The sequence below is a fragment of the Clostridium phoceensis genome (genome assembly GCF_001244495.1).
Classification (GTDB): Bacteria; Bacillota; Clostridia; order Oscillospirales; family Oscillospiraceae; genus Lawsonibacter; species Lawsonibacter asaccharolyticus.
This window is the reverse complement of the sequence record NZ_LN866274.1, coordinates 86,340-142,314: the sequence shown is the minus strand read 5'-3', so window position 1 is coordinate 142,314 and position 55,975 is coordinate 86,340. Positions and strand designations below refer to the sequence as shown.

Below are 55,975 nucleotides of genomic sequence, written 5' to 3'. Positions count from 1 at the left end.
GCACAGGAGTTTATCAGTAGAACTGCATTGAGATGGCAGAAAGCACGGACGACAAGAAAAAAGTATAGAAAAACGAAGGCCCGTGAGCACGACTTGTCGTGCCCACGGGCCCTTTTTCTATGGGACAGAGGGAAGCCGGGATCAGTTGTTGATGCCGGTCCACTGCTCGGAGCCGCCGGCCTTGATGTGGTCGTGGCTGTTTGAAGCCTCCATGATGGGGTAGAAGGCCCAGTGGTTGCTGTTCAGGTCAGAGAAACTGACCAGCCGGTCCAGGCTGCGGTCCACGAAGCTCTGGTCCGGGGTCCGGCCCAGCATGTGGTTGACGATCACGGCCACCTCGGCCCGGGTGATCGAGCCGCTGGGGCGGAAGCTGCCGTCGGGGTAGCCGCCGATCCAGCCGTACTCTGCGGCGCTGGCCACATAGGGGTAGAACCAGTCCTGCGCGGACACATCGGGGAAGCTGCACCGGGCACTGGGAGCCATATCGGCGAAGGAGAGGGCCGCCGCCGCGAACTCAGCCCGGGTGATGGTGCTGTTGGGGTGGAAGGTGCCGTCAGGATAGCCGGTGAACATGCCCAGGGAGGCCAGCGTCTCCACCGCGTCAGCGTACCAGGCGCCGTCGGGCACATCGGAGAAGGAGACCGTGGCGGGCACATTCTGGTCATTCAGAAGGGCGTAGAACATCTGAGCCACCTCGGCCCGGGTCATGTTTCGGTCAGGGCCGAAGGTGCCGTCGGGATAGCCGCTGAGGTAGGCGATGTGGTCCCGGGTATTCAGCCAGCGGTCCACGCCGTTCAGCTTCTGGCTGGCGGTAAAGACAGCGGTGATGGTGTGGTTCTTATGCACCTTTTCGAAGGTGTAGCGGCCCACGGCTCCCACGCTCCTGCCGTCCACCAGCACGTCCGCCAGCTCATAGCCCTCGTCCGCCTGGATGATGAAGCTCTTGTTCCGGTCATAGGCCACCTGCACCCGGCCGTCCGGGCTGATGGAGCCGCCCTCGCCGGCCGTGGCGGTGATGGTCAGATAGGTGATGCCGCCGTCGTCATCGTCGTCGTCATCATCGTCACCGCCCTCGTCGGTCTCCGTAAAGGTGACGCGGATGGTGTGGTTCTCCGTCACCTCCTCAAAGGTGTAGGAGCTGCGGACACGCTCACTGTCTCCGTCCACCCGGACACGGTCGATCTCATAGCCGCGGTCGGGGTCAAAGTCAAAGCGCTGGTCCCCGCCGTCCGGGACGAACACATCCCCCTCCGGGTCGATGCCGCCGCCGCTTCCGGCGGAGGCTTCGATGGTCCAGTAGGAGGGCTCGTCGGGCACGCCGTCTTCGTCCTCATCTGCACCGAAATAGGCCACCACTTCGCTGTCCTCCCGGATATCCTCCAGGGTCCAGCTGCCGGTAAAGGCGTTCTCCGGGTCGTTGTTGGAGTAGACCACATCGTCGTTGACGGTGATGTAGTCCAGGGCACAGCCGTCCTCGGCGTGGATGGTGAAGGGCAGATCATCTCCGGCGTCTACGGTCGCCTCGGTGGGATCGATGGAGCCCTGCTCCTCGCTGTCCGAGGAGGCGGTGACGGTGTACTGCTCCTCCTCCGGCTCCTCCTTGTCGTCGGGCACGCCGTTGTCATTCTCGTCCTCGCCGAAGGTGACCACAACTTCGGCCGCTTCCTGAACATTTTCCAGCGTCCAGGTGCCCTCAAAAGGAGCGGTTATATCGTCGTTGGTGTACTCAGTTTTACCGTTCACCTGGATGGTGCCCAGGGCATAGCCGCCCTCGGCGTCGATGGTGAACTCCACGTCCTCTCCGGCGTTTACGGTCTTGCTGGTCGGATCAATGGAGCCGCCCTCGCCCTCCACGCGGGCGGTGACGGTGTACTGGGTCTCAGTGACATCGGGCTTGTCGTTGCCGTCCTCGTCATAGCCCCAGGCGGCCCAGACCGCCTTGTCCTCATCCATAGCGACAGAGGTCACGGTGTTGGGGGCGGTGTCCTCGACGCTGTAAATGGTTTCGTGGTCGTCCTCAGTCATCCAGCCGATGAAGAGGACGGGGACATCCTGCTGTCCGTTGTACTCCACAGCGTCGTGGGTGGGAGCAGCGATGTCGCTCAGAGTATGCGGGCCTGCCGCCACATCGTTTACCACATATGGATCAGTTTGACCGTCGAACGCGCCGCCGTTGGCGTGGTAGGTCAGGGTATAGGCGGCCTCCGGCTCGTTGGCGTCAGGCACACCGTTGTCGTCCTCGTCCAGACCGAAGGTGACAGAAATCGTGTGATCCTCCGTCACATCCTTAAAGGTGTAGGAAGTCCAGCTGGTGCCGGGGGCGGGAGCCGTTCCGTCATTTTTATGCGCTGTGCTGTCAATGGTGATGGTGTCCACGGCGTAGCCGCTGACGGGGGTGATGGTGAAGGTGGCGCTTCCTCCATCGGACACATAGGCTTCTTTGGGATTGATGGAGCCGTTGGGCCCGGCGGTAGCGGTGATGTGGTGGTCATCTTCGGTGACATCCGGCGTGCCGTCGTCGTCACTGTCCAGGCCCCACACTGCGTAGACCGTCATATCGCCGCTGATGGTCAGGCGCGTGGAGGTTTTGGGCGGAGTATCGCCGCGCTTATAGACTTTATTCTGTGCGGAAGTATCTGTTGTCCAGCCGATGAACAGCACCTTATGGCCGTCCTGGTCGGCGTGGGAGGGATGATACTCGTCTGTGGATTTCAGAGTGTGTCTGTCCCCGTCGTTCAGGCCGGTCTCCGTCTTTTCGGTCGTGCCCTCACTGCCGAAATATCCGCCGTTGGCGTCATAGGTCAGGGTGCGGTCGTACTTGTCCGGAGTGCCGTCTTTGTCCGCATCCACCGCAAAGGTGACGGTGATGGCGTAGTCGGACCGGACATCACTCAAGGTGAGGATTCCGCTGGTATAGCCGGGGATGTTGTGCTCCCCGTCGTTGGGGTAGGTCTTAGTTTCCACTGTGGAACCACTGACATCCTGCTTCACAATGGTGACGGTGTCCAGGGCGTAGTTTGTATTGGGAGTGATGGTAAATTCGGCATCCGTCCCGGCGATCACATAGCGGGTCGGGGGCGTGATGGAGCCGTTGCCTCCATCAACAGAAGCGGTGATGCCATAGGACTCATCCTGCACGTCGGGTTTGCCGTCGCCGTTGGTGTCATAGCCCCATACGGCGTAGACGGTCTTATCCTCCGAAGAGACATCCACCGTGGCGGCGAGGATGCTGTCATCATAGTTGTCATCCAGTCCGTAAATGGTGTCCTTTTTATCCAGAGACCAGCCTACAAAGGCCACCTTTGTACTCTTATCATCCGCATGGGTGGGCTTGAATTCGGCGGTGGTGTTCAGCCTGTAACTGGGCTGCGCCGGGACCGTCTCGGTTTTGGTCTCATCACTGCCGAACGTGCCGCCGTTGGCGTTATAGGTCACGGTGCGCTTGTCCTCTGTAACGTCGGGCTTGCCGTCACCGTCGGTGTCGTAGCCCCAGGCGGCATACAGGGTGGTGTCGGCGTTGACAGTGTAGGGGCTGGCCACAGTGGTGGGGGCGGTATCGTTGGCGGACAGGATCGTAGTGGTCTTGTTAGTTGCATCCGTCCAGCCGATGAAAGCTACCGCGACGCCGCCCACGGCGCTGTGTGTGGGGCCGCCGGCCAGGGTTACCTGAGTGCCGCCTGTGATGTTGGACTGGGCAGACGGGACATTGGTCACACTGCCTTGAACTGCGTTGCCGTTGTAAGTGAGGGTAAAGCTTCGCTGAGAGGGGTCATAAGCGTGACTGACGGTAACGGACGCGGCTATATTGCCAGTCGAGTCATACACGACCCGCCCCTGTGGGGTGGTTTCATATCCGGGATAAGAATTTTCGTAAGTATCTTCGTAGCCCGCAATTGCCGTCTCAGTCAGCTGATAGGCGGTTCCCGCCGGGATACCGGAAACGGTCGCGGTCTGGCCGGGCTGGAGCTGGAAGGTCCCATCGGAGTTCAGCGGAGTCTCTGAGCCATCCCCGATCTTGACTGTGACAGGGGCCTTCTGGGTATCCAGCTTCCCGTTTACAGTTCCCTCCGGCGACACGTTGTAAAGCTCCAGTTTGTAGGTGAATTCCGGCTCGGGACTGGGGACATTGCTGCCAGTGGTCGTATTTACCTTCACCGTCAGCGCCCCGGTGGGGGTCTTTTCGGTGCGCAGGCCGTTGTTGCCCAGACGGACGGTGACTGTGGTGTCGTCCACATTATAGACCGGGTGGCGGTAGTGGACGGCGGTGCCGGTCCCGTTGACGGTCTTGTCGGCGCTGCCGTCGGACACACGGCTCAGCTTGGCGGAGCCTGCTTTAATGTATAGGCCGTCGGCGTCTCCATCTGTGTGGCCGATGAGCGCCTGGGGGTTGAGCACCAGATGGTAGTCGGTGAGCAGGTCGGCATCAAGCTCGCCCGTGTCCCCTGTGCCTTGCGCCTGATAATACCGGTGCTCATAGAAGAAGGCGGCGCCTTGGCCTTTATGCGCCTCCTGAGCGCGCACGATATTATAGGTCGTTCCATCGATCACAACAGTCCCTCGCTCGGGAATAACAGTGGACTGGAGCAGGTGATCCAGGGCCTCATCGTGCGTCAGAAGATTCTGGTTGCCGCCTGCAACATTGTCCACCAGCACATACAGGGGGGTGTCCTCGGTGTAGTGGTAGAAGGCGTTGGAGGCAGCGGGGGTAAAGACGGCGGTGGCGGTGCCGTACTGAGTGTCATCCTTGGCGGCGGCATCCCAGGCGTTGCTGTAGAAGCTGGTGGTGCCGTCTTTGGAGTGGGCGATCAGGTAGTCGTTGTCGTCCTGATCGAATGTGACAGCATCATCCCGGGCCACCGAGTAGAACAGGCGGATGGGGTAGGCCTCCTGGTTCTGCTGGATGGAATAGGTCTTGTGGCCGTCTCCGTCTACATGGGTGGTAGCTGTGACGGTGCGCAGGGGGATCAGGCTGGCCGGGACCTTCCAGGTGAGGGTCTGGGTGTCCCCGTCTGCTGTGACGGTCAGCTCCAGATCAGCCAGGTTGGCCTCTCCGTAGATCTCGTTGCCCTCCACCGTGCCGGTAAAGGTGTAAGTAGCGCCATTGTCGTTTGTTGTGGCCGTGAACGCGTGGTCTCCATAGAGCACGGTGGGGGCGCCCACCACCTTCATGTAGGGGCCCAGCTCATCGGTAAAGGTGATGAAGCCGCTCTCTCCGCCGGTGCCCGGTGCGCCCTCAGGGGTCTCAGTGGGGGAGGTGGGGGCAATCGTGTTGATCTCGTCTAGGATCTGCTGAAAAATTGTGTTCCAGTCTTCTTGGCTCTGGAAGTTGCTGGCTAAATAGAAATTATCGTTGTACTTGTAATCTTCGTAAGTAATATTGTCGCTTCCGGGGTTATCGGTTTTGGAAATAGTAGTATATTGGTCCGCACCTGCCGGCCCTTCAGCGCGGCTGAGACGGACGGAGCCGTTTGTCTGGTAGTCGGTGTACGCCTGTTTTAGTTCATCTCCAAAGCCGGCACCAGTCTCCAGACGCTCTTTGGGGTTGAGGGCAGTGATGGCAAGTCCTTCGTCAGGACCTGCCTCCTCAAGACCGACACCAACAGTGAAGACGTGTACGGAGCGGTCGGGATCTGCTCCATAGTAGTGCTCTGATACTTTGGCCTTCATATTGCCAGCAGTCATCATTGTCACAAAGGCCTGGGCTCTGTGATTCAGAGGAGTATTATTTCCAATATACTCTGGATCAATGTTTCGCCTGGAAGGCGTCATAAAGTTGGTATCACCATTCTCCGGCTCGCCGCAGGATAGGAGCACCATCACAGGGGCCCGGGTCAGCTCGACACCGTCCACGGTGACAGTGGTATCCGACGTTTGGAGCAGAAGATCCATACCGGTATAAATACCAATCTGCGTGTTTCTCTCTTCTCCGCTGTCAAACTCAAATTCTTCCTCGACAATTGAGATGCCCGCATCCGTCTTGCCATAGGAAGCGACATAAGTGGTATCTGCCCAAATACCGTTATCATGGACCCCAACCTGCAGCAACTCCTCCGGGGACTGATCGGAATAGTTGCTGTAGTGATCCAGCGGCAACAGGGGGATTGCCGTATTACCGTACGCCACAACAGCGATCCGGTTGTTGGGGTTGGCGGTCAAAAGATTTTCCAGTGCGTCGTTTGCTGCCGCTACCATATCCTCTACATATGGCTCCATTTCCGGTGCCATATCCAGCACGATCACGGTGTCCGTGGGCACCTTGGTCTCGTCCACAATGGTGGCCGCCGAGCCCAGGCCGGACAGGGCCACCAGAAAGTCAGCGCCAGCCTCTTTCTTCACCGTGTTGTCCGTCAGCCCCTCTATGGTGGTGCCGGGCAGTTTGATATCCTGGGTGGACACGGACTTGTCCGTCCAGATACGTCCGATGTCCTTGGTGGTCAGGTAGGCGCTTCCGCCCACACCGAACAGGTCCTCCCAGTCGGTGTAGGTGGTCGTGTCCGCGACCGGAGCCGGGTCCGGGTCCGCCGCCAGGGCCGTGCCGGGCAGAAGACTGAACAGCATACAGACCGCCAGCAGCCAGCTCAGCGGCTTTCTCAGTTTTCGCATGTCGCATTTCTCCTTTTCTCATCTCGAACAGAGTGTAGTCAGCCCGCCCAGGGCGGGCGGTGTGTTCAGGCGCCCCTCACCTCCTGACAGCCGCCCCAGCCGACGGCGGCCTGTTCCGCCTCCAGCAGGCGCTCATGGGTCTGCTCCACCAGCTGGGCCACAGTGGCCTCGATCTCCGCTCGGGTGGTGTAATACAGCTTCCGCAGGCACCGCGGGTTGCCCTTTTCCGGGGGGACCTGGGCATCCCGGCAGAGCCGGCGGATGCTGACAGAGACCCCGGCCCGGCCGCAGGGGCGGCCGGTGCGGGTGACAAAGATGGGGCCGGAGGAGATCCCCCGCCTCCGGGCGTAGTCCAGCAGCTCCCTCCGGAGGCAGTCGGGCAGGCGCTGGGGCATCGCCTCCCCCGGGAGGAGCAGGACCCCCTCGCCCGCCGCCTCCACCGTCACCTGTTCCAGCTCGTGGACCGGCAATCCGGTGGAGGTGAACAGCTTGATCAGCAGATAGACCCGCTCCTGTCTCAGAGCCCGGGCGGTGGACAGCAGGCGCAGGTATTCGCTCCGGGTCAGCTCCAGCTGGGCATCCCTGCCGCAGGAGAGCCGCCCCGTCAGCTGGAACTCCCTGCAGCCCAGCCACTCCAGGAAGCTGTTGGCCGCGGACACGCTGGTGTTGACCGTGCTGGGGGAGTATCCCTGGTCCAGCAGCTGCTCCCGCCACTGGCGCAGGGTGCCCCGGCCGATGCGGCCGCCGGGCAGGGCGGCATACAGCAGCTCCAGCTTCTTTCGGTAGGAGGATACTGTGCTGGGGTTCCGCCCTCGTTCCCCCAGGCTGGACAGATAGGAGCCGATCTGCTCCCGGGTGACCGTGATCCCCTGTGTCTGGGGCTCCTGCAATGCGTTCTCCCCTTGGGAGATGCGGCTCTCTTTCGTTACCCCATACGACTCCCTCCCATTTATAGACAGNAGGCTGGACAGATAGGAGCCGATCTGCTCCCGGGTGACCGTGATCCCCTGTGTCTGGGGCTCCTGCAATGCGTTCTCCCCTTGGGAGATGCGGCTCTCTTTCGTTACCCCATACGACTCCCTCCCATTTATAGACAGAATTGTTCTTCCGTCATAGAAAATATGCGGGATAGAGCGGCGTTGACAGTTTCCTCCTTTCCAGGCAGAAGAAAAAAGTGTCTAAAATATCAGGATTTTCTGAAAAAAGGCACGACAAATCAGGCCAAAAAGACAAAATGTTTTTTGGCCTGATTTGTCATGCCTGAATCTGGAAAAAAGATTGATTTCTATTTCAGAAAATGGTAAAATATAAACTACTCCAATTATGTATTTTGAAATTTTGGAGCAATTTTAATGACAGAAGAACAATTTTGTCATAAGCTAGGAGATCAGCCGTAGCTGATCCAGGGTCCGGGCATGCTCGGCGCCGGTGGAGATGAGGTAGATGCGGGTGGTCTCGATGCTGGAGTGGCCCAGCACGTCAGCCAGCTTTGCCACATCCCGGCTCACCCGGTAGAAACACCGGGCAAACAGGTGGCGCAGGTTGTGGGGAAAGACCTTGGACGGAGCGACCCCGGCCGCCCGGCACACCCCCTTCATCTCTGCCCAGATCTGCTTCCGGGACATGGGCCTGCCGCTTCTGGTGAGGAACAGCTCGCCGGAGGTGATTTTTTTTTGCCGGGCGTACTTCTCCAGCTTCCGGCACAGCTTCCCCGGCAGAAGGATGGTGCGGATCTTCCCCTTCAGGGCGATCTCCGTCCGGCCCTCCCGCACTGCCTCCGCCGTGATATAGCGCACCTCGCTGACCCGGATGCCGGTGGCACAGATGGTCTCCATCAGCAGGGACAGCCGACCCCGCCCCAGGCGGCGGGCCGTCTCCACCAGCCGGGCGTACTCCTCCCGGCTGAGCTCCCGGGCGGAGTCCCGGAACAGCTGCCGCTGCACCCGCAGGTGCTTCACCCGGCAGTCCTCCCAGCCCAGAAAAGCCAGCAGGCGGTCCAGGGCAGTCAGCTTGCCGTTGACCGTGGCGGGGGACTGGCGGGCGGACAGCTCCTCCCTCCAAGCGGCGGCCAGCTCCCGGGTCACCTCACGGCCGCCCAGGAAGGCGGCGAACTGGCGGACCTCCCGCAGGTATTTTTCCAGGGTGGCGGGGCTGCGCTCCTCCTCTCCCAGCTGTCGGGCAAAGGCCGCCAGCGTCTCCTCTGTGATCTTCCGTGGTTCCATATGATTCCTCCTGTGTCTAAAGGTCTTTCCTTAGTTTACCTTGACAGAGGAGGATTATTGCTGTCTGCACTGCAAAAACATCTTCCTTGTGCGGCCGCAGCAAAACAGAGGCCCCTTGTCAAGTGATTTGCGAAAATTTTAGTAATTTATTTTTCAAAGGCTGTTCATGCAGGCCTCGAACACCTCCGCCGCCGTGTGGAAATTGAATATCTTCCGGGGATAATTATTGATCCATTCCTCCGTTTTTTTCAGAGTAGATGCCGGAATAGTTGCAAAATCTGTCCCTTTCGGGTGCTTGCGGCGGATCATGCCGTTTTGGCGCTCGTTCGATCCTCTTTCCCATGAGCTATACGGGTGGCAGTAATAGACCGTCGTCCGGGCACCTTTCCGCCGACAAGCCTTTTCCATGCCCGCGCAGTCGGCAAACTCCGGGCCATTGTCTACGGTGATCGACCGAAATACCTTGTAGAAAAGGGCGCCGTATTTGCGCTCGAGCGTGTTTAGGGCCTTTACCACGCTTTCGGTGGTGTTCGTCTTTATCGGGATCATAATTTCATGGCGAGAGAGCCGCTCCGTGAGTACCAGCAAGCGGGGGCGGCTCTTTTGTATGCCCTGTACGGTGTCCATTTCCCAATGTCCGAAAGTCTCCCGGGAGTTGATCTCCTCCGGGCGCTGTTCAATGCTCAAGCCTTTAGGGGCCCGGGCCGCACGGACGCGGCGATAACCCCTCTTTTTCTCCGCCTTATGAGGGAGGTCTTTATTCGTTATCCCGAGGAAAAGGCCGAGGTCGATATAGCGATAGAGAGTGCGGACGGAAATCTCGGTATCGAATACGAGGCCCTTTGCCTTGATCTCGCCGAGGGCGGCCTCCGGCGATCTGTTCCCGCCTTTGATGGCGGCCTCGAGGTATCGGGCGAGGCGGTGATCCTTGCCGATTTTGAGACCCGGCCCCTTGTCCGGGTAGTGATCCTCGTACCGAGCTTGTGCAATATCGGGGATATAGCACTCCCGGTCTATGAGCTCGGTCGTGCGCTGAATACCGAGGCCGCGCTTGATCTCCCGGTAAATCGTGGAGACATGGCGGCCCAACTCGTCGGCGATCCGCTGTTTCGACCACCCATCTTTGAGGCGTGTCTCGATAATAAGGCGCTCTCTCCAAGTCAAGTGCTGGTAGTTTTCTCCCATTTCCAAACCCTCCTGGTAAATCAAAGCCCCGCCGCGGCCATGTAGACCGGGCGGGGCGTGGTTTATTTCTGTAAAAATTCCTCTATCGCTCGTTTGATAATTTGAGCCTGGACGGCCCCCTCAGCGTCGCACTTTTCCCGAAATGCCGCCGCGAGGTCTTTCGGCACACGGACGGAAATCACGTCATAGGCTTTTTGGTTGTATCTCGACTTTACCGCCGTCGAGGTCTTAGTCTTTCTCTTGCTTTCTTCCACGTTTCCGCCTCCTCACGTTGATAACGATAGAGCATACCGCGAGGGTGATACTCACTCCGCACAAAATATAAATGACTGTGTCCATGACGGTTTGACATTGAGCCCGTTTCATGTTACTATGCAAGGGCGAGGGGGATTGCTCCCCCTGCCCTTTACTCGGTGAGCTTTTCTATCAGCAGTAGAATGGCAATCACGAGGTTTAGGATCGCGGTAACAAGGTTTATGTAGCTGTCCGGCTTGGCCTTGTTGCCGCTTTTCTTTTTGCGTTTTTTGCTCAATGCTTTATCCTCCTTTCGCTTATTATAATACCATACTGCTTGCAGTATGTCAATAGTTTTTTTGCAAAAAATATCCGCCTCGGGAAATCAATCCCGGGGCGGGTTTTTGTCTGCACCTATGAGCCAATCGGCGGAGACGTGGAAAATTCTCGTCAGGACGAGGAGCTCGTAATCCGTCACGAGGCGAGAGCCGCTCTCGATCCGACTAACTGCGTCTTGTTCAATGATCGCGCCCTCTGTCTGCATTTTCGCCGCGAGGGCTGTTTGTGATAGGCGGGCCCGGAGGCGTAGCTCCCGGACGCGGTCGCCCGATACGTTCCCCTTGCCCTCAAATTGAAATTTTCTCACTCGCCCGAGTTCCTCCTATGGTAATATCCAATATTCTAATTGACATTAACATATTTTCCTCGGGTTCTTATGGGAATACTCCATAGCTCGAAAAAATAAGGGCCGGAGTTTCCTCCGGCCCGCTCGGGTTATGCTTCCTCTCTGGCCTCGTGGTACATGACGGCCACGATTGCGGCCTTGAGGGTCTCCTTGCGGAGGTTGAGGTCGGTCGCGCATACCTCTTTCGGCGTCCCGCCGTTGACGGCGCCGGAGTCCAGCAAGGCCGCCGCGGCGCCTTTCCAGTATTCCGGGACGTCTTTCAAGTCCTTATAGACAGGGTTTTCCTCGTCGAGGACTTCTTTCACGGTCTGACGGATCAGGGCCTTTAATTCTTCGTTGCTCATGTCGATTTCCTCCTCGTAGGTAACGTAGGGGATTTTTCCCCACTTTTTCCACTTCCGGGCGTTGTACCCGGATTTACTTCCGATATTTGCGACGGCGGTAATCTGTACGCCGTTTTTCCATGCGGGCGTACACTCTACCGCGAGCCCGCCGCCGACATAAATTCCGATATGGCCCGTCGTCCACACCGCCGCCCCGGGCGCGATCCCGGAGAAATCGGTCGAGACGCCGGAACAAATCGAGATCATACCGTCCGCCGAAATGTCTGGGCAGGCGCCCGCGAGTACCTGGTTCATGGTCGGATAGGTGGCGCCGCCGTAGGTTCTGGCGCTATCCCCGCTCCACCCCCACAAGATCGCCTTAATGAGGCCCACGCAATCGAAATAAAACGCCTTGGGGTTTCCGGCGTAGCGGCGAGCGGCGTCAATCCACCCCTTTTCTGTATTCTTTGCGTAGGCGTTCGCCGCCCGGGTGAGGCTCGCGTCGGTGATCGGCGAGCCGAGGCCGCCCCAAATATACGAGGTCTTATAGTCCCGGGCGATAGAGAGCGCCTTTGCGATAAAGTCGGCCGAGTTCATTTACTTTCCCTCCTCGGTGGTCTGAGTCCCGTCCGTGGCGCTCTGTTCGCGCTGGGTCTGAGTGCCGAAATAGAACGCGATCACGACGGCGTACACGGTCATAAAGTCCTGCGCGATTTTGTTCGTAACGGCGAGGTAGGCAAAAACCGCCGTGAGGGTGATCGTGACAATGGATTTCACGGAGAGGAGGTTTGCGATACGCTTGATGATCTTTTCATTCATGGTGTAGTCCTTTCCCCGGGTCAAATCCCGGTGTCCCCTAAATCTTTTGTTGTTGGTTCTTCCTTGTCGTCCTTTTTGAGGACGGTTTTCAGGCATAGCAAGAGGAGCTCGCCGCCGAAAAAGCCGAGGATCACGCCCAGGAGGGCCGCGGGGTCGTTTCCCGTCCTGGACATGATACGGAGCGCGTACCAGCTCGCCCCGGAGGCGGCGGCCACACAATAGGCGATTGTCACCTTTGCGAATAGGTGAGGAATTTTCCCGATCCGCTTCACGAGCCAGGAGAGACGAGAGGGCGTTTTCGCCTCATATTTCCCGCTCATAGCCCCACCCGGGCCAATATGTAGCCCACCACCGCCGCGGTGACGAGGAGGATCACTTTCTCGACGAGGGTTTTCCAGCGGTTCCCCGGCTCCGCTTCGATCTTCTCCACCTTGCCGGAGAGATCGGAGAGGTTGGTTTTAACCTCCTTGATCGCCTCCGTTTGGTGCTTCTGCTCTTTCGCCATAACCTCGACCGAGGTCGCGAGGCGGTTTATTGCCTCCGTGCTTTTCTCGAGGTGGTCGAGCCTGTGCGTGTTCGATTTACTGCGGGCCTCCGTCTCGGCCAGCTTTACGGCCATTTCTTCGCCCGTCATGCCGTCACCCCCTCGGCGGTCTTGATCGCCGCTAAAATATCCGCCTTTAGTGTTAAGCCCGTGAGCGCGATCCCGTTCTCGGAGGCGTACTCCTTGAGCTCCGCGACGGTCATAGCGTCCAGGTCCTTAACCTCCGTCCACCCGTAAACCCCGGGCTCCCATACGTTATTGTCGAGATCGGACGTCCATTTCTTTTCAGAGTGGGAGACCTTGGCCCCGGCGCTATATGCGTCATGGGCCCCGATGGGCTGGGCCCACTTCGGCCACTCTTCGGAGGGATCGGCGATCTCGGCCCACAAGCTCGCCGCGGCGTCCGGCGTCCAATTCTCCTGTGAGGTGTGAGCCTGGACGCAACGATAGAGGCGGCCCGCGTGGAGGCGGATCGCTCCGGCCTTATATGCAACGGGATAGGCCCATTCGGCAAACTGCGAGGCGTTCTCCGCCGCCGTGGTGTCGTCGATCTGTCCCGCCTCGGCCATAACGGTAAAGACGATAGAGGCGGCCACGGTTGCTTGTGCCATGTCCTCGACCTCCGCCGCGAGCTGTGGCGTGTGATCGGTCTCGACAAGGACGCTCTCGACCTCATACCACCGATAAAAGAGCCCGTCGCCGGACTCCTCGCGGAGGAGATCGCCGACGATCACCTCGTAGACGCTTACCTTGTCCTCCTGGGTCTGCGTGAATGTGACGAGGTCGCCCGTGAGGCCGATCTCGGCGTCGGACTTGATACGGAGATAGCGGATGCTTTTCCCGTTCCGTCTCGTGGTTCCGATCATGTACTCGAGCATAATATTCTCTCCTTTCGCGACGCCTCCCGGACGACGCTCTTTATTGTTTTCTCGATAGGCCGGACGTGCTTATCGTAGAGGCTCCACCCGGCACAATGCTTTAGCTGTCCCGACCGTGATAAAATTCCCCGTGCCTGGATCGGCGCTATTTTGCGGTGGGCCGCGATCCGTTTCCGGGCCCGGGTGCATTGTCTTTTCAGGCGGAGGAGGTTTTTCTTGCGGATCAGAGTTAGGCCCCGCTTGTAGCGGTAGCCGACCGCGTTCACCATGCGTTTGCGGGTGTTGTAGAGTTGCCAATTCTCCTTTAGGCGGAGGCCCACTCTCCCCAAAAACTCCATGATCGACCGGATCGCCCGATGGAGTTTCTTTTTGTTGTGTCCGAAAATAGTCAGGTTGTCAATATAACGGACGTAATGACGGACGCCGTCTCCGAGCTTTTCCCGGATATAGTGGTCGAGCGGCTCGAGGACTGCGTTCGCGAGCCATTGAGAAATGTAAAACCCGATCTTGATACCGTCCTTGATGATCCGCCAAATGAGACCGAGAAAAGCCTCGTCCTTGATCTTTCGCCGGAGAAACCGCATAACCTCTCGCGGAGAGAGGGAGGGATAAAATTTCTTTATGTCCAGCTCGGCGGCGTACTTTGTGCCTTTCTGGTCTTTCTCGAGCCACTTCTCAATAGCTTTCCGGGCGCGGTGCGGGCCCCGGCCTGGTATGCTCCCGCAACAATAGAAATCCATTCCGCGCATGAGGACAGGGGCCAGGACTTGAACGATCATGTGGTGAACGTATTGATCCGGCCATAGGGCGGGCTCGTTGATCTCGCGCCATTTCCCCGCCGTGGAGTCGTAGCGAGGAAATGTCCGGGGCTTTTTCGGGCGGAAATCCCGTAGGAGTTCGCAAAGCTCGTCCGCCCGGGCCTCTTTCGTGCTCTCCACCCATTGAGCCGTTTTATTCTTCTTCCGGGGCTCATTGACTGCCTCGATTGCTAAAAGGGCGTTCTCACGAGTGCAAAGTTTCTCCATGAGATACCCGATCCGTTTTGTATTTTTCATGCTGTGGTCGCCTTTCGGACGTAAATAATTTTTCTTATTCACCTCACGGCCTTTCAAATCCATATCGGGCTTACTTGGCCGTGTCCCTGCGGCGAAATTTTCACCGAGCGGTGAGGAAAAGACTACGCGGAGTTTCGGGTATGGAATAAGTAGCCGCGAGCCGAGGTTGGAGTTCGTGTTGGAGGGCGCGTTGTTGCCGTTGAGGTAGAACGGCCCCGCGTTGGTGCCGTTGTTGTAGTTGCCGCCCACATAGAGCCCACGGACGCCGGAGTTATAGTTGCAATAATCCGGGCCCGGAAAACGGAGACCCCGGTCGCATGGCGTAGCCAGTCCCTAAATTGCGAGGTTTTTTATGGGGGTTGCGACCCCCAAACCCCCGGGCGGCTTACGCCGCCGAGGGGAGTTTTTGAAGCCGCGAGCCGAGGCTGGAGTACGCGCCGGAGGGCGCGTTGTGGCCGAGGAGGTAGAACGGCCCCGCGTCGGTGCCGTTGCCGTAGTCGCCGCCCACATAGAGCCCACGGACGCCGGAGTAATAGCTGCAATAATCCGGGACGTATGTCGTGTCGGAGCCGCCGACCGTGTTCGGGTAGATAAAGGAATTATCGGAGGAGTCATGCCCCCACGCCTTGATCCACCCGCCCGAGGTCGCTCGCGTGTTGCTTCTCACGGTGGCGCCTGTGCCGTTGTAGGTGTCAACGAAATTCGCCGGGTTGTTGTAGGTGCAGATATTCGCGCCGGAGAAAATAATTCCGTCGCGCCACTCGAGCACATTTCCCCACCAATTTTCAATATTGCGATACTGGATCGCGACGTTTCCGTCCGTGCCCGCGGCGCGGCCCGTGTGGTAGGTCATGGAGTCGGTTCCGCCCGTATTGATAACGGAGCCGGAGTCCACGTTTCCGCGCCCGATCTTGGTTTGTCCGTTCCAGTTCGCGAACTCGACGAGGTAGAGATACCAAAGCGTGAGTTGCAAGGCGAAATCCGCTTGATAATATCCGGTTCCGAGGGCCTTAATCCCGCTCCTGAACGAGGAGAGGGAGGTATTCACTTTCGGAGACTGGCCCGTCCTGGACTGATAGGAGGAATTGCACTCGTAGCGGCCAATATAGACGACGTCGCGCTCTCCGACGCCGTCGCCGCGGTCTCGGTGGGCCGGGGAGACCTGGAAACCGTCTGTCGCCTGGTCTGCGATCTGCACCTTAAAGGGCGAGTGCGTCACCTTTACCCAAAATTTCGGGATTTTTACGAGGGTGTTATTTCCGTCCGTTACCTTTGTCATGCCCGACCACGGGAGGCAGTTATCAAAGGGAGAGCTCCCGGCCCCGGTTCCCACCGCGGGGACGGGATCAGCAAAGAGGGCCGAGTCGTCCGTCCTGGTGAGGGCCGTCGTGCTCGAGCCGTCCCAGGTGACGCCGTAAATACGGACAAAGGCCGCCGTCACGTTGCAAGTCTTATTCGCGGGGGCGTTGTGGTTGGTGCCCGCGGAGACCTTGATCGTGATAACCGCGGAGCCGCTCTTTTGATTGACGCCGGAAACCGTTACTTTCGTCCCGCTCACGCTGACGGTTGCGACGCTGGTATTACTGGACTCGGCGGAGATCGTACCGTTACCCGCCCGCGTGACGGTGATCGTCCTGGTCGGGTTCGAGCTGTCCAGCGTGAGGGAGGTCGGGGAAATGCTCAGACTGCCCGCGGCCTTGCCGATAGTCCAGTTTACGGACTTCGCCGCCGTGGTTCCGTCGCTCCACTCATAGTTAGAGGTCGGAGTAAAGGTCGCGGCGTAGGTTCCGGCGTTCGTGGCTGACGTCGTCCCGCCGAGCGTCAGTTGTGCCGAATTGTAGTTGTTCCAGTTCGGCGAGAGCGAGGAGCCCGTATAGGTGAGGCTCCCGCTCTGGCTCGGGACTGTGGAGATCACTGCACGGGAGACGGTGACGGGCGTTGTCACCGCCGCCGAGACGCCGTTTTCCGTATATTTCACGGTGACGCTCTGACTCCCGAGGGAGGTAAAGGTCGATGGGCTCGTCGTGTAGCCCGTTACCGCCGCCGTGCTCCCGTCCGTATAGGTGGCCTTTACGACCATTCCCGCCGTGGAAAACGCCTCTCCGTAGCGATACGCCGTCTTTGTGGGCGGCGTGGTGACTGCAATCGTGACGAGTTTCGGGATCACGGTCACGGCCTGGGAGGCTGTGACGCTCTTTCCGCCCTCGGTATATCGGATCGTGACACTCGTCACGCCGTCCAGTAAAGGCCCGCTCGGCTCCACGGCGTAGCCCGTGGCGGCCAGCTTGGCGCCGTTGGAATAGGTCGCCGTTACCACCATTCCCGCGGGGTCGAAACTCTCGCCGGAGAGGTATCTCGTTTTCGTGGGCGGCGTCGTGACGGCAATCGAGACGAGCTTGATCCCACCTCCGCCGCCGACCATGTTATACACGTTTCCCATATTTAACCCTCCACTTTGATTTTCATAATCGAGACCTTGAGGGCCTCGGTCGGTGTTTCTTCACAATGGAATGTGATCTGTCCCTCCGTGGTGACGCTGTCCGCATAGATCACGGCGGAGGTATAGGCGCCGTAGCTGTCCGGGTCGGGGGTGATGATATACCCGTAGCCGGAGACGACGAGGCCCGCGTTCTGCATGGTCTGAGCGCCGTTCGACCACCCGCTCACGGGAAGCGTGACGACGATCTCATTCGCACCCGGGCCCGCGGGGCCCTGTTCGCCTCGGTCGCCCCTGCCGCCCTTGAGCTCCCCGGAGTTATATTTCTCCTGAAATGTCTCGCCGTCGTCAAAGGTGACGCCGTCCGCCTCCGCGGTCTTGGCCGCATCTTTGATATTGTCGATCATGGCCGCGTGATCCGCCGCGGTGTAGTTGCGACCGATCAGCTCACCCGCGTTCCAGGACTTCGCGGAGCCCTCGACGCCGCGGGTGCACCCGGAGAGGGCGTTTGCCGTCTTGGCTGTATAGAGGATCGTCTCGCCGCCCTCGTCGGTGCCGATTGTGGCGTAGTTCGGAGCGTCGGGAAATGCCGAGACGTCCGAGACTTTTATGATGGTGTCCGCCGCGCCGATGGTGTCCGTGAGGGTGGCTTGAGGCGAGAACGGAATACCGTAATACATGGGTTTCATGGGTTGCACCTCCGTCAAACTGTGTTATCGCCGCGGGACTGTATGAAGCCCTGGACGATAAGGTCGATACTGATATAGGCGAGGTCGTCCGGCCTCACCTCGAGCGATAGCCAGCTCCCGCGGGGGATCATGTTGTCCGAGCCTACCAAAAAGGCCGTTATATCGAGCTCGGCATTTCTCCCGGCGAAATCCGCCTTTTTCTCCCCGTTGACGTAGAGGGAAAAATTCTGAGGGTTGCCGTACTCGAAAATACCGGGCGTGATCTTGTGCTCGTGGCCGGGGATCGTGACCTTATGGGAATGGCCGGGGATCGTAATATCGTGCGTATGGGCCGGGATCGTTACCTTGTGGGAGTGATTGTCGATCTCTACCTCGTGGTTGTGCCGCGGGATCGTGATTTCGTGGTCGTGCTCTCCGTGGGAGTGGGCGCCGGACTCGATAAAGGTCGCGTAGCCGTCCGCGATCACGTTCCCGTTGGCGTCCTTTCCGCCGTAAACGGCCAGCTTTACGCGGTCGGGTATGCCGTGGTTATGCTTCGCGGCGTTATACATGGCCGCCTCGGTCGGATAGATGTTTTCGGCGGAAAGAATAACCGCGGTCGCCGTAAGCGTCTTTTTCGCCTCGTAGGTGGTGGAGGTGTACGTCCCGCCGCCCGAGGTGGTCGTCGCGGTGGTTCTGCCGCCCGACGAGCTCGTCCGGGTGTCCTCGTCGCTCGTGCTCGAGGTGATGGTCTTACTCTCCGCCGCCTCCGTGGCCTTGGAGTATGCGCGGAACTTTTTTATACGTACCTTTACGAGAACTTTATTCACGATCCGCATTTCCGAGGGGAGAAAGAAATCCATTGTCGCCCCGGAGTCCGGGGCGCTGTTGGCTTGGAGGGCTTGACTGTAAATCTGCGTCGCGCCCTGGGCGTAGGTCTGCTCGATCCGCTGACGATCCGCCATATCGGCCAGAGAGGCCGCGATAGAGGCCTCCCGGTTGGCGACGGTGATCGTGGACTCTTTCAAATCGTCCCGTTTCCTGGTTAGCTCGGTTATGTAGGTATCGACGGAGTCCCCGACCTCCGGGAAGATAATACGGACGCGCTTCCCGATTGCGGCCTTATCATAGTCCGAGGCCGTGAGTTCGTGAAAACCCACGGAGTAGGAAACGAGCGGCTCTTGCAGTTCTGAGAGCATGATCTCCGCCGCCGCCTTGAGGGAGGCCGCGTCCTCATACCGCCGATCTATCCACACCCTTTCAATGATCCCGTACTTGTCCGTGATTTCTTTCGGGCTCTGAATGTACGGGACGCCGTCGTTTACGCCCTTAATATTGAGCTGGTTTATGCCCTCGCCGTAGCCCAGCGGATAAAGCCGGGTAACGATATTCTGAGGATCACGGCCTCGTGTGTAGCTCGTCATATTGTAGCGGCGCCGGACGTACATTTCAGGCCGCCCGGTCGTGACGAGCTTTTTCAGGGAGAGGCGCCACGGGTAAACGGTGGTATCTGTGACGATCATAGGGGACGAGAGCGGAGAGAGGACGGAGAAAAGCGCCGAGAGGAGCGACTCTTGCTCCCACCCGTATTCAAATTGATTTCGGAAATCGCACTCGTCGAGCACCCAATTTTTCACGAGCTGGTGATCCAGGATATAACGGATCACGTCGGCTGTGTAGACGCCCAGGTTTCCGACGACATGGTAGCCGAAAAGGACATTGTCGATCAGTGTCGCGAGGACGTGCTCGCATTGATAGGAAATCCCGCCCGACTCGGAGACGGATAGTGTCTCCGGCATGATCCGATAGAGCTCCCCGCCGTCCGGGCGGACGTAATAGAACGGCTTACAATACTCGTTTTTTGAGTCTCCGTATGGGAGGGAAAAATAGAAATACCACACGGAGTTGATTTTCTGCGACTCGGAGGCCGCGTAGGCGTTCTCAAGGATCGCCACGCGCCGCCGCGTCTTGTCGAATACTTCAATCATAAATATCTCTCCGTATAGATGATCTGTCCCTCGAGATCGCCCCCGGTCGCGCTTTCTACGATCAGGCGGAGGAGCTCTCTCGAGACGTTGATCCAGTCTCCCGACTGAGCATAGAGCACGTTTTCCCCGTCCAGCATGGCGAGGAAAACGTCGCTATCAAGCCGGAGCTCGCCCCCGGGCGGAATGGTGACTTGCATAAGCACGACCTCCGCCGTCTGAGAGGTGGCGTCCATGATCGCCGTGAGAATATCCGCCGCCACAAAGGCGGTGCAAATATTTTTCGAGGCGCTCCCGCTGGCGTTTAGGGCCTCGTAGGCCGCGAGTATTGTCGGGATATGCTTCGATCCCTGCACCGCCGCCGCGAGGCTGTCAGCGGACGCCAGGGCGGCGCGGAGGTTCTTTATTGCCTCCACCTCCGCCGCGAGCCGTTCTGCCGCCGTAAACCGGGCGACAATGTTCGCCGACATTTTCACCGCGGAGGAGAGGGCCTCGGTCGCGCTCATGGTGGAGACGACCGAGATCGTCCCTCGGGTGTAGCCCTGGACGGCGTCGGCGTACCGTTCGCGGACGTCTACGGGGATCGCCACGCCCGCGACGGAGTTCAAGGCCTCGGAGAACGTCTCCGCGATCTCGATTGTTTTCGTCTCGAGATTGACGGAAAATTTCGCGAGGCTATATCTCCTCTCAAACATCAGTTAATCCCCACCTCGATAGCGGCCTCGGCAATCGTCGGCATATACCCTTTCTTGATCTCCACCGACTCGACAAGAGCCTTGATATACACGGGCTCGCCGGACGAGGAGGCCGAGTAGATGGCCGAATGTGTCCAGGTGCCCCACGCCGTAGAGGGACGGTTGAACGCGGTCGCGACGGAGTTCCGGGCGATAATCTGTCCCGAGGTCTGCTCCGCGGGTGCGCCGAACGTGAGCGCGGCGCGGGCGTAGTTGTCGCCGGAGAGCTCGGAGCCGCCCGCCTCCGGCGAGCCGTTCCAGAGAGAGAAATAAGGCGCGATCCCCTGGATCGACTGGCCGCGGAGAATGTTCAAAACCTTAGTTTTCCACGCTCTCGAGAGGTTTCCCGTGAGGTAGAAAAGGACGTCTCCGGCAAGGAACACGGGAGGCTCGTCGGCGCCGATTACGAGGGGTTCCACGAGCTCGCCGCGGCAAAGCATATTGCCGCCCGCGAGGGAGTCCAAAATACCGACGTGTGTAATGGTGCCCGCCGCGGTGACGGGCGTCGGGAAAGTAATGTCCTCGAGGTTTTGGACGCCGATACCGCCGTTTGTCTCTGCGGGGGAGGAGAAATCAATCTCGATCCGCTTATATCCCGCATAGCTTACCTCCGTACCGCTTGCCCCGTCCTCGCCGGGGTCGTTGAGGTAGAGAGCGAGGTAGACTTTCGCGGGGGCCGCAAAGGTGACGCCGCGGAGGACGTTCAGGACGCCGTTTTCCAGGTAGTCGCAAGCATACATGATTAAACACTCCTTTTTATGGCTGTAATGGTTACGTTTGAAATATCTGTTTCCGACGTGTTGCGGAGCACGATCACGCAAGGGGCCTCCGCCGTCCCCTGGTAGTCGATCACGTTCTCGCCGTTCTTGAGCGGCTCGGTGATCGTTTTCCCAAATGCAAAGGGCGGGTTATACGACCAGGTAATCGTAAACTCGCCATATTTGAGGTGTTGGGACATGGGCGGCCCGCCCGACAATCGGGCGAGATAATACTTGTCCGGCTCGCGGTCGAAAATCAGCCGCCCGGAGCCCGAGAGCCAATAGGCAATTTCCCGGCATACCTCCGGGACGGTCTTTCCCTCCGGGCAGACGAACGAACAAAGGACGCTCTCGGCCCGCTCGTTATAGACCGCTCCGACGTCGTCGTAATAGCCGGAGCGCCCGGGGATCGTGATTTTCCCCTCCCGCTTGGGCGGGAGGAGTGTCCGGCTTTGATCCTGTGTGTAAATGCCGAATTTGCTACTATGGACGCCCTTAAAGGAAAATCCGCTCATAGGCTACCGCCTCCTCTCGATCTTTTTTCCCGCTCCGTCATGTAATAGAGCTCTTGGGCCACGCGCTCGACGTCCTGGTCGTCCCGGACTTCCATTTTCTCAATATGGAATTGATAGGTCAGGCCCCCGCCGCCCGCTTTCTCGGTTGCCGCGGCGACGACTGCGGCGGTCTGCCTCTGCTGGGCGGCGACGGCGTCGGCCTCTGTGCCTTTCGGCTGCGCCCGCTCATAGGCCCGGATCGCGGATTTTGCGAGGGACTCATACGTCTGCTCGAGTTGGCTCCGCATATCCTCGCCGCCCTCAATGGCACCGAGGATCGTATTCCGACCGTCGTCGCGGAATACGCGGGACGGGGAATGAATGTCCAGGGTAGATTTATAGGCGTTGTTTGCCGCCCGGGCGAGGGATCGGTAGGTCGATACCAGAGAGGAGCGCATACTTTCGGCGCCCTCGATATAGCCCTCAATGGTGGCGGCGCCCGCGGCCCCGGCCTCTACGGAGACGTCGAGCTCGTCCGCGCAATCTTTCATGCGCTTCTCGATGTCGGCCATTTTTTCGGAGAAATCCGTCTCCATTTCGGCGACGGTATCTCCAAAGGCATTTTTACCATCCTCGACCTTTGCGAGCTGTTCGTTCAGGGCCGCGATCTCGTCCTCGCCGCCCTCGACAATGGCCGCGAGGATCTGAGCGGACTCCTCGGAGCCGTCCGCGAGCTTTTTTACGAGGCCCTCGTCTACGCCGAGTTCCATAGCCTTTTGAATGTTGGCGGCGTAGGTCTCCATATAGGAAACCTGGCCCTTGAGGGTCTCGATCAGGCTATCAATGGAGGTTTTGGCCGTGCCGTCGAGATCATTAAAGAGCCCGAGTTGTCCCTCGATACTCTCGACCGCTTTCGCGTGGCTCTCCTCGTAGGCCGTTTGTAGATCCTCCATTTCGGAGATCAGGCCGTTTACTGTGGAGGTCATTTCCTCGGTGGCCTGGGCGCTTTTTTCTTGCCACGCGCCGAACTCCGCCGACTCCTCCTCGAGGGCGGCAATCTGCGCTTGATTATCCTCGAGGGCCGTTGTGAGCTCGTCTATGTTGTTTTGGAGCGTCCGGGTATTCCCGGAGCCCGTTTCCTGGGCCTCTGCAAGGGCCTCTTGCGCTTCTTCGAGGCGGGCGGTTATCTCCGCTTGTTCGGTGTAAAGCTCCGAGAGGCGGGCGACCTGGGCCTCGTATTCCTCTTGATCCGCCGCGTGTTCGACCAGGGCGTCGAGGGCCTCGGTCGTCATGTTGATCGAGTCCGTGGCGGCGTCGTAGGCGAGGCCGAGGTTCGGAACGTCCTCGTTAAGCTGGGCCACCATTTCGGCGATTGCGGCCTTTTGGGCGGCGGATTTCTCCTCTACCTCGAGGAGGGATTGCAGGGAGTCCGCCGTCGCGGCGGTCGTGGCCTGTTCCTCGGCCATAGAGTCGGAGAGTTCCTCATAGGCTGACTTTGTTTCCTGGAGGGACTCGGTAAAGGCCCGCGTCTCCTCGTCCGCATTGTCCAGGGTGAGGATAAAGGTTCCGATAGCGGCCACGAGGGCCGTTACCCCCGCCGCCACCAAAAAGGCCGGATTTGCCGCCATTATGGCGTTAAGTACGCCTTGCGCCACGGCGGCAATATTCGCGGCGTTGGCCGCGAGGGTTACTCCCGCCGCGAGAGTGCCGATCCCGACCGTTACCGCCGTGATCGCCTTGACGAGCCACGGGTTTTCATTGACGAAATCGGTCGCCCAGGTAAAGGCGTCCGCACCCACGGAATACAATTTCTCGAGGGCCGGGTTCAGTTGGTCGCCGATGGCGATTTTCAGGTTTTCCGAGGCCGTCGTCATTCGCTGTTGTGCAAATTCCGTTGTATCTGCCATTGTCTCGAAATTCCGCTCGACGGCGCCGGAGCTGTTTTGCATTTTTACGAGGGTATCGTTAAATTTCTCCGATCCCTGGTTGAGGAGCGTTAGGGCGGCCTGTCCGGCTGTGGTAGAGCTCCACAAGTTCGAGAACGCGGTCGAGTTCCCGTCTACGCTGTCCGAGAGGATCGAGATAACGTCGCCCAGGCTCGCGCCGTCCGCCATGAGTTCGGCAAAGGATTTCCCGGTCTGCTCCTCGAGGATCGTCGCGACGGTGCCGCCCTCGGAGGCCAGCTCGTTAAACATGGCGCCGAGGTTCGTCGTCGCTATGGCCGTATTCGTGCCGCTTGCGGTGATGATCGCATAGGAGGCGGAGAGCTGGTCGAGGCTCACGTTATACGCCGCCGCGGTCGGGATCACACGGCCCATAGTGGCCGCGAGCTCGCCGACGCTGGTTTTACCGAGGTCTTGCGTCTTTACGAGCATGGAGGCGACCTTTTCGGCGTCCGATCCCGCGAGGCCGTAGGCATTGAGGGCGGTCGTGACGACGTCAACGGCGGTCGCGGACTCCGTAAAGCCCGCGACGGATAGCTTTGTCGCGGTAGAGACGAAATCGACCACGTTCGCGGTGTCCACGCCCGCCGACAAGGCTTGATAGGTGGCCTCGGCGAGAGACTCCACCGCGACGCCCGTCTCGCCGGAGAGGCTCACGAGCTGGGCTTTGATTGTGTCCATAGAGACGACGGAGGTATCGGCAAGGGTGGAGACCTTGGCGAGGGCCGTCTCGAAACCCGCCGCGGCCTGAGAGCACTCCATGAGGGCGTCCGCGATCTCTTTCACGCTCTTAGCGACGCCCGCCGCGGCCAGGGCGGCGGCAAGCTGGGTTATTCCGTCCTTGGAGTCTTTGACCTTGTTCCCGAATTTGTCGATAGAGGTCGCGCACCCGTCCGTTGACTTCTTGGCCTCGTCGAGGTATTTATCGTTTTCGCTTATGGCCTCGTTCGTCTCGTTGAGCTCGATCTTTGCCTTGTTTAACTGCTGTTGCCAGTTCTCGACGCCCCGCTCGGCGGCGGTCTGTCCGGCTTCGGCGTTTGCGAGCTCCTCTTTCCACTTTTCGAGCTCGGCGGTGAGGGCCGCTTGCTCCTCCGAGGTGTCCCCGGTCGAGTCTTTCAGCTCCGCGAGGGCTTGCTCATACTTCGAGACGTTGGCCTCCGCCGCCACGACGCGGTCGGCGTAGGCTGTTTGTGCCTTTTGGCAGTTCTCGAGGGCCTTTTCGAGCTCGGCGACCTTTTTCGCCTGGGCCGTCTGCATAGCAGAGAGGGCCTCACCTTTCGCCGTGAGGGCCTCCATGCTGTTCGCGTTGTTCTTATATTCGCTCTGCACCAGGGCGAGGGACGACTTGAGCGTCTTTAACTCTGAGTTGCAAGAGGCTATTTTCTGTTTATACTCGGCCTCGCCCTCAACGGCGAGTTTGGTCGAAATCGTTCTTACTGCCATACGGCGAGGCTCCTTTCGTGTATGGGAATACTCAATAATTTACTTGCTATTCCCATAAAGGCGGGTTATACTTGGCCTATGAATTGCAAAAATATTTGTGTTAGGGGTGCTATGATGAAATCAATTATCGGAGTCAACGGGACTATGGAGCTATACGAGGATCATATCGTATTGAAAAGGGGCCGGTTACTTGGCAATTTTGATAAAACAACGTACCTAAAAGACGTTATCGAGGTTCAGCTCAAGAAACCGGGCCTCACCCGCGCCGCCCTTGTGGTGTCTACCGCCTTAGATCACAATGGCGGAAATCTGACCTCGCCCGACGCAAACGCTATTTTTCTCGCCTCGAAACAATGGGACGAGGGCGTCGCGTTCAAAAGGCTTGTAGAGGATCAGGTTTCCAGGATAAAGGGCTCCGCGGAAAGTTCTCCCCATTCGCCCGCGGACGAACTTACAAAGTTCAAAAAACTGTTTGATGATGGTGTTATTACGGAGGCGGAGTTTTCCGCCAAAAAGAAACAATTACTCGGTATCTGAATTATTCGCCGGAGGGTGGCCGCCCTCCGGCCTTTTAATCGTCCTGAGTGGCCTTTTTGCCGCGGGCCCGGAGCCATAGCTCCCACATATCGAACAATTCTCCCGGAGGCATGAGGAGCGCCTCTTTCCGGGAGACGCCGCATAACGCCGCGATCCGCCCATAGTGGGCGCGTGTCACGTCGTTTTTTTTTGCGCGTTCAGCTCGGCGAGGCCGAGGTCGATCTCGTCGTTTTCTTCGACGACTTCCCGGCCATAGCCGAGCTCCATAGCGGCGGGGATCGCGAGCTTGAGGGCCGCGATCTCGCTCGGTGTAATAGTGGCCCGGATCGTGGCCGCCTCGATGATCGGCCCCTTGTCGTAGCCCAGGTGTCGGCGGGCGAGCTCGCCTTGCTCGGCCAAAATGGCCGCGGCCTCACAAGCTACGGAGAGGCCGTCCCGCGTGTTTTTGCCAATGGCCCCGAGGAGTTCCGCCGCGGTGCCGAATTTTTCTTGCAGTTGAAACATGGCCTCCCCGGTATAGGCGAGGTATTGCGTTCTCCCGGCGAGGGTGATTTTTACGGCTTTCATGGTATGCCCTCCAAAGTGTGAAAATAGGGAGGCGAGGGAAATCCCCGCCCCCCTGCGTCAGCTTTAGCCGCCCGGTGTGACGGTTCCCTTGAGCTGTTCCTTAACCCAGGCTTTCGCCGCGGCCTCGGTGGTGAGCTCCTCCGTAATTCTCCAATCATCGGAGTTGCAACGGAAAACCGTAAAGGTCGTGGAGTTCGTACCGAACGTGATAGAGTCCGCCTTGGTGGCGGCGTTATCATTTCCGAGCACGGCCTTAACCCTGGGGTAGAAATAGCCCTTAAAGAGCTTCACACCCTTACGCATAAGGACTTTGTAATAGGCGAGACCGCCCAGCGGCGCGGAGTCGCCCGCCTTGTAGTGGACTTTCTTCTCCTCGACGGTACACCCGTAGACCTCCGCCGCGACGTCGTCCGTCATGTCGTCGGTCTCCATAGCCACCGAGCCGGACGAGAACTCGTCCACGCTCTCGGCGAGCTCGTCGTCGGCGTAGAGCTTGCCGGAGGCAAGGTTTACGGTGAGATCAGCCTTGACGAGGCGGCCAATATTGACCGGGCCCTCGTAGGTGGGGAGGGCGTCGTCCGGCTCGGTCTTGATCTTGGAGAAATGCGGATACTTAGCTCCGAAACTTGCCATAGTAAAACCTCCTATTGAGAATTAAAGTTTTTTGCCGTCCAGGTAGGCGTGATAGACTTTCTCGCCCGCCGCAACGGCTTCTTGTTCTTTCCGCTCGTTCGCGGTTTTGAGGGCAGGGCGGCCCGGTTGGCCTCTTTTGCCGAACTCATTCACAAAGGCGACCTCCGCGTTACGGGTGCCGCGCTTATTGTGGCCCTGCGGGGCGACGGTGATCGACTTGTCGAGCCCCGTCCGCTTGATCTTGCCCTTTTTGATTGAGGCGGCGGTCGTGCCCGTATAATACGGGCCTTTCCACATTCTCGACGCCTCCGACCGCTGGGCGGCCTCGATCACGTCGGCCTCTGCATTGAGCATTTGATCCGTTACGGAGTCCGGGAGACGGGCCAGTTCGTCGAGATCGCCGATCAGGTCGTCGAGGCCGGAAACGGACATGGTTCCCATTATTCCGCCCCCACTCCCCGGGCGAGCTGACACTCGAAAACGTGGTGCTGTCCCTCTTTGTCCGAGGCGTTGGTATAGCTCGGCCAGGTAGTACCCGCCGCGGCCAGGGCTTTTTTAATGGCCCGCCGCTTCTCGATAGTGTCCTCGCCTGTTGGGGCGAATAGGTGAACGGAGATCGAGAAAAGCTCATGCTCCGGCTCGTCGTCGCCGAAATCGGTCGGGGTGGATATGTACCCGAACGTGATATAGGTCGGCTCGGTGCCCTCGTAGGTGTCAGCCTCGACGGGCGCCACGGGCTCGAGAGCGGCTTTCAGTAGGCTATTGACCGTCATACCGCCGCCCCCTCTCCGGTGCCGTCCTGGGCGCCCTCGGCGGGCTTCGGGGCCTCTTTGCAATTAAGCTCGATAACCTCGCCCGCTCGGGTGTACGTCCTCACGACCTCATAGGGGTTTCCGCCGTATTCGATCCGGGTCTCGCCCTCATAGTCCGAGCCTCGCACCTCGAGGACGAGGGCGATTTTGTCTCCGGCCTGTTTGGCGGCGTAGAACTCGGATCGGGTCGCGGATTTCTTGTTGACGAAAACCTCCCGCCGCGCTTCGGTCTCGACCTTGTAGCCGTTTTCGTTGACCGTTTTTTTCACGCCGACGAGGGTCGCAATATCTCGCCAATACACGAGAGCTACACCTCCTCCGTGGGTTCGATATACTCCGAGGCCATAGAGAGCGCGATCTTTTGACTCCTGAACGAGGCGCGGTATTTATCCGCGTCGTCGTTGTCGAGGCCAAACTCCGCCTTGACATAGGTCGAGATCGCTTGTTTTACGAGCGGATCGGTCTCGTCCGCCGCTCTGGCCGGGAGGACACCGCCGCGCACGAGATCGGCGCGGGCGGCGAGGATCAGGTCTTTAATTTCCCCGTCCAACTTATCGACGGACGAGCGCACCCGGAGACGAATATCGGAGAGGTACTCCGAGGAGACCTCCGCCGCGGCGATTGTGTTCGCTTGCTCGCTCATGGCGCCCTCCTTAACCCGAGATCGTGTACTCCGCCGTCAGGACGTCCGAGGCGGTATGCCCGTCCGCGTAGGCTTTTGCCTTGATCGTCACGGCCTCCGTAATGGTGATCTTGTTCTCGTAGAGGGTGGACGACTGCGTCGGGTTAGACTTGTCCAGCGTGTAATAAATCCTCGCTCCATCGGTCGCAGAGGAGAGCTCTACCTCCGTACCGCTGGCGACCGGGCCCGCGGCAGGGTTCGCCGCGGGCGTCTCAGTCTTTGCCGATGGAACTACGCTTTTTTTACGCGGATAAAGCCGTTTTCGGTGACGACGTTACCGCCGATCATGGCCTCGCCCATGACAGCGAGGAGGCCCTCGGCGAATTTGTAATCGCGGGAGACTTCCACGGAGTAGGGGCCGAACAAATCGAGCTGGTAGGCGTAGGGCTTGCCGTATGCCATGCAGTAGGACGCCGCGGCGGTGCCGGAGGCAGACAGCGCGGGAAGATCGTCCACAATGCAGAATTTCACGGCGAGGCCGCCGTCCTTGATGGTGCCCGTGGTGGTGCTTTCCTCGGAGAACTCGATCTCATAGACCGCCTTTTTCTCGTTGGTGCCGCGGACGTCGCCGAACGCGATCAGGTCGGTCTTGTTCAGCAAGAGGACGCCGCCGCCCTCGACGTTCTTCGCGCCGCCGTAGTTGAGAGCGATCTTGCGGAGCGTGGTCTCGTCAATGGAGGAAATCTCGAGGTCGGTTCCGGCGCTGATGGCCGCGGCCTTGAGAATACCCGTAGGCTCGGGGATCGTGGCGGCAGGGTTGCCCGTGACGATCAGGGTTCCCGTCTTGGCGCGGAGAGCGTTCAGAGCGGACGCGGAAACGCGATCCTGATAGTTGAGCGGAGTCGTGCGCTGGATATTGCGGGAGACATAGGAGAGGGTCGTTACCAGGGTCGGCACGATCTTAGCGATCTTGAGGTTCGGAGTGCTTTCGGGGGTGGCGGAGCCGTCGTCTTTCTTGGTGGCCGCGGTCTGACCGCCGCTCACCTCGTAGGCTACGGAGTCCTCGCCCATGCCGTCAGCGGGGACGACGCGCACCATATCGACGATCCCGGAAACGACGTTCTGACCGGGGTTAATGCCGGAGACGCGGGACGGCTGGGCGATATTGCCCCCGGACAGCGTCAGGGAACGGTGGAGAGCCTCGGTCGTGATCTCCATACGGTGCTCAGTCGCGAAACGCTGGGCGCGGGCCTCGACCTCGCCGACGCCGATACCCTGCAAGTCGGCCATGCGGGCCGCGCGGGAGTTCACGCCATAAGGCAGGCCACCGCCCGCCGCTTCGCCGTGAGCGCCGCCGCGGCCAGTAATGGGATTGACGGGGCCCGGGGTGGGATCGCCCTCGTCGCCGGAGCCACGGTCGCCGTGGCCGCCGCGCTCGCCCTGGTGGGGATCAATGCCGCCATTGAGGCGGCGGGTCGCGGCCTCTCTGCGGTCGAGCTCGCGCTCCTCTTTGTCCAGGTCGTCGAGCTCACGCTCGAGGGCGTCCATATCGACCTCGTCGGTTCCGGCCAGCATGGCGCGGATTTCGGCGCGGCGCTTTGCGATTTCCTTACGTCTTTTTTCAAACATGGTTCTTTCCTCCTGTCATTCGTCAGTATGTGAGTAGGTACGAGTGCGAGCTAAAAGCCTCCGCCGCCTCGCGGCTTGCTCCAAAACCTTAACCTCTTTCGAGTGCTCCACCTCGAAAAAGGATCGTGCGGAGAGGGACGTCTCCTCATACGCGGGAATATCCACCGCGGAGACGTCGTATAGCTTGCGGATTTTAGTAATCGTCCGGGTGTGCGTGACGTTGTCATACTTGGACTCGCGCACGGAGAACGAAAAACTCATTTTGTCGATATAGCCGCCGTCGATCTCCTCGTAGAGATCACGGCCCGCGGCGGTGCCGGAGAGATCGGCCTCCATATCGACGCCGCGGTCGGTGATATTGAGGCTCAGAGTCTTATTACGGAGGCGGGCGACCACCTTTCCGCCGTGGTTATAATTCATAATCACGTCGGACATATCGCACCCGTCAAAGGCGTGGCGGTCGATCACCTCGTAATATTTGACTCCGTCATACTCGTAAAGGCACGTCGGGGAGTCGAACACTACCGCCGTACCACGGACGCGATATGCGTCGTTTTCTCCCTCGCGTGGAATGAGGGAGAAATCTTGCAAGGCTCTATATTCTCGGCCTTTCTTGATAGGCATTTACTGCCCCTCCTTTCCTGTTTTCGGCTCTGTCGGCTCGGGGTCTTTCGGCGGATCGTCGGGCGGAGGGTCGGTCTCCGTCGTCTGGCCCGTGCTCCCGAGCTGGTATTTGTCGATAATATCGGCGTTTACCATGTTCAACGTCTGCACCCTGCGGGCGCCCTCCTCGCCGCCGATGGGTGGGAAGCCGAAAATATCGAGAACTTGATCCAGGGAGACGGCGCCGATATTTGTCAAGAACTGAGCCGCCGAGACGCGCTTGTCGAGGGTTTCAAACTGAATACGATCCAGCTCGCAAACGATCTCATTTCCGAAACCCTGCTCCCGCTCCGTAAAGAGGGCATTTGTGAGGCCTTGGGCCAGTTGCATATAAAACGGGGCGAGCTGGCCGCGATAAAAGGCGTCCATTTTTTCGGCGTCGGCCTTGTTCTGAACGATGTCCTCATTCACGCCGAAATAGTCGTAAATCTCCCGCCGCACAAACTCGAGTTGTCCGACCGGGAGGGGCGTTTCCTTTTGCGTGATGGGCGTATATTCGTACTTGTTATCAATGACGATCACGCCCGCGCCGTTCGTCTCCATGCGGAGGTTATCTCGAATGAAGTCGTCGCGGCGGCTGTTCAAATCCTCCTGTTTGGTGACGCTGTTCGCCTTGAGTATGCCGCGGATCACTGAGACGAGCTTTGCAAACTTGCTCATACTCTTGTTGAACGAGTCCGCGGTCTCGAGGGTGGGCGTCAACGGCGTGTTGTTGTCGCCGAAAATATCGTTATCGAGATAGTGACGGCGGAGGTGGATAATCTGCTCGTAGGGGACGGTATAGACCGAGCCCGTGGCAAAGGTGAGACGGGCGTACATTTGGCCCATGTACTCGACGAGATCGACGCGGGAGGCGTTGATCGGGTAAAGGGCCGTGAGCTTTCCGCCGTCGAATACGGGCAGAATAAAGGCGTTGTTGTAAACCGCAAATTGAGCGGCCACCCGGTAATAAAAGGCGTAGGCCGTCATATACGGGTTTGGCTTGCTCTGCAAAAGGCGGTTTATGTAGTCGGACATATCCTCGCGGCGCCCGCTCGCCCGTCGAATGTGCCTCGGCTGGATTTTGGCCGCGTTTCGCGCCCAGGCGTCCACCGCGGCGCGGACGGTCGCAATATCCCAGGCCCGCCCGGAGAACGGCGTAAAGCTCGAGTCGAAAGAGGAGAGGAGCCGAAACGCCGGGAGGTTTGAGCCTCCGTCGCCCGTGGGGCGTTTCCCGAAAATGCTTTGAAATAGGCCTCGAATGTTCATTTTTTCACCCCACGTTATACATGAAATCTTCGTAATACTTGACGTAGATCGTCCAGGCGTTGAGGAGCGAGACCATACCGTCGATCCTGCGCTTTTCGGTGATCTTTACGGGCTGAATGTTGTTGAGGCCCGATTTTTTGACGCCCGTATTCGTCAAGCACCATACGAGCATAGGGTTTCCGTTGTAATTGACCTGTTTCCCCTCGAGAGCGGCGCCCATTTCCCGCATGGGTTGACTCCATGTATAGGGGCCCTGGGCGACGGCCTCCATGTCGAAACCGTTCGATTTCATTTCGTCTACCCAATAACCCGCGAGGGCCCGGTCGTAGCCGACTTTTATGCAGTCGATTTTGTACTCGTCCCGCATTTGGCAAAACCAGGCCGTGACGTCGGAATAATTGACGCGGTTTCCCGGGCAGATTGTGAGGAGGCCGCGGTCGGCCCATTTTCGATATGGGGCCTCGTTGGTGTTCTTCTCCTCGAGGTGTGCGACGCGCTTTTCAGGGAGGAAATATTGTTGCAGAACATAGACAATCGGGTCTCCCGGCTTGCGTATGAGGAGCGTTGCCGCGGTGAGGTCGGTCGTGGCCGAGAGGTCGCACCCGCCGAGGGCGTAGGTGTTATAGACGTCCTGGAACTCAAAACGGAGATCGCTCTTGATGGCGTCGAAAGATAACCAAACCGCCGCCGACACTTCCCGGATATTGAAATCCTTGCAGAGGACGCCGGGGAGATCGTCGGGGCTGTTCTTCGCCCGCTTGACAAAGTCGGCGAGGGTCTTATACTTCTTGATCGTCCCGAGGCCCGGGTTTGCCTTTTGCCATTTGGTCGGGTCTGTCCACTCCTCGCGGGCGTCCAGCTCGTAGAGGATCGGGAGGAAAGTCGGCTCCTCCATTTCGCCGTCCGCAATTCTGCAAGCGATCTCATAGAGGCTATCAAAAACGCTCTCGCGGACGGTGCCCGCGGTGGTAATCATCACGACGAGCGGTTGACGGCGCGAGGAGGTGGACTGTTTCATAACCTCGTAGAGGCCGCGATCCTTTATCGCGTGGAGCTCGTCAATGATTACGGCGTGAGAATTCAGGCCGTCCAGGGTGTTAGAGTCCGAGGCGAGGGCCTCAAATGTCGAGGCCGTGGCCGGAAAATAGAGATCATTCCGCCGCTTTTTCAGGACGGCCCGGAGCTCCGGCGACTGCTTCACCATGTTTATAGCTTCGGTGAGGACTTTTTTCGCCTGGTCTCGTTTGGTGGCGACGGAGTAGATTTCCGCCGCGCCCTCATAATCCGCGATCAGCATATAGAGCGCAATCGCGGCGAGGAGTGTCGATTTGCCATTTTTACGGCCCACAAGAAACATTGTCTCGCGGTATCTGCGGAAACCCGTCTCCCGCTCAAGGAAACCGAAAAGGGCTTGAATATAGGCCTTTTGGAAAAGCTCGAGCTTGAGAGGGGCGCCGATCACGCCTTGAGACTGCTTGCAAAACCGCTCCGCGAATAGGATCGGGCGCTCGCCGACGTCCTCGTCGAAATAGTACGGAGAGGCCGGATCGGGCTCGCGGATTTCCCGGGCGAGGCGCTCGTAAACGGCACGGACGCGCCGGGAGGTGACTACCTTTCCGCTCTCGATTGCCTCCCAATACTCGAGAATGTAATTCACCGCTTACCAGCTCCCGCGGGCTTCGTGGCGAAATTCATAAGCTCCTCTCCGGCCTGTTTCTGAGTTTTCTCCGGGAGGAGGTCGAGGAGGCTTTTCGAGAGGGAGGTAAACGACTTGATCGTCGTATTGTAGCTCTTGAGGGCCGGGGTTTCGCGGCGTAACTGCTGAGCGCCCTGCTTAAAATCTTCGATCAGATCGCCCGCGTTGATCTCCTCGACGAGGCGCTCGAGAGTGACGGTCGTAACGGCAAATTGATAGATCAGGCCGTCCGCAAATTGCTTTCTTTCGGCGGGTAGATCACGGAAAAGACGCTGAATTTTCTTTCTTTTTACCTCGATTTTGTCGGAGATAGAGAGGCTTTCATAGGGGATTTTTGATTTTGCCATTAGATGTGTGACCTCCTCTCTTTTTGTGCTATACCCCCCCTTATGTATGCGCCCGGGGGGTTCTAAACGAGGGTGGAAAGCGGTTCGGAATGGCTATCCCCGGGGTGTCGAGGTGGGGGGGAGGGCCTCGAGGCCGGAACTCCGCCGCGGATCGCGTTTCATTTCCGCCGCTTCGCTTTTTTGTCCACATTTCCCGCGGCGCTTGTGGATAACCCGGGAGGCGTGGGGGTGGCGGAGAGGTGTACTTCCTGCGTCTGCGATCTGCGCGGGCCGCCGTCGCTCGTTCTTGTGCTTATGACAAAAGCTCACGCTCGACAAGGTTTCCCTCCTCGTCGAACATGAGGCCGCGATCTGTGGGTAGGTCGGAGGCGTGGGCGATGGCGTGGCAATCCCGGCAAAGTAACTCGAGATTATTCTCGCCGAGCGCGATCTCCGGCGTGTTGATGTTCTCCGGCGTCAAGTGCTCTTTGTGATGGACGATCTCGCCGGGGCGCCCACACTTCACGCATAGGCCGTGATCCCGGGCCACGATATAAGCGCGAGTGCGGCGCCATTCTTTCGAGAGATAAAAACCTCGTGCAAACTCTCTCAAACGCTCGCCTCCAAATGGTGTGAAAGAGGCGCCCCTCCCGGCCTCGGGCGGTCTCACGCATAGAGCGCAAGGCCTCGGCAGAAAAGGGCGCACGGCGACGGGCTTTCCCGCCCTCTTTCACGTTACCAGCGTAACACAAGGGCGCGGTCTTGTCCGTACAGACTTTTTTCAATTTTCCGGGCGCGGCTAAACGGAGGCGAGAGCCCCCGCCCCATAGTACAAAATCGCAAAGGCCGCGACGGCCTTATTCCTGAGATCGTAGATCGATGTCTTGGAGCTATACGAGAGCTCGTCCGCGATCTGCTCTTTACTCTTGTGCTCGATATACCAGGCACGGAGGAGCTCGGCGTCGGCGTCGTCCAGTTGAGCGAGGACGCGGTCGATCTCCGCTATTGTGCTCCGGGTGGCTACGATCTCCCGGTTTATCTCGGCCAGTTCCAGGCGGGCGGAGGTATGCGCGTTGATACCGCCGCTCGAGGCATAGGGCCGAGGCTTGATATTATCTCTCTCGCCCTTTGCCTGAGTGGAGGCAAGCTCACGCCGCCGCCCGAGGTTCTCGAGTGCTTGCTCAAGGTTTCCGCGCTGTGCAAGCAATCTCTCGGCGGCTTTGAAATAATTTATCATATCCGTTTCCCTCCGTGGCGGTATTCGCGTCCGAGGTTGTAGCGGTGTTTTGCCATGACAACGGCGTCAACGTCTACCCCGAGCGCGGCCATGAGGTCGAGGGTTCGGAGGATCACGTCGGCCAGCTCGACCGCGATCCCCTCCGGCTTGCAGGCTCCGGCCTTTTCCCCTCCGGCGTCAGGGTGGCCCACGTTCTCACAAGTGAGGGCAAAATCGCAATCGTCCGGCGAGAGCGCACACGTCCCATAGACGAGAGGGCTCCCGTTTCTGTATTCCTCGAGAGCCTCGGACAGCTCGGCATGGATCAGACAAAGGGCCTCCGGGAGAGAGGGCGGCTTTTCCCACCACCCATGATTGACCGCGTTCTCGTGGACTTCCTTTGCGAGCTCGTTAATATTCATAGCTTGCACTCCTTTCCCTGGGCTTCGTTCCCAAACTTTACGCATTTACAAGGCCATAAAAGGCCGATCACTCAATCGGTCGTTTTCGGCGCCGCTCATGCTTCGGCGGCGTCAACACATACTTAAAATAGAGGTAGCCCCATTGAGTTTCTTTACTCTCGACTAAAACATAGCCTTTCGGCGGGCGAGGAGGGCGCGTCGTCGAGTAGTTCCGTTTTACGACGGTCGGCTCCTCGCGCTCCGGGCGCTTGAGGTTCTTCGTCTGTTTCCAGCGGTGGCCGCCCTGCTCCGGCGTCCAATGGTCGAAAAGGTAATTTGCGAGGCCCGTATAATCGCGGCCATAGTCTACACCATTATAATAATTGTGCTCTCTGAGGTGCTCGATCCTCAACACGTCACCGAGGCCCCAAAGATCGCGGATCAGCTTTTCCGAGACGCCCTCGGAAATCATGTGAAAATGTATACGGAAAGTCGTCTTGCCGCGGCCCATGTAAATATTGATCTTCGCGTCGGGCGCGTGGTATTTCAGGCGCCGGACGTAGAGGTCGCGAATACGACGGGCCTCGTCGAATGTATGTACTTCGCTCTCATTGTCGAGCGTAAGGGTGCTATATAATGAGGTAGGGCCGTAATTCTCATTTATGAGGCGAGCGTGTTTCCGCCGCGAAATGCCGATCCTGTGGAGTTCCCGCTCCTCCTCATTTTTGAAGCGCGGGCGGGGCTCCGCCTTTTCGAGGCTCTTGATCCGATCCGGGACGTTATAAACTTCCTGCTCGCAAACGACCCCCGAGAATGTGCGTCGTTTCACTCGTTGCATATCAAAAACCGCCTTTCGGGCGTAGGGCCGAGGCCCCTTGCATTTTCTTCCCGGAGGTGATAATATAATAAAGGTATGGCAATCTCCCTCCGGGTGGTTGCGCCCCCGACGCTCTCGTCAAGCGTCGGGGGCTTTTTCTTTTACCCGTTTTCCACGAGGCCGCGGGCCGTCGCGGTATAGTCTTTTCCGTCCGCAAGGTCTACGCCGACATAATAGGCGCGGGCGGGAGGCGTGATCCTTGCGGTGTTGGCCTGGGCCCGATCCGCCGCGGCGGTCTCTTTGCAGTCGCACCGCTCGCCCGCGTCCAGGTGAGCCCCGCAAGACGGGCACTCCTTAAAGGGTGTACTCACTTTCTGCGCTCCTTTCTCGGCGGCCCTTGGCTCGCCGGAGGTCTGCGATCCAGTCGAGGAGCGTTCTTTTCGCGGCGTAGTAGATAGGCGGGATCAGGAGGAGGAGATACTCTCCGCCGCGAGCCTGATAGCCCCGCTCGAGATAGGCGTAAATCACGCCCAGGCGAAACGCCGTCAGAGTTACCAGGATCACGAGCGACCACTCGATCAGCGGGCCCGGATAGATATAAAGGGCGAGGCCGCGGGCGGCCAGCCGAAACGCACTCTTGCGGCGGTTCCACCTGATATTGAAACGCTCCCGCGGGTGCTTCGTCGTGTAGAGTCTCAAGACTTTTCCTCCTTTTCTATGTCCTCGACCGTCTCGTATTTGCGGAGATCGCACTCCCACGCCGGGAGGAGGCGGTTTAAGCCCGGGATCAGGTTCCACGCCGAGAGCCACCAATAACGGGCCTGTCGGCGAGCGCATAGGAAAGAGCCGTATTTTTTATGTAGGCTCCGGCAATCGTGGCACGGTGGCGGGAGTTCGGCCTCCGCCGTCTCTGGCTTGTCCATCATTCCGCCGCCACCTCCTCGAGGCGCTCAAAGGTACACTCGCGGGCAATCTGCGTCCAGCGGGCGGCCCACTTTCTCGCGGCAGAGATCACGGCCTCGTATTTCCGCGGGCCCGTCACCTCGACGGCGCCATAGGCCGGGTGAGATACTTTCCAACGATAAACAGGGCTTTTCATCCTTTTATCTCCTCCTCAAGCTCAAGAAAACCATTCTTCGGCGAGATTTCGGGCGTCCATCATGGCCGCGTGGTCTGCTATTGAAATCACCTTTTCTACCTCTGCGGGCTTATCTTCGGCGTAAATCGTTGCCTCCGAAACGGTGGTCGCGTCGAGGATTTTTTTGCACAAATTCCCATGCTTTTCGCATAAGCGGTCGTAATCTGCGCTCATTTCTCGTTCGAGAGAGGCTTTTTCTCTCTGATACTCGCGGAAAAGGTCGTATTCCTCCGGGTACATTTTTACGGTAACTTCCATACCCCGCCTCACTCTCCGTCCTCAAGGTCGCAAGAGCGGGTTTCGCTCCGGGAGACCTTGATTTTTCCCTTGCTCGTGACGGAGAATTTCGCCTTACACCGCCCGCGGACGTTCAGGCTCGCGGAGGAGATCGGGCCGCGGGCGATCATTTCGGCCACGTTCTCGAGGAGGCCGACCGCCTCGACGGGGATCGGCTTAAAACCGAGGCTCTCGGCGTCGTCGCCGAAAAGACGTTGCACACGCTCGCAAGCGTCCGCCACCTGTTCATGTACGCGACGTTCTTGCCGTGCAGTCGGGCAGTTGCAAACCTCCGTCGCCGTGTCGTCTGCGGCGGCCTGGGACGGGTGGGGCCCGACTTCCTGGATTTGACCGCAATACCGACAAGCGCCCGTTGTGACGGCCATAGCGACGCCGATAACTGGGGCCCGGTTGGCGACGGCCTCCTCACAATCGCAAAGGCGGGTAGCGGCGGCGTCTGCGGTTCGCTGGGTCGGGAAACCGCCCTCACGGGCGCCCTCGAGGGTTACGCCCCACTCACGCCCGCAATACTTACACTTTCCGAGCCTAAACGATCCGATCTCCTCGTCCTCCTCCGTAGGAGCGGGATCAGGTTCGGCGGCGTCGGCCTTGTCGTACTGCTCAAGGTATCGGGCGAGCTCTTGCTCCTCTGCCTTGATGGCGTCATAGTCGCCGAGGGTCTGGATCGCGTCGGACGGGCCAGAGAGGAGCGCGGAAATGTTGGTGTATTTCTCTCGGGCGTGTTCCTCGACGGTCGGGGCCGGGGCCTTTGCGTCCTCGAGGGCGGCGCGGAGATCGGCCTCCTCGCGGGCGAGGTCGCCTTGCTCCTCGTCGAGGGCCGTATTTTCTGCGTCGAGGGCGGCGCGGTCGTTGGGATCGACCTTGTCCCGCTCCTCAAACATGAGGGCGGAGAGATCGCGGCGGCGGAGATCAATCCGAATGAGGCGATCTTGCACCTCGGCCAAACGGGCGCGGTCGGCGTCGATCTTGGCGATCATGCGGTCGCGATCCTCTGCGTTCATGTCTCCGACGTAGGCGTAATAGCTCGAGGCCTCCTCCGGGACGTCCGAGGTGGAGAGAGGCGCCCCGTCCTCCGCCGTGGCCTCCTCTTTCGTGATCGCCACGAGCTCAATCAACCAGGCGGGCGTTACATTTTCACCGTAGGCGGGCTCGATAGATTTTACCCGCGCAAAGCGGCGGGCGGCGTCCTGTGGCATAGAAACCGGGGAGGCCCACTTATAGGCGGCCTGTTCCGGCTGAACGACGGAGTCGGCGGCCAGGATCACGCGCTCGGACTCTCCGCCCTGCGGGTTCTTGAGGCGATACCAGGGCTCGCGGATAAATACGACGTCCGAGACCTCGACGGGAGAGGCGAACACGTCCGCGACGCCGTCTCCCGCTCCGAGACGGTTTCCGTCCTGGCCTACGAGGTGCCAAATGTCGGCGCAATCGGCCTCACTGGAAAACGAGGCGCCCTCGATATAGCGCGGCGCGGGTTTAATGGGCTTCGTAATGGTGAGCCCGCCGAGCTTGTCCAGCTCCCGGGCGTCCTGGGTGGTTAAAATCAGGCTTTTCATGGTATGGCGATCTCCTTTCATTTTTCCTTTCTCCGTAGCTCAGCCCGGAGAGCTTTTTCTTTCGTTTTGACCTCGCGGCGGCCCTCAATGATTTTCAGAGTTTCCCGGATTTCCGCCGCCGTGGCTCTTTTTAGGTTCGTCTTGAAATTCATGTCGCTTGCCGGAGTCCCTACAAGCCACTTTATAACCTCGTTATTCATGCGTTTTTACCTTTCCGCCGATGGTGACGAGGAGGATCGGGGCCGGAGTGTCCGGCCAGTCGTCCATGTCAACGGCGATCCGTTCGACGATATTATTTCCGCACACCTCGACACACCGCGTTCTTTCGAGCTCCTCGACCGTGCCTCCGGCCACCGCCTCGGAAATATCGGCTCCGAGGTGGTGGATCACAAAGAGGCGTTCTTTCGGGAGGAGTAGGGCCATGAGGCCGGATAGAGTGAGGGCCTTACTCATGCTCTACCTCCGCCGCCTTGTGGAGGGCGGCTATTTCCTTGCGCTGACGGAGAATAATAGCCTCGGCCCGCGAGAGGAGGCCAGCGAGGCGGACGCCCGTCGTTTTCTTATTTATGAGTTCTTCTATCGACTCGCAAGTACGCTTTATGGTGAGATCGTCGATAGGCTGTTTCTTGATCGTATCGGCCCATAGTTCCGCCGCCGTTTTCATACGTCCGCCTCCTCGATAGAAATACTCGTGAGATCGGCGATCTTTTCCGCCGCCTTGTCGAGCTCCGCCGAGAGACGTTCCCGCTCCTTGCGCCAATATTCGAGACGGTTTTTGAGGTCGGCCTTGAGGAGATAGGCCCGGGTTTCCTCAATCGTCAAGCCCTGCAAATCCTCGCGGAACTGTACTCGGATCGACTTAACCACGCCGTGGCCGCCGAATTTATACCGCTTATCTCTTTTGATCTCCACATTCACCGAGGCGACGGGCTCATAACCTACGCGCAAATCGCCGGGGCCGTCGATCTCGGCGACGATTTTCCAGGTAGCGGCCCGGAAAATTTCAATGCCGCGGGACTCGAGTTCCGACTCGATTTCGTGCATATACCAGCGGTGATAAACTGGGGTAGACGCTTCTTTCCCGGTATATTTCTCTCCGTCAAACTTTTCGAGGCGTCCGTTTAATGCGTCCTGCAATTCTTTGTTCGTCATGGTATGGTAATCTCCTTTCGGGTGGTCGGCCTTATAGGGCTGCCTGTCGTTTGCCGCGGGACTTCTGGAAATTCCGCTCGGCGGTGATCTGCGCGACCTTTGCGCTATACACGCGGAAACCGTACTTGTCTACGGCCCCGGTGTAACCGTTCCTCAATTCGCGGTAGATCGTCGCGGGGTGGACGCCGATTTTCTCGGCTATTATGGCCACCGGGGCCCGGTCATTGTGGAGCCGCTCAATAGTCGCCCGATCTTCCGGCCCGAGGTATCGGAGTTTTTGGCCCATTTCTCCGGCCTCCTTTCGTGTAAAATAAAAAAGTGAAGTGCGTCCGAGGCCTTGCGACCTCTTTCGCACTTCACTATACAATCAACACCGCAGCAAAACAGAGAATGGAAATCTTGACAAGCGGGGGATGCATCTATATAATAAATATGTTTCGCATTTGGACGAAAACACTCGAATCGGATCATAAAGGAGGCAGTCGGGTTGAGTACAGAAAACCAGGCGCAGGAAAACAAAATGGGGGTCATGCCGGAAAACCGGCTGCTGCTGACCATGGCGATCCCCATTGTCATATCCATGCTGGTCCAGGCGCTTTACAATGTGGTGGACAGCGTCTTTGTGGCACAGCTGAGCGAGGACGCGCTGAACGCCGTGTCGCTGGCCTTTCCGGTGCAGAATCTGATGATCGCCGTGGCGGTGGGCACCGGTGTGGGCATCAACGCCCTGCTGTCCAAGAGCCTGGGCGAGGGCAACCAGGCCAAGGCGGACCGCACCGCGATGAATGGACTGTTCCTCAGTGCCCTCAGCTTTCTGGTGTTTGCAGTCATCGGCCTGACCTGTTCCCGCCTGTACTTCACCATCCAGACGGACATCCAGCGGATCGTGGACTACGGCGAGAGCTACATGATGATCTGCTGTGTGTGCTCTTTCGGCGTGTTCTTCCAGATCACACTGGAGCGGACCCTCCAGGCCACCGGCCGTACACTCTATACCATGTTCACCCAGGCCACCGGCGCCATCATCAACATCATCCTGGACCCCATCATGATCTTCGGCCTGTTCGGCTTCCCCAGGATGGAGGTGGCCGGAGCGGCGCTGGCTACTGTTACCGGACAGATCGTGGCGGCGATCCTGGGCCTGTTCTTCAATTTAAAGAAGAATCCGGACCTCCATCTGTCGGTGCGGGGCTTCCGGCCCAGCCGCACCATCATCGGAGGTATTTACAGCGTGGGCATTCCCTCCATCGTCATGCAGTCCATCGGCTCGGTGATGGTCTTTGGGATGAACCAGATCCTGATCGCCTTCACCCAGACGGCCACCGCCGTCTTTGGTGTGTACTTCAAGCTCCAGTCCTTCATCTTCATGCCCGTCTTTGGATTGAACAACGGGATGGTGCCTATCGTGGCCTATAACTACGGCGCGCGGAAGCCCGCCCGGATCATGAAGACCATCAGGCTCAGCGTCTGCTACGCAGTGGGCATAATGCTGGTGGGGCTGCTCATCTTCCAGTTTGCCTCCCCCGCGCTGCTGCGGCTCTTCCAGTCCGGGGAGAGTGCCTCCGGCGATCTGCTGCGCATCGGAGTGCCGGCACTGCGTATCATTTCTTACAGCTTTTTGTTTGCAGGCTACTGTATCGTGGCCACTGCCGTATTCCAGGCACTGGGGCACGGCGTGCTCAGTCTGGTGGTCTCTGTTGTCCGGCAGCTTTTCGTACTGCTTCCAGTGGCTTTCCTGCTCTCCAGGGTCGGCGTGCTGGACTGGGTCTGGTGGGCCTTCCCCATCGCGGAGCTGGTGGCGGTAGTCCTGTGTACGGTGTTCCTGAGACATGTGTATCATAAGGAGATCGCCCCTCCAGCAGGAGAACGGGAGGCCGCCTGAGCAGGGGGGAGTCCAGAGGATCAGCCCCGCTTTTTTCTGAAAATAAAAACAGTCCGTAATTCTTCTAAGAAGAATTACGGACTGTTTTTGCGTTGAAGTTTAGCCCAGCAGATGGAAGGCCACGATGAGACCGGAGAAAACGATGGACACGGTGGAACACAGCTTGATGAGGATGTTCAGGGAGGGGCCGGAGGTGTCCTTGAAGGGATCGCCCACGGTGTCTCCCACCACGGCGGCCTTGTGGCACTCGGAGCCCTTGCCCCCGTGATGGCCGGATTCGATGTACTTCTTGGCGTTGTCCCAGGCACCGCCGGCGTTGGACATGAACACGGCCATGGCAAAGCCGGTGACGGAGACGCCGCCCAGCAGGCCCGCCACACCGACGGGGCCCAGGATCAGGCCGGTGAGGATGGGGACGATGATGGCCAGCAGGGCGGGCTTCACCATCTCCCGCAGGGCGCCCTTGGTGCACAGGGCCACGCAGGAGGCGTAGTCGGGGTCTGCCTTGTACTCCATGATGCCGGCGATCTCCCGGAACTGGCGGCGGACCTCCAGCACGATGGACTGGGCGGCGGTCTGCACCGCGCTCATGGTGTAGGCGGAGAAGACGAAGGTGAGCATGGCGCCGATGAACAGCCCCACCAGCATCAAGGGATTGGTGAGGGACAGGTCCAGGGTCTCCGGGGTCTTCTCCTGGACGATGCTCACATAGGACACCAGCAGGGCCAGGGCGGTGAGGGAGGCGGAGCCGATGGCGAAGCCCTTGCCGGTGGCTGCGGTGGTGTTGCCCAAGGAGTCCAGAGCGTCGGTGCGCTCCCGAACGGCCTCAGGCAGGCCGGACATCTCGGCGATGCCTCCGGCGTTGTCAGCCACGGGACCGTAGGCATCGGTGGCCAGGGTGATGCCCAGAGTGGAGAGCATTCCCACTGCGGCGATGCCGATGCCGTACAGGCCCAGGTTGAAGGACTGGCTGCCGCCGGCGGCGTAGAAGCTGACGATGACGGCCGCGGCCACGATGAGGATGGAGGCCATGGTGGACTTCAACCCCAGGGAGATGCCGCCGATGATGATGGTGGCGGAGCCGGTCTTAGAGGCGTCGGCCAGCTGCTGGGTGGGCTTGTAGGTGTCAGAGGTGTAATACTCGGTGAAATAGCCGATGGCGCAGCCGCCCACCAGCCCGCAGAGGATGGCGATATAGACGCCCCAGTTCCCCAGCATGAGATAGGTCAGGGGGGCGGCGGCCACGGCGGAGAGGGCCGCAGCCAGATAAGTTCCGGTGCGGAGGGAGGTGAGCAGGGACTTCTGGGTGGCATCCTCCTTGGTCTTGACGAAGAAAGAGCCGATGATGGAGCAGACGATGCCGCAGACGGCCAGCATCATGGGCAGGATCATGCCCGCCCAGCCGTACCCGGCGATGGCGCCCAGGGAGAAGGTGGCCAGGATAGAGCCCACATAGGACTCGTACAGGTCGGCACCCATGCCGGCCACATCGCCCACGTTGTCGCCCACGTTGTCCGCGATGGTGGCGGGGTTGCGGGGGTCATCCTCCGGAATGCCAGCCTCCACCTTGCCCACCAGATCGGCGCCCACGTCGGCCGCCTTGGTGTAGATGCCCCCGCCCACCCGGGCGAACAGGGCCATGAAGGAGGCGCCCATGCCGTTCATCACCATGATGTTCCCCAGGGTGAGGGGGTCGTCGATGCCGGCCACGAAGCGGAGGATGACGAACCAGATGGAGATGTCCAGCATGCCCAGACCCACCACAGTGAAACCCATGACAGAGCCGGAGGAGAAGGCCACCCGCAAGCCCTTGTTCAGACTCTCGCTGGCGGCCTGAGCGGTGCGGGCGTTGGAGCTGGTGGCGATTTTCATGCCCACGAAGCCGGCCAGCATGGACCAGATACCTCCGGTGAGAAAGGCGAAGGGGGTGAACTGGGAGAGCATCTCTCCCCCGGTGGCAAAGGCCATCACCAGCAGGACGAGGAAGACCACCAGAAAGACCTTCGCCACAGTGGTGTACTGGTGCTTCAGATAGGCGTTGGCCCCCTCCCGAATGGAGGCGGCGATCTTGACCATTTTGTCACTGCCTTCGGAGAAGGTCATGACCCTGCGGCTTTGGAGCCAGGCAAACGCAATGGCAATGGCCGCGCCCACGAAACCGATCCAGAACAGATTGTCCATCATTCAACACACTCCTTCGCGCTTGGAAAAAGGGCCCCCGCCAGAGCGGAGGCCCTTCCATGCAACCGCTGTTATGGTCATATTGTACCATACTAGACGGGCTTTGCAATAGAAAATTTATCGTTAAGTAAAAAACAAACCGCAGGAATGGAGAAAAAACGCAGAGATCTGCCTAGACCCGGCGCCAGGTGCTGCGGCTGAACATGACTAAAATTGGGAAGATCTCCAGGCGGCCGATGATCATGCACAGGGAGAGGACCAGCTTGCTCAAGGGGGAGAAAGCGGAGAAATTGCCGGCCGGTCCCACCGCGCCCAGTCCCGGGCCTGTGTTGCTGATGCAGGTGATGACGGAGGTAAGGGTCTCGGTAAAGGGAAAATCGTTCAGGGCGACCACCAGGGAGGCACCCAGGGTGATCATGGCATAACAGGAGATAAAAAGGAGCACGGAGGCGAGCGTGGACTCGTCCACCGGCTTGCCGTCCAGCTTCACGATCTCCACAGAGCGGGGGTGGATGATGCGGTGGACCTCCCGGCGGATGGCCCGGCCAGCCAGCAGGATGCGGGAGCATTTGATGCCGCCGCCGGTGGAACCGGCACAGGCGCCGCACAGCATCAGCAGGATAAAGATAATTTGAGAGAACTGAGGCCACAGGCAGAAGTCTGCCGTGGCGAAGCCGGTGGTGGAGATGATGGAGGAGACCTGAAAAAAGGCATAGCGCAGGCACTGGAGAGGCCCCTGGTACAGGTGCCGGATGTTGAAGGCGATGACGGCGGTGGACAGGCCCACCACCACCAGGAAAAAGCGCAGCTCATCGCTCTGAAGCACTTCCCGGAAGCGGCGGCACAGCAACAGGAAGTACATGGCGAAATTGATGGAGAACAGCAGGGCGAAGACGGCGATGATCATCTCCAGCACGGGGTCGCCATAGGCGCCTACACTGGCATTGCGGTTGGAGAAGCCGCCGGTGCCCGCCGTGGAGAAGGCGTGGATAAACGAGTCGTACAGAGGCATGCCGGCCAGCTTCAGCAGGGCGACCTCGGCCAGTGTCATGGCGCAGTAGATCCCGTAGAGGATCTTGGAGGTCTGGGACTGCTTGGGGACCAGCTTGGAAAAGACCGGGCCCGGGGTTTCCGCTTGGGTGAGGTAGTGAGAACGGATGCCCAGGGAGGGGAGCAGAGCGGTGAGCAGCACCAGCACGCCCATGCCGCCCATCCAGTGGGTGAATGCCCTCCAGAACAGGATGCCACGGGGCTGGGCCTCGATGTCGGTGAGGATGGTGGCACCGGTGGTAGTGAAGCCGGACACCGACTCAAACAGGCAGTCCACAAAGGAGGGGAAGGTGCCGGAGAAGTAGAAGGGGAGCGCCCCCATCACGCCGGTGACCAGCCAGATCAGGCCCACGGCAAAGAAGCCCTCCCGGGCGTAGAAATGCCGGGTGGCGGGTACAGCGGACAGGGCCAGTCCCAGAATGGCCATCAGCAGGATGGTCAACAGGAAGGGGGCGGGGTCCTCCTGGTACAGCAGGGCGACCGCCAGCGGCAGGAGCATGAAGAATGCCTCGACCAGCAGGACGCGGCCCACCAGCCGGGATACCAATTTCAGATTCATGACATGCCCCCCGGGGCAGAGAAGGTGTGCTCGCCCTCGTCATAGATGTCGTTGAGATCCTGAAGACGCCTGTCTCGGGAGATGAGGATGACAGAGTCTCCCTCTTGGATGGACGTGGAGCCTTCCGGGATAATGATCTCGCCTCCCCGGGCCACCACGGCCACCAGAATACCGGGCTTCAGGGACAGGTCCCGCAGGGGCGTGCCCAGATGGCGGGTGGAGGCGGTGACGGTAAACTCCATGGCCTCGGCGGCCCCATCCGCGATGCGGTACAGAGCGTTCATCACGCTGCCCTGGGAGTTCTGCATCCCCCGGACCACCTGGAGAATGTGGGAGGTGGCCAGCTGCTTGGGAGAGATGATGCTGTCCAGACCAACGGCCTGGGCGATACGGTTGTAGTTCTGCCGGTTGGATTTGGTGATGACTTTGGAAAGGCCCAGCTGGGCGGCGTACAGGGAGATGATGAGGTTGTCTTCATCCCGGTCGGTAAGAGCCACGAAGGCATCACAGGAGGAGAGGTTCTCTGAGTCCAGAAGCTCCTGATCGGTGCCGTCGCCGCAGATGATGGTGGAATGGGGGAGCAGTTCACTGAGAAAACGGCAGCGGGCCTCGCTGAGTTCTACGATCTTGACCTGCATCTGCATCTTCTCCAGCAGGATGGCCAGATACAGAGAGATCTTGCCGCCGCCCACGAGAAAGACCCGCCGCACCTTGGGGGTGTAGCGGCCCAGAAGGCGGAAGAACTGATCCAGGCCGGTGGGACGGCCGATGAGGTAGAGATTATCCCCTGCCTGGGGGACAAAGGAGCCGTTGGGGATGATGACCTCGCCGTCCCGGTCTACGGCGCAGAACAGGAGGGAGAGCTTTTTGACCTGGCTGGACAGGTCCTGGAGTGGATTGCCCACCAGAAAGTCTTCCTCCATCAGGCGGAAGCCCATCAGCTCCACCCGGCCCCGACAGAAGGTCTCGATATTGGCGGCGGAGGGGAAGCGCAGCAGCCGGGAGATCTCCACAGCGGTGGCATTCTCCGGATTGATGACCATGTCGATGCCCAGGTCCCGCTTCAGCTCCGCCAGGCCAGAGGTGTACTCCTGGTTCCGGATCCGGGCGATGGTGTAGCTGGTGCCCATTTTTTTGGCCGTGAGGCAGCAGACCATGTTGACCTCATCGGTGCTGGTGGCAGCGATCAACAGATCGGCGTGCTCTGCCCCAGCTTCTCGAAGGACGGCGGCAGAGACACCATTTCCCTTGACGGACATCACATCCAGCGTGTCAGAGGCACGGCGCAGGGCGGCCTCATGGGTGTCCACGATGGTGATGCTGTGGTCCTCACTGGCGAGCTGGTCGGCCAGGCTGAAGCCCATTTTTCCATTGCCAACGATGATGATATCCAAAACGCAGCACATCCTGGAAAAGATTTACGGCAAAAAGCAAAAGAATATGAGGCCCCGCCGTATCCGGGCCCAAGCAAAGAAAAATGCGCCCTCGACCGAACCGGAGCTGGAGAGGGCGCGTTTTAAAAGGGACTAGATCGTCCACTGACTGTGGATGATGCCTACCAGCTGCCAGCAGGAGTCGGAAGGGGAGAAGACCAGCTTCAGGGAACACCAGTCCAGCCCGGCGTTGGCGGGATCCAGGCCGGGAAAATGAAACTCAACGAAACGGCAGCCGGGGTATGCCTCGGTCAAATTTTCCAAAGCGTTGCCGCTCTGCAGAATACGGTCCACTCCGATCTCAGGGGCCTGGGTGTAGTCGGTATTGAACACATAGGTGGAGAAATATTCGGCTGGAGTCAGCTCGATCAGGCTGCCCAAGCCGTCGGACACGCCCCAGGTGTACACCGTCTGATCAGTGGAGAACTGCCGGACCTGAGCGGCAGTGAAGCGGAGGTCGCTGTCCCGGTCAACAGTGGAATAGGGCGTAAAGGTAACGCCCTCCTCCGGGTGGACGAAAGCGGCCAGAGTATCATAATCCCGCTCCTGAATGGCGCGGACCACTGCACAGGCAGAGCTGAGCAGAGGAAAGTTGTCGCTGGAATTGAACGCTGGCAAGGTATTTGCAGAGCTGCTGCCGGAAGCGGAGGCAGACCCTGCGGAGACAATAATGGAGTTGACCACAGACGGGGTCATGGCCGTCTCCCGCTCTTTCCAGGGAAGGTACTGGGCGGGGCACAGGGTGCCCACAAAAAATCCGAGGAAGAGGGCTAAGAAGCCAGTTATAATGGCAACGCGTTTGATAAAACTCATCTCCTTGCGGCAGAATGAAAAGCATATGGGATCCCCTCTATCCCCGCTCGAGTATCTTTCAGACGGGGAAGAATAGGATAAACTGCAAATTCAAAATAGATTCTGGGAAGCTATTGTAGTACAAAATTGATAAGACGTCAAGCATGGCCTGTCTGAAAGCCGCGCTTTCCGAAAAAACGCAAAGAAAAAATGGAAAAATAAAAATAAAAAAGAATAAAATGGAAGATAAAATTCACGATTTAAAATAAAAACGACTGGGCGCCGTCCTACGACGGCGCCCAGTCGATCGATAAGGTACGAGAGAAAATAGGATCGGAACAGCCTGTCAGGAGAAGGAGCTCCCTTGGACGGAGCCTAGATCCTCCCAGCTTGCCGGCAGTTCGCCAGGACTGTACGCGTTCCTATCCTGACGGGAACGCCAGACGCGTCCGCCGAACACACAGCATTCTCCCGTCTGCCACAGTCCCCGACTGCCCTGAGGCGGGAGGTAGTCCTTGGCCCGGGCGGGGTCCGTGGTGTGGCAGATGTCCCACAGGGAGAAAGCCAAGTCCGGGCTCCAGCCCGGCTGACCGGTGGCGTCGTGCTGCTGCCAGAGGCGGTAGACCTGTCCGTTCCACCGGTAGGGCTTGCCCACCGGAGTCTCTTCCGTGAGATAGGAGCGGGGGCGCCAGGTGGGGATGGCCTGCTCCTCCGCGATCAGGGCGGTGCCGTCGGCCTCGCCGGACACAGACCGCCCTGCCAGGGCCAGGGCGTCTGCCCCGCCCCGGTGTTCCAGCTCCTCCAGGGCCAGGGTCACGATGTCAGCCACAGAGCTCCACCCCCTTCTGATAGGCATCCTCCAGCTCTGAGCGCAGCTGGGCGGCGCTGCCTGCCTGCTCAAGCGCCGCGATCATCGACTCCTGCTCTTGGAGGAGCGCCTGCTTCTCCTGAAGAGTATCCTCCAGCTCCCCCAACTGGGCCTGGAAGCCGGCCACATCCTCCAGATACTGCTCCGCTGTCTGGAGAAGCACCGTGTAGCTGCGGGTAGCGTGGGCGTACCGGATGTCCCGGACCTGGAAGCCATACCCTGCGGGCAGCGGGCTTTCCCCCACAACGGCGGGGCGGGACCAGTCGATCTGCTCGATACGGGCCAGCTCCGCCATCTCCCGCTCAAAGACGGCCAGATAGGTCCCGTTGGCGCTTCCCCGCAGGATCAGCCCGCAGGGAACGCCGTCCACCTGGATCTTGTTTGGATACAAGCTCATTGTGTTCTCTCCTCTCTGAACTGTTGTGCCGCCATGCGGCCGGGGATATCCCCCTAAGTGTGGCGGGACGGCCCTCTCAGTTGCCCGGTGCCGTACACCTTGCCCCAGGATCTCCTGGCGGGCCCCGGGAGGCACACCCGCCCGACTCCGGCATATAATGGGGGTGCATCCACTTGATGTGAGGTGATCCTTTTGACAACGATGCAAGCCACCGTCCTCCAGGTGGGGAACGGTCAGCTCCTGGTCCAAGACCAGAGCACATCCCAGCAGGTCCTTGTGAATACGTCCATCGCGGGCTGTTTTGCCGTAGGCAATCAGGTGTTCATCACCTATAACGGTGTGATGACCGCCAGTATCCCGCCCCAGATCAGCGCGATGAGCATCTGCCTGATCCGCAGCTGACGCGGTGATGGGAAAAGCGCCCCGGACGCCTGAAAAGGCGTCCGGGGCGCTCAGCTTGTGGAAAAAGACTCGCGTAGTTCGCGCCCGCAGGCGCGAATCAAGTTCTGACCTGTTTTCCCCGGCGGCATGTGCGTCAGGGGAAACACTTGCAGCCTGAGACTTTTTCGACAGTCTCTTTTTCGGCCGCGGGTCAGGGGGTCCCCTGCTGGGAGAACCAGGAGCGGGCATACTCCGCCACCAGGGGGGCCAGCGTCTTCAGGGACAGGCCGGTGGTGTTCACGCACAGGTGATACCCCTCCCGGCTCCCCCAGGGCAGGTCGGAGAGCATGGCGTGGTGCCGGGCCCGGTGCTGGTCCACCTGCCGGAGCTTCCGCTCCAGCTCTCGGAGAGTGAAACGCTCGTCGTCGGAGCTGCGCTCCCGGCACCGCCGGAGCCTGGACTCCAAATCGGCGTAGACGAACAGCTTCAGGGGGCGGTGCTCCGCCAGGATCAGGTCCGCGTTGCGGCCCACAATGATGCAGTCCCCGTGGGCGGCCAGGGCCCGGAGGACGCGGCGCTGCTCCTGAAGCAGCTGCCGGGAGTCATGGGGCATGGAGGGGAGATAGGCAAAGGTGCGGCCGATGGTCAGTGGGACGCCGCGAAAGTGGCCCTGCTCCAGCACATCCTCCACATAGCCCTCGTCCAGTGCATTCCTCCGGGCAACGGCGGAGATGATCTCGCGGTCGTAGTAGGGCCAGCCCAGGCAGTCGGACAGCCGCTTGCCCAGCTCCCGGCCGCCGCTGCCGAACTCCCGGCTGACGGTAATGATCTTCATGGATCGGCACTTCCTTTCAAAGAGGCATGGCTCTGTCCAGCGGAGCGGCGCTCCAGAAAGAGGAACATGGACAGACAGAGCAGGATCTGGACCACAGAGGAGGCAGGAGTGCTCAGACCGATCTGGAAGAGGGTGGCCCCCGCCATGCGGCTCATGAGATAGGCTACAGGGATGCGGACGAAGAAGGCACCTATGATACCCTGGATCATGACGAACAGGGTCTTTTCACAGCCATTGTAGTAGCCGGTGAAGCAGAAGAGAAAGGGAGTGAGCATGCAGTCGATGGCATAGGCCTTCAGATAGCTGTGGGAGGCCGCCACGACCTCCGGGTCGGGGGAGAAGATGGCGGAGAGAAGGTCACCGTGGAAGAAGGTGAGCAGGGCCATCACCAGGCCGGCCGCCACAGAGGTGAGGATGCCATACTTCAGGGCCTTTTTCGCCCGGATCGGGTTGCCCGCCCCCATGTTCTGGGCCACAAAGGAGGACATGGACTGCATATAGGCGGAGGGGACCAGCATAATGAAGACGCACACCTTTTCCGCCACCCCCACGCCGGCGGAGGCCGCCACGCCGAAGGAGTTGACGATGGCCTGGATGAGCAGGAAGGAGGTCCCCACCAGCAGCTCCTGGAGGGCCACCGGCGTGCCCAGCCGCAGCTCAGCGCCGATAATGTCCCGGTGGAAGCGCAGGTGGCGCCGGGAGAAAGCGAAGGGCAGAGACCGGCGGCGCAGGCGGATCAGGAACAGGGAGACAAGCACGCTGACGGTCTGGGCGGCCACGGTGGCCAGGGCGGCCCCGGCGGCCCCCATGTGGAACCCGGCCACCAGGAGCAGGTCCCCGAAGATATTGATGACGCAGGCGATGGCAACGGTGAGCAGAGGGGTCCTGGAGTCGCCGATCCCCCGGAAAATGGAGCCCAGGACGTTGTAGGCCACAATAAAGAGGGAGCCGGCCCCGCAGATGCGGATGTACAGCACCGTCTGATGGAACGCGTGCTCAGGCGCGTGCATGAGCCGGGCCAGTACCTCGGCTCCACCCACCAGGACGGCAGTGAGCAGGACGGCGAAGCAGGCGAACAGGCAGATGCCGCCGCCGATGGCGCGGCCCGCATCCTCCGGCTCCCGCCGGCCGATCCGCTCCCCCACCAGGATGGTGATCCCCATGGACAGGCCGGTGACAACCATGGTGACAGTCTGGAGCAGCATGCTGCCGGTGGCTACGCCGGAGACGTCCGCCGTCTGGGCAAACTGGCCCACCACCAGCAGGTCCACGCCGCCGTAGAGCGCCTGCAGGAACAGTGTGAAGAGAACCGGAACGGCAAAACGGATCAGAGAGCTGAAGATGTTCCCCTCCGTCAAGCTGCGCGGTCGTCCCATTTTATCATTCCTCCTGAGTATTTTGTCGCGGCCCGGAGAAAGGCTGTGCCCCGGCAGTCCGGGTGGTCCGCGCCATAACAAAAGCCGGATAAGTTCAGCAGACATCTCAGTCTGCCGCCTTATCCGGCTCATCATTTCCAGCGAATGACTTGCCCTCCGAGCGAGCGGCATTTATTTTATAACAGGTTCCGAGGAAATGTCAAGGGCGAAAATGATGCAGTTTCCGGCCCCGGGCCAAGCGCCCCGGATCGAGGGAGCGCCCGGCGGCCTTCCGGGGGCCTGTGCAGGGGCGCATATCATGCGCTTATTATACTGGGGGGCGGCTCACTGGGGAGACCGGCCTCTGCATGGTGCGTAGCCTTCCGTTCACCGTGCGGCGGGGGCCACGTCCGTTCTGCTGACCTGACTGGATGGAAGGGGGCACCTGCGGCGGCACGGTACACCAGAGGTTTTTCAGATCTTTCCGGAAATAAGAAGACATGCGGAAACAGGTCACCAGAGCGGAGTTCTCCATTTTGGGCGATTTTCACAAAAAAAGAGAAAAGATATCATGGAAATCTCCTCTTTACAAATGACAAAATGTTTGTTAAAATATTGACAATAGAATCGTTAAAAAATTAACGATTCTGAGGGGCGGGCCACCGCTCCATTTGGAAAGGAGATACAGCGATATGGCAAAGAAAGCCCAGTATTCTGTGGTAGACAGCAAAGAGAGCTTCGAGGCACTGTTGACCCGGGTCCGTCAGGCCCAGCAGGAGTTTGCCCGCTATTCCCAGGAACGGGTGGACGCCATTTTCAAGGCCGCTGCCATGGCGGCCAACCAGGCCCGCATCCCTCTGGCCAAGGAGGCCGTGGCGGAGACCGGCATGGGGGTCGTAGAGGACAAGGTCATCAAGAACCACTACGCCTCAGAATATATCTATAATACCTATAAGAACGTGAAGACCTGCGGCGTGGTGGAGGAGGACCCCGCCTTTGGCGTGAAGAAGCTCCTGGAGCCTGTGGGGGTGATCGGTGCGGTGATCCCTACCACCAACCCCACCTCCACCGCCATCTTTAAGGTGCTGCTGGCCCTGAAGACCCGCAACGGCATCATCATCAGCCCCCACCCCCGGGCCAAGGGATGCACTGTCTCCGCCGCCAGGCTGGTGCTGGAGGCGGCGGTGGCCGCCGGCGCGCCGGAGGGCATCGTGGGATGGATCGACGTGCCCAGCCTGGAGCTCACCGGCCTGCTGATGGCGGAGGTGGACCTGATCCTGGCCACCGGCGGACCAGGCATGGTGAAGGCGGCCTATTCTTCCGGCAAGCCCGCCGTGGGCGTGGGCGCTGGCAACGTCCCCGCCATCATCGACAGCTCCTCCGATGTGGCCCTGGCGGTCAGCTCGGTGATCCACTCCAAGACCTTTGACAACGGCATGGTGTGCGCCTCGGAGCAGAGCGTCATCGTCCTGGACCCCATCTACGACCAGGTGAAGGCGGAGTTTGCCGCCCGGGGCTGCTACTTCCTGAAAGGAGAGGAGACGGACAGGGTCCGAAAGACCATCCTCATCGACGGCTCCCTGAACAATCAGATCGTGGGCCAGAGCGCCCACCGCATCGGCGAACTGGCCGGCATTCAGACGCCTGAGACCGCCAAGATCCTCATCGGCGAGGTGGACAGCGTGGAGCCCTCTGAGGAGTTCGCTCACGAGAAGCTCTCCCCCGTGCTGGCCATGTACCGGGCCAAGGACTTTGACGACGCGCTGGACAAGGCCGACCGCCTGGTGGCCGACGGTGGCTACGGCCACACTGCCTCCATCTACCTCAATGCGGTGACTCAGCGGGAGAAGCTGGACCGCTTCGCCCAGCGGATGAAGACCTGCCGCATCCTGGTGAACACCCCCTCCTCCCAGGGAGGCATCGGCGACCTGTACAACTTCAAGCTGGCCCCATCCCTGACTCTGGGCTGCGGCTCCTGGGGCGGCAACTCCGTGTCGGAGAACGTGGGCGTCAAGCATCTGCTGAATATCAAGACCGTGGCGGAGAGGAGAGAGAACATGCTCTGGTTCCGGGCACCTCAGAAGGTGTATTTCAAGAAGGGCTGCCTGCCCGTGGCCCTGCGGGAGGTGATGGACAAGAAGAGGGCGTTCATTGTCACCGACCAGTTCCTGTACGCAAACGGTTATGCTAAGCCGGTCACCGACCAGCTGGACCAGATGGGCATCGCCTATGACGTGTTCTATGACGTGGCTCCCGACCCCACCCTGGCCTGTGCCAAGACGGGCGCGGAGCGGATGCGGGCCTTCGGACCTGACTGCATCATCGCCATCGGCGGCGGCTCTGCCATGGACGCGGGCAAGATCATGTGGGTGATGTACGAGCACCCCGAGGCCGATTTCATGGACATGGCCATGCGATTCATGGACATCCGCAAGCGGGTGTACACTTTCCCCAAGATGGGGGAGAAGGCCGCCTTCATCGCCGTCCCCACCTCCGCCGGCACCGGCTCTGAGGTGACCCCCTTTGCCGTCATCACCGACGAGCGCTCCGGGGTGAAGTACCCCCTGGCGGACTATGAGCTGATGCCCACCATGGCCATCGTGGACGCGGACATGATGATGAACGCCCCCAAGGGGCTCACCGCCGCTTCGGGCATCGACGCTGTCACCCACGCCCTGGAGGCCTACGCCTCTATGATGGCCACCGACTACACCGACGGCATCGCCCTGCGGGCCCTCCAGATGATCTTCACTTACCTGCCCCGGGCCTATGACAACGGCCCCAGCGACCCGGAGGCCCGGGAGAAGATGGCCAATGCCGCCACGATGGCGGGCATGGCCTTCGCCAATGCCTTTTTGGGAGTGTGCCACTCCATGGCCCACAAGCTGGGTGCCTTCCACCACCTGCCCCACGGAGTGGCCAACGCCCTGATGATCTGCCACGTGCTCCGGTTCAACGCCGCTCAGGTCCCGGCCAAGATGGGCACCTTCCCCCAGTATGACCACCCCCACACCCTGGAGCGCTATGCCCAGGTGGCGGACGCCCTGGGCATCCGGGGCGGGAACGACCAGGAGAAGCTGGATAACCTGTGTGCCGCCATCGAGGAGCTGAAGGCGCGGGTGGGCATCAAGGCCACCATCCGGGACTACGGCGTGGACGAGACGTATTTCCTGGACCACCTGGATGAGATGGTGGAGCAGGCATTCGACGACCAGTGTACCGGCGCCAACCCCCGCTACCCCCTGATGAGTGAGATCAAGGAGATGTACCTGAAGGCCTATTACGGAGAATAAGAAGACAGAAAGGCCGCCCGGCTCACGCCGGGCGGCCTTTCTGTCCAAAAAGCGGAGAAGCCACGTTCCTGAAAAAGGCACAGTCCAGGAGGCCGCTTCCCCCTTTGGTACTGTGCCGGAGGGATCAGCGGTTCCGGGTGCGCCAATACATGAGGGAGTGGAAGCTCACCACCAGCACCCAGCCAAGGCCGGTGGCCAGGGCCACGCCGGACAGGCCCATGGGGCGTATCAGGGCGTAGGAGAGGATGACCCGGGCGGAGATCTGGATGATAGTGCCGTAGACGGGGACGGTCACCTGTCCCCGGCCCCGGAAGTAGCCCACGAAGGTGTTTCCCAGGAAGCAGAGGATGTAAAAGCACCCCACCATCCGCAGGTAAGCCACACCATTGGTCTGGGTGAAGGAGGAGGTCTCCCCCGCCAGCAGGGCGATGGCGGCGGGGGCGGCAGCGTACAGCAGCACAGACATCACTGCGCCCAGGGCCAGCATCATGAGAAAGCTGGTACGGAACCCCTCCCGCACCCGCCGCTCCTCCCCGGCTCCGGTATTCTGGGCGGTGAAGACAGAGACGGCCTGGGCCCCGCTGTCCCCGAAGGAGTTGGCGAAGCCCTCGATGCGGGTAGTGGCGGTG

General features: G+C 59.8%; 59 protein-coding genes and 1 pseudogene. 4 read left to right on the top strand and 56 right to left on the bottom strand.

Annotation, left to right across the window (positions count from 1 at the left end):
• Window positions 1-141 precede the first annotated feature (141 nt).
• From BN1969_RS01500 to BN1969_RS01410, 20 genes are all read right to left on the bottom strand, one after another.
• Window positions 142-6,603 (bottom strand): S-layer homology domain-containing protein, encoded by a 6,462-nt coding sequence (locus BN1969_RS01500; RefSeq protein ID WP_050622670.1) that lies wholly within the window; start codon window positions 6,601-6,603, stop codon window positions 142-144.
• Window positions 6,604-6,668: 65 nt separating this feature from the next.
• Window positions 6,669-7,493, bottom strand: coding sequence for a tyrosine-type recombinase/integrase (locus BN1969_RS01495; protein WP_256183255.1), 825 nt, complete (start codon window positions 7,491-7,493; stop codon window positions 6,669-6,671).
• 489 nt (window positions 7,494-7,982) lie between these two features.
• The gene (locus BN1969_RS01490; protein ID WP_050622668.1) at window positions 7,983-8,825 is read right to left on the bottom strand and encodes a tyrosine-type recombinase/integrase; all 843 of its coding nucleotides are present in this window, start codon (window positions 8,823-8,825) and stop codon (window positions 7,983-7,985) included.
• 153 nt (window positions 8,826-8,978) lie between these two features.
• Entirely contained in the window at window positions 8,979-10,010 is a 1,032-nt protein-coding gene (locus tag BN1969_RS01485) for an IS30 family transposase (protein ID WP_050622667.1), read from the bottom strand.
• 62 nt (window positions 10,011-10,072) lie between these two features.
• Window positions 10,073-10,264 (bottom strand): ribbon-helix-helix domain-containing protein, encoded by a 192-nt coding sequence (locus BN1969_RS01480; protein ID WP_050622666.1) that lies wholly within the window; start codon window positions 10,262-10,264, stop codon window positions 10,073-10,075.
• 152 nt (window positions 10,265-10,416) lie between these two features.
• Complete coding sequence (locus BN1969_RS18800) at window positions 10,417-10,542, bottom strand: hypothetical protein (protein WP_021933542.1); 126 nt, start codon at window positions 10,540-10,542, stop codon at window positions 10,417-10,419.
• An 87-nt stretch (window positions 10,543-10,629) separates the two neighbouring features.
• Window positions 10,630-10,890 (bottom strand): helix-turn-helix domain-containing protein, encoded by a 261-nt coding sequence (locus BN1969_RS01475; RefSeq protein ID WP_050622665.1) that lies wholly within the window; start codon window positions 10,888-10,890, stop codon window positions 10,630-10,632.
• A 128-nt stretch (window positions 10,891-11,018) separates the two neighbouring features.
• Window positions 11,019-11,849, bottom strand: coding sequence for a hypothetical protein (locus BN1969_RS01470; protein WP_050622664.1), 831 nt, complete (start codon window positions 11,847-11,849; stop codon window positions 11,019-11,021).
• Complete coding sequence (locus BN1969_RS01465) at window positions 11,850-12,095, bottom strand: hypothetical protein (RefSeq protein ID WP_238044230.1); 246 nt, start codon at window positions 12,093-12,095, stop codon at window positions 11,850-11,852.
• On the bottom strand, window positions 12,092-12,391 hold the full coding sequence (locus BN1969_RS01460; protein ID WP_050622663.1) for a hypothetical protein: 300 nt from the start codon (window positions 12,389-12,391) through the stop codon (window positions 12,092-12,094). The genes BN1969_RS01465 and BN1969_RS01460 overlap by 4 nt, the downstream gene beginning before the upstream one ends.
• Window positions 12,388-12,705, bottom strand: coding sequence for a hypothetical protein (locus BN1969_RS01455; protein ID WP_050622662.1), 318 nt, complete (start codon window positions 12,703-12,705; stop codon window positions 12,388-12,390). Before BN1969_RS01455 ends, BN1969_RS01460 begins: the two co-directional genes overlap by 4 nt.
• Window positions 12,702-13,493 (bottom strand): carbohydrate-binding protein, encoded by a 792-nt coding sequence (locus tag BN1969_RS18170; protein WP_050622661.1) that lies wholly within the window; start codon window positions 13,491-13,493, stop codon window positions 12,702-12,704. The genes BN1969_RS01455 and BN1969_RS18170 overlap by 4 nt, the downstream gene beginning before the upstream one ends.
• On the bottom strand, window positions 13,478-14,797 hold the full coding sequence (locus BN1969_RS01445) for an RNA-directed DNA polymerase (protein WP_147576966.1): 1,320 nt from the start codon (window positions 14,795-14,797) through the stop codon (window positions 13,478-13,480). The genes BN1969_RS18170 and BN1969_RS01445 overlap by 16 nt, the downstream gene beginning before the upstream one ends.
• 136 nt (window positions 14,798-14,933) lie before the next feature.
• Entirely contained in the window at window positions 14,934-16,988 is a 2,055-nt protein-coding gene (locus BN1969_RS01440) for a bacterial Ig-like domain-containing protein (protein ID WP_050622660.1), read from the bottom strand.
• A gap of 2 nt (window positions 16,989-16,990) precedes the next feature.
• Window positions 16,991-17,674: a hypothetical protein gene (locus BN1969_RS01435; protein ID WP_050622659.1), complete on the bottom strand. Its 684-nt coding sequence runs from the start codon at window positions 17,672-17,674 to the stop codon at window positions 16,991-16,993.
• 14 nt (window positions 17,675-17,688) lie between these two features.
• Complete coding sequence (locus tag BN1969_RS01430) at window positions 17,689-19,641, bottom strand: phage tail spike protein (protein ID WP_050622658.1); 1,953 nt, start codon at window positions 19,639-19,641, stop codon at window positions 17,689-17,691.
• Window positions 19,638-20,333, bottom strand: coding sequence for a hypothetical protein (locus BN1969_RS01425; protein WP_050622657.1), 696 nt, complete (start codon window positions 20,331-20,333; stop codon window positions 19,638-19,640). Before BN1969_RS01425 ends, BN1969_RS01430 begins: the two co-directional genes overlap by 4 nt.
• Window positions 20,333-21,112, bottom strand: a complete 780-nt coding sequence (locus BN1969_RS01420) for a phage tail fiber protein (RefSeq protein WP_021933530.1) — start codon at window positions 21,110-21,112, stop codon at window positions 20,333-20,335. The genes BN1969_RS01425 and BN1969_RS01420 overlap by 1 nt, the downstream gene beginning before the upstream one ends.
• A 2-nt stretch (window positions 21,113-21,114) precedes the next feature.
• On the bottom strand, window positions 21,115-21,645 hold the full coding sequence (locus tag BN1969_RS01415; RefSeq protein WP_050622656.1) for a distal tail protein Dit: 531 nt from the start codon (window positions 21,643-21,645) through the stop codon (window positions 21,115-21,117).
• Window positions 21,642-25,010, bottom strand: a complete 3,369-nt coding sequence (locus tag BN1969_RS01410; protein WP_050622655.1) for a phage tail tape measure protein — start codon at window positions 25,008-25,010, stop codon at window positions 21,642-21,644. Before BN1969_RS01410 ends, BN1969_RS01415 begins: the two co-directional genes overlap by 4 nt.
• Before the next feature lie 144 nt (window positions 25,011-25,154).
• On the opposite strand from BN1969_RS01410, the gene BN1969_RS01405 reads away from it, so the two are divergent.
• Window positions 25,155-25,547, top strand: coding sequence for an SHOCT domain-containing protein (locus BN1969_RS01405; RefSeq protein ID WP_242850258.1), 393 nt, complete (start codon window positions 25,155-25,157; stop codon window positions 25,545-25,547).
• A gap of 174 nt (window positions 25,548-25,721) precedes the next feature.
• Here BN1969_RS01405 and BN1969_RS01400 read toward each other — a convergent pair whose 3' ends face one another.
• The 27 genes and pseudogenes from BN1969_RS01400 to BN1969_RS01280 form a co-directional block, all read right to left on the bottom strand.
• A complete protein-coding gene (locus BN1969_RS01400) occupies window positions 25,722-26,114 on the bottom strand; it encodes a hypothetical protein (protein WP_021933526.1) in 393 nt (130 codons plus the stop codon).
• 63 nt (window positions 26,115-26,177) lie between these two features.
• Window positions 26,178-26,747 (bottom strand): major tail protein, encoded by a 570-nt coding sequence (locus BN1969_RS01395; RefSeq protein WP_050622653.1) that lies wholly within the window; start codon window positions 26,745-26,747, stop codon window positions 26,178-26,180.
• Between the two features lie 21 nt (window positions 26,748-26,768).
• A complete protein-coding gene (locus BN1969_RS01390; protein ID WP_021933524.1) occupies window positions 26,769-27,188 on the bottom strand; it encodes an HK97-gp10 family putative phage morphogenesis protein in 420 nt (139 codons plus the stop codon).
• Entirely contained in the window at window positions 27,188-27,520 is a 333-nt protein-coding gene (locus BN1969_RS01385) for a hypothetical protein (RefSeq protein WP_021933523.1), read from the bottom strand. The genes BN1969_RS01390 and BN1969_RS01385 overlap by 1 nt, the downstream gene beginning before the upstream one ends.
• Entirely contained in the window at window positions 27,517-27,861 is a 345-nt protein-coding gene (locus BN1969_RS01380; RefSeq protein ID WP_050622652.1) for a phage head closure protein, read from the bottom strand. The genes BN1969_RS01385 and BN1969_RS01380 overlap by 4 nt, the downstream gene beginning before the upstream one ends.
• 5 nt (window positions 27,862-27,866) lie before the next feature.
• Entirely contained in the window at window positions 27,867-28,202 is a 336-nt protein-coding gene (locus BN1969_RS01375; protein WP_050622651.1) for a phage head-tail connector protein, read from the bottom strand.
• A 10-nt stretch (window positions 28,203-28,212) separates the two neighbouring features.
• Window positions 28,213-28,425 (bottom strand): annotated as a pseudogene (locus BN1969_RS19025) (chitobiase/beta-hexosaminidase C-terminal domain-containing protein); the annotation flags it as partial.
• Window positions 28,426-28,472: 47 nt separating this feature from the next.
• Window positions 28,473-29,810, bottom strand: coding sequence for a phage major capsid protein (locus BN1969_RS01370; protein ID WP_050622650.1), 1,338 nt, complete (start codon window positions 29,808-29,810; stop codon window positions 28,473-28,475).
• A gap of 15 nt (window positions 29,811-29,825) precedes the next feature.
• Window positions 29,826-30,434: an HK97 family phage prohead protease gene (locus BN1969_RS01365; RefSeq protein ID WP_021933519.1), complete on the bottom strand. Its 609-nt coding sequence runs from the start codon at window positions 30,432-30,434 to the stop codon at window positions 29,826-29,828.
• On the bottom strand, window positions 30,435-31,721 hold the full coding sequence (locus tag BN1969_RS01360) for a phage portal protein (RefSeq protein WP_050622649.1): 1,287 nt from the start codon (window positions 31,719-31,721) through the stop codon (window positions 30,435-30,437). It abuts the gene before it with no gap.
• Between the two features lie 4 nt (window positions 31,722-31,725).
• Complete coding sequence (locus BN1969_RS01355) at window positions 31,726-33,378, bottom strand: terminase large subunit (protein WP_050622648.1); 1,653 nt, start codon at window positions 33,376-33,378, stop codon at window positions 31,726-31,728.
• Window positions 33,375-33,764, bottom strand: coding sequence for a hypothetical protein (locus BN1969_RS01350; RefSeq protein ID WP_021933516.1), 390 nt, complete (start codon window positions 33,762-33,764; stop codon window positions 33,375-33,377). Before BN1969_RS01350 ends, BN1969_RS01355 begins: the two co-directional genes overlap by 4 nt.
• Before the next feature lie 292 nt (window positions 33,765-34,056).
• The gene (locus BN1969_RS01345; RefSeq protein WP_050622647.1) at window positions 34,057-34,356 is read right to left on the bottom strand and encodes an HNH endonuclease; all 300 of its coding nucleotides are present in this window, start codon (window positions 34,354-34,356) and stop codon (window positions 34,057-34,059) included.
• Between the two features lie 186 nt (window positions 34,357-34,542).
• Window positions 34,543-34,980 (bottom strand): DUF1492 domain-containing protein, encoded by a 438-nt coding sequence (locus BN1969_RS01340; RefSeq protein ID WP_050622646.1) that lies wholly within the window; start codon window positions 34,978-34,980, stop codon window positions 34,543-34,545.
• On the bottom strand, window positions 34,977-35,381 hold the full coding sequence (locus tag BN1969_RS01335) for a nucleoside triphosphate pyrophosphohydrolase family protein (protein WP_050622645.1): 405 nt from the start codon (window positions 35,379-35,381) through the stop codon (window positions 34,977-34,979). The genes BN1969_RS01340 and BN1969_RS01335 overlap by 4 nt, the downstream gene beginning before the upstream one ends.
• Window positions 35,382-35,448: 67 nt before the next feature.
• A complete protein-coding gene (locus BN1969_RS01330; RefSeq protein WP_050622644.1) occupies window positions 35,449-36,198 on the bottom strand; it encodes a hypothetical protein in 750 nt (249 codons plus the stop codon).
• A gap of 140 nt (window positions 36,199-36,338) precedes the next feature.
• A complete protein-coding gene (locus BN1969_RS01325; protein WP_050622643.1) occupies window positions 36,339-36,548 on the bottom strand; it encodes a hypothetical protein in 210 nt (69 codons plus the stop codon).
• Window positions 36,532-36,876, bottom strand: coding sequence for a hypothetical protein (locus BN1969_RS01320; protein ID WP_050622642.1), 345 nt, complete (start codon window positions 36,874-36,876; stop codon window positions 36,532-36,534). Before BN1969_RS01320 ends, BN1969_RS01325 begins: the two co-directional genes overlap by 17 nt.
• On the bottom strand, window positions 36,873-37,103 hold the full coding sequence (locus BN1969_RS01315) for a hypothetical protein (RefSeq protein ID WP_050622641.1): 231 nt from the start codon (window positions 37,101-37,103) through the stop codon (window positions 36,873-36,875). The genes BN1969_RS01320 and BN1969_RS01315 overlap by 4 nt, the downstream gene beginning before the upstream one ends.
• The gene (locus BN1969_RS17720; protein WP_154669715.1) at window positions 37,100-37,276 is read right to left on the bottom strand and encodes a hypothetical protein; all 177 of its coding nucleotides are present in this window, start codon (window positions 37,274-37,276) and stop codon (window positions 37,100-37,102) included. Before BN1969_RS17720 ends, BN1969_RS01315 begins: the two co-directional genes overlap by 4 nt.
• Before the next feature lie 21 nt (window positions 37,277-37,297).
• Window positions 37,298-37,573 (bottom strand): hypothetical protein, encoded by a 276-nt coding sequence (locus tag BN1969_RS01310; RefSeq protein WP_021933507.1) that lies wholly within the window; start codon window positions 37,571-37,573, stop codon window positions 37,298-37,300.
• Window positions 37,574-37,581: 8 nt separating this feature from the next.
• On the bottom strand, window positions 37,582-39,168 hold the full coding sequence (locus BN1969_RS01305; RefSeq protein ID WP_050622640.1) for a hypothetical protein: 1,587 nt from the start codon (window positions 39,166-39,168) through the stop codon (window positions 37,582-37,584).
• 17 nt (window positions 39,169-39,185) lie between these two features.
• A complete protein-coding gene (locus tag BN1969_RS01300; protein WP_050622639.1) occupies window positions 39,186-39,368 on the bottom strand; it encodes a hypothetical protein in 183 nt (60 codons plus the stop codon).
• Window positions 39,361-39,621: a hypothetical protein gene (locus BN1969_RS01295; RefSeq protein ID WP_050622638.1), complete on the bottom strand. Its 261-nt coding sequence runs from the start codon at window positions 39,619-39,621 to the stop codon at window positions 39,361-39,363. Before BN1969_RS01295 ends, BN1969_RS01300 begins: the two co-directional genes overlap by 8 nt.
• Window positions 39,614-39,832, bottom strand: a complete 219-nt coding sequence (locus tag BN1969_RS01290) for a hypothetical protein (protein ID WP_050622637.1) — start codon at window positions 39,830-39,832, stop codon at window positions 39,614-39,616. Before BN1969_RS01290 ends, BN1969_RS01295 begins: the two co-directional genes overlap by 8 nt.
• Window positions 39,829-40,320, bottom strand: coding sequence for a hypothetical protein (locus tag BN1969_RS01285; RefSeq protein WP_050622636.1), 492 nt, complete (start codon window positions 40,318-40,320; stop codon window positions 39,829-39,831). Before BN1969_RS01285 ends, BN1969_RS01290 begins: the two co-directional genes overlap by 4 nt.
• A gap of 31 nt (window positions 40,321-40,351) precedes the next feature.
• Window positions 40,352-40,606, bottom strand: a complete 255-nt coding sequence (locus BN1969_RS01280) for a helix-turn-helix domain-containing protein (RefSeq protein ID WP_050622635.1) — start codon at window positions 40,604-40,606, stop codon at window positions 40,352-40,354.
• A gap of 234 nt (window positions 40,607-40,840) precedes the next feature.
• On the opposite strand from BN1969_RS01280, the gene BN1969_RS01275 reads away from it, so the two are divergent.
• Window positions 40,841-42,202 (top strand): MATE family efflux transporter, encoded by a 1,362-nt coding sequence (locus BN1969_RS01275; RefSeq protein ID WP_050625349.1) that lies wholly within the window; start codon window positions 40,841-40,843, stop codon window positions 42,200-42,202.
• A gap of 99 nt (window positions 42,203-42,301) precedes the next feature.
• Here BN1969_RS01275 and BN1969_RS01270 read toward each other — a convergent pair whose 3' ends face one another.
• From BN1969_RS01270 to BN1969_RS01245, 6 genes are all read right to left on the bottom strand, one after another.
• Entirely contained in the window at window positions 42,302-44,383 is a 2,082-nt protein-coding gene (locus tag BN1969_RS01270; protein ID WP_050625348.1) for a sodium-translocating pyrophosphatase, read from the bottom strand.
• A gap of 172 nt (window positions 44,384-44,555) precedes the next feature.
• Window positions 44,556-45,992, bottom strand: coding sequence for a TrkH family potassium uptake protein (locus tag BN1969_RS01265; RefSeq protein ID WP_050622634.1), 1,437 nt, complete (start codon window positions 45,990-45,992; stop codon window positions 44,556-44,558).
• Window positions 45,989-47,386 (bottom strand): Trk system potassium transporter TrkA, encoded by a 1,398-nt coding sequence (gene trkA, locus BN1969_RS01260; protein WP_050622633.1) that lies wholly within the window; start codon window positions 47,384-47,386, stop codon window positions 45,989-45,991. The genes BN1969_RS01265 and trkA overlap by 4 nt, the downstream gene beginning before the upstream one ends.
• A gap of 132 nt (window positions 47,387-47,518) precedes the next feature.
• Window positions 47,519-48,238 (bottom strand): hypothetical protein, encoded by a 720-nt coding sequence (locus BN1969_RS01255; RefSeq protein ID WP_050622632.1) that lies wholly within the window; start codon window positions 48,236-48,238, stop codon window positions 47,519-47,521.
• Window positions 48,239-48,563: 325 nt separating this feature from the next.
• Complete coding sequence (locus tag BN1969_RS01250; protein WP_050622631.1) at window positions 48,564-49,046, bottom strand: hypothetical protein; 483 nt, start codon at window positions 49,044-49,046, stop codon at window positions 48,564-48,566.
• A complete protein-coding gene (locus BN1969_RS01245; protein WP_050622630.1) occupies window positions 49,039-49,482 on the bottom strand; it encodes a hypothetical protein in 444 nt (147 codons plus the stop codon). The genes BN1969_RS01250 and BN1969_RS01245 overlap by 8 nt, the downstream gene beginning before the upstream one ends.
• Before the next feature lie 192 nt (window positions 49,483-49,674).
• On the opposite strand from BN1969_RS01245, the gene BN1969_RS01240 reads away from it, so the two are divergent.
• Window positions 49,675-49,884 (top strand): hypothetical protein, encoded by a 210-nt coding sequence (locus BN1969_RS01240; protein WP_133248257.1) that lies wholly within the window; start codon window positions 49,675-49,677, stop codon window positions 49,882-49,884.
• A 190-nt stretch (window positions 49,885-50,074) separates the two neighbouring features.
• On the opposite strand, the gene BN1969_RS01235 is transcribed toward BN1969_RS01240, so the two are convergent.
• Entirely contained in the window at window positions 50,075-50,698 is a 624-nt protein-coding gene (locus BN1969_RS01235) for a cytidylate kinase-like family protein (protein ID WP_050622628.1), read from the bottom strand.
• Window positions 50,695-52,074, bottom strand: coding sequence for an MATE family efflux transporter (locus BN1969_RS01230; protein ID WP_050622627.1), 1,380 nt, complete (start codon window positions 52,072-52,074; stop codon window positions 50,695-50,697). Before BN1969_RS01230 ends, BN1969_RS01235 begins: the two co-directional genes overlap by 4 nt.
• 671 nt (window positions 52,075-52,745) lie before the next feature.
• Between BN1969_RS01230 and adhE the strand changes: the two genes are divergently transcribed.
• The gene (adhE, locus tag BN1969_RS01225; protein ID WP_050622626.1) at window positions 52,746-55,346 is read left to right on the top strand and encodes a bifunctional acetaldehyde-CoA/alcohol dehydrogenase; all 2,601 of its coding nucleotides are present in this window, start codon (window positions 52,746-52,748) and stop codon (window positions 55,344-55,346) included.
• Between the two features lie 124 nt (window positions 55,347-55,470).
• Here the strand turns inward: adhE and BN1969_RS18165 are convergent.
• A partial coding sequence (locus BN1969_RS18165) for an MATE family efflux transporter (RefSeq protein WP_187120321.1) occupies window positions 55,471-55,975 on the bottom strand: 505 nt, incomplete at its 5' end.

Excerpts from the sequence above, each read along its gene's own strand:
- BN1969_RS01500 (WP_050622670.1), bottom strand. The coding sequence starts at position 6,603 with ATGCGAAAACTGAGAAAGCCGCTGAGCTGGCTGCTGGCGGTCTGTATG.
- BN1969_RS01490 (WP_050622668.1), bottom strand. The coding sequence starts at position 8,825 with ATGGAACCACGGAAGATCACAGAGGAGACGCTGGCGGCCTTTGCCCGA.
- BN1969_RS01485 (WP_050622667.1), bottom strand. The coding sequence starts at position 10,010 with ATGGGAGAAAACTACCAGCACTTGACTTGGAGAGAGCGCCTTATTATC.
- BN1969_RS01470 (WP_050622664.1), bottom strand. The coding sequence starts at position 11,849 with ATGAACTCGGCCGACTTTATCGCAAAGGCGCTCTCTATCGCCCGGGAC.
- BN1969_RS01460 (WP_050622663.1), bottom strand. The coding sequence starts at position 12,391 with ATGAGCGGGAAATATGAGGCGAAAACGCCCTCTCGTCTCTCCTGGCTC.
- BN1969_RS01455 (WP_050622662.1), bottom strand. The coding sequence starts at position 12,705 with ATGACGGGCGAAGAAATGGCCGTAAAGCTGGCCGAGACGGAGGCCCGC.
- BN1969_RS18170 (WP_050622661.1), bottom strand. The coding sequence starts at position 13,493 with ATGCTCGAGTACATGATCGGAACCACGAGACGGAACGGGAAAAGCATC.
- BN1969_RS01440 (WP_050622660.1), bottom strand. The coding sequence starts at position 16,988 with ATGGGAAACGTGTATAACATGGTCGGCGGCGGAGGTGGGATCAAGCTC.
- BN1969_RS01435 (WP_050622659.1), bottom strand. The coding sequence starts at position 17,674 with ATGAAACCCATGTATTACGGTATTCCGTTCTCGCCTCAAGCCACCCTC.
- BN1969_RS01430 (WP_050622658.1), bottom strand. The coding sequence starts at position 19,641 with ATGATTGAAGTATTCGACAAGACGCGGCGGCGCGTGGCGATCCTTGAG.
- BN1969_RS01425 (WP_050622657.1), bottom strand. The coding sequence starts at position 20,333 with ATGTTTGAGAGGAGATATAGCCTCGCGAAATTTTCCGTCAATCTCGAG.
- BN1969_RS01420 (WP_021933530.1), bottom strand. The coding sequence starts at position 21,112 with ATGTATGCTTGCGACTACCTGGAAAACGGCGTCCTGAACGTCCTCCGC.
- BN1969_RS01415 (WP_050622656.1), bottom strand. The coding sequence starts at position 21,645 with ATGAGCGGATTTTCCTTTAAGGGCGTCCATAGTAGCAAATTCGGCATT.
- BN1969_RS01410 (WP_050622655.1), bottom strand. The coding sequence starts at position 25,010 with ATGGCAGTAAGAACGATTTCGACCAAACTCGCCGTTGAGGGCGAGGCC.
- BN1969_RS01405 (WP_242850258.1), top strand. The coding sequence starts at position 25,155 with ATGGAGCTATACGAGGATCATATCGTATTGAAAAGGGGCCGGTTACTT.
- BN1969_RS01400 (WP_021933526.1), bottom strand. The coding sequence starts at position 26,114 with ATGAAAGCCGTAAAAATCACCCTCGCCGGGAGAACGCAATACCTCGCC.
- BN1969_RS01395 (WP_050622653.1), bottom strand. The coding sequence starts at position 26,747 with ATGGCAAGTTTCGGAGCTAAGTATCCGCATTTCTCCAAGATCAAGACC.
- BN1969_RS01390 (WP_021933524.1), bottom strand. The coding sequence starts at position 27,188 with ATGGGAACCATGTCCGTTTCCGGCCTCGACGACCTGATCGGCGATCTC.
- BN1969_RS01385 (WP_021933523.1), bottom strand. The coding sequence starts at position 27,520 with ATGACGGTCAATAGCCTACTGAAAGCCGCTCTCGAGCCCGTGGCGCCC.
- BN1969_RS01375 (WP_050622651.1), bottom strand. The coding sequence starts at position 28,202 with ATGAGCGAGCAAGCGAACACAATCGCCGCGGCGGAGGTCTCCTCGGAG.
- BN1969_RS01370 (WP_050622650.1), bottom strand. The coding sequence starts at position 29,810 with ATGTTTGAAAAAAGACGTAAGGAAATCGCAAAGCGCCGCGCCGAAATC.
- BN1969_RS01365 (WP_021933519.1), bottom strand. The coding sequence starts at position 30,434 with ATGCCTATCAAGAAAGGCCGAGAATATAGAGCCTTGCAAGATTTCTCC.
- BN1969_RS01360 (WP_050622649.1), bottom strand. The coding sequence starts at position 31,721 with ATGAACATTCGAGGCCTATTTCAAAGCATTTTCGGGAAACGCCCCACG.
- BN1969_RS01350 (WP_021933516.1), bottom strand. The coding sequence starts at position 33,764 with ATGGCAAAATCAAAAATCCCCTATGAAAGCCTCTCTATCTCCGACAAA.
- BN1969_RS01340 (WP_050622646.1), bottom strand. The coding sequence starts at position 34,980 with ATGATAAATTATTTCAAAGCCGCCGAGAGATTGCTTGCACAGCGCGGA.
- BN1969_RS01335 (WP_050622645.1), bottom strand. The coding sequence starts at position 35,381 with ATGAATATTAACGAGCTCGCAAAGGAAGTCCACGAGAACGCGGTCAAT.
- BN1969_RS01330 (WP_050622644.1), bottom strand. The coding sequence starts at position 36,198 with ATGCAACGAGTGAAACGACGCACATTCTCGGGGGTCGTTTGCGAGCAG.
- BN1969_RS01315 (WP_050622641.1), bottom strand. The coding sequence starts at position 37,103 with ATGATGGACAAGCCAGAGACGGCGGAGGCCGAACTCCCGCCACCGTGC.
- BN1969_RS17720 (WP_154669715.1), bottom strand. The coding sequence starts at position 37,276 with ATGAAAAGCCCTGTTTATCGTTGGAAAGTATCTCACCCGGCCTATGGC.
- BN1969_RS01310 (WP_021933507.1), bottom strand. The coding sequence starts at position 37,573 with ATGGAAGTTACCGTAAAAATGTACCCGGAGGAATACGACCTTTTCCGC.
- BN1969_RS01305 (WP_050622640.1), bottom strand. The coding sequence starts at position 39,168 with ATGAAAAGCCTGATTTTAACCACCCAGGACGCCCGGGAGCTGGACAAG.
- BN1969_RS01300 (WP_050622639.1), bottom strand. The coding sequence starts at position 39,368 with ATGAATAACGAGGTTATAAAGTGGCTTGTAGGGACTCCGGCAAGCGAC.
- BN1969_RS01295 (WP_050622638.1), bottom strand. The coding sequence starts at position 39,621 with ATGAGTAAGGCCCTCACTCTATCCGGCCTCATGGCCCTACTCCTCCCG.
- BN1969_RS01290 (WP_050622637.1), bottom strand. The coding sequence starts at position 39,832 with ATGAAAACGGCGGCGGAACTATGGGCCGATACGATCAAGAAACAGCCT.
- BN1969_RS01285 (WP_050622636.1), bottom strand. The coding sequence starts at position 40,320 with ATGACGAACAAAGAATTGCAGGACGCATTAAACGGACGCCTCGAAAAG.
- BN1969_RS01280 (WP_050622635.1), bottom strand. The coding sequence starts at position 40,606 with ATGGGCCAAAAACTCCGATACCTCGGGCCGGAAGATCGGGCGACTATT.
- BN1969_RS01275 (WP_050625349.1), top strand. The coding sequence starts at position 40,841 with ATGGGGGTCATGCCGGAAAACCGGCTGCTGCTGACCATGGCGATCCCC.
- BN1969_RS01270 (WP_050625348.1), bottom strand. The coding sequence starts at position 44,383 with ATGGACAATCTGTTCTGGATCGGTTTCGTGGGCGCGGCCATTGCCATT.
- BN1969_RS01265 (WP_050622634.1), bottom strand. The coding sequence starts at position 45,992 with ATGAATCTGAAATTGGTATCCCGGCTGGTGGGCCGCGTCCTGCTGGTC.
- BN1969_RS01255 (WP_050622632.1), bottom strand. The coding sequence starts at position 48,238 with ATGAGTTTTATCAAACGCGTTGCCATTATAACTGGCTTCTTAGCCCTC.
- BN1969_RS01245 (WP_050622630.1), bottom strand. The coding sequence starts at position 49,482 with ATGAGCTTGTATCCAAACAAGATCCAGGTGGACGGCGTTCCCTGCGGG.
- BN1969_RS01235 (WP_050622628.1), bottom strand. The coding sequence starts at position 50,698 with ATGAAGATCATTACCGTCAGCCGGGAGTTCGGCAGCGGCGGCCGGGAG.
- BN1969_RS01230 (WP_050622627.1), bottom strand. The coding sequence starts at position 52,074 with ATGGGACGACCGCGCAGCTTGACGGAGGGGAACATCTTCAGCTCTCTG.
- adhE (WP_050622626.1), top strand. The coding sequence starts at position 52,746 with ATGGCAAAGAAAGCCCAGTATTCTGTGGTAGACAGCAAAGAGAGCTTC.